The organism is Bradyrhizobium sp. T-12, from assembly GCF_058314695.1.
The window spans coordinates 1469747-1524338 of record NZ_CM177756.1; the positions used below are offsets into that span (position 1 = coordinate 1469747).

Here is a 54592-nt window from a genome sequence, read left to right on the forward strand (position 1 = left end):
GACGGTGGGAAGATCGGCCGGCAACGCGCTCACGCACATCATCGCGCAGCAGGGCCCGACGGCTCCTTTGCCGCCGTGATGATGCGAGGCGGGTGCATCCTGCGCGGCGGTCTGCTGCTGGGCGTGTGCATGGTCGTGTATCGCGCCGCCATGCGTGTGAGCCGCCGCCATCTGGTGATGCACCGGCATGGCATCCGCCAGCAAGGATTCATCAAGACACGGCGCCGGGCCGCTGCCCCAGGCAAGGCTTGCCGCCGGCGCGAGCACGCAGAACAGATAGGCGAGGGCGATGATCCGCCCCACCCTGATCCGCATCGATCGTGTCAATCGCAGCAACATTCGGCCGACAAGTGTTCCGCGCGGCAATTGCACACGCTGATTGCAAACTAATGGCAAAAGACGCATTCGCCAAGAGCTTATTACCGCAGTGCACCGCGCATGCCCAATATCGCGCCACGATGCTTGACCATGCGACATTCTGAGGGTCATGGTCCGCCCCGTGCACGCACCAAATCATTCAGGACAAACACCTGCGTCCTTCACCCCTGACTCGCGTCAGGCCTGGGTGCGTCTCGTCCTTGCGCTTGTGATCGGCTCGATCGGTGCCGTCGGCATGTGGGCGGTCGTGGTCGTGATTCCCGTGGTGCAGGCCGAATTCGGTGCCACGCGCGGCGCGGTGTCGCTGGCCTTCACCCTGATGATGTTCGGCTTCGGGCTCGGCGGCGTGATCGCCGGCAAGATCACCGATAGGTTCGGCATCGTGCTCGCGATGGCGATCAGCATCGCCTTTCTCGGCATCGCCAATGTGCTCGCAGGCTTGTCGACCCAGCTTTGGCAGTTCGTCGCCGCCTATTTCCTGATCGGCCTCGGCACCTCCGCGACCTTCGCGCCGCTGATGGCGGAAGCTTCGCACTGGTTCGAGCGCTATCGCGGCCTTGCCGTGACCATCGTCGCCAGCGGCAATTATGTCGCCGGGACGATGTGGCCGCCGATCGTGAGCTGGGGGACGGAAACGATCGGCTGGCGTTACACCCATATCGGCATCGGCATCGTCTGCGCCAGCACGATGGCGCTCCTGGTCCTCGTGCTGCGCGCGCAGATGGGCGACGACCATGTCCGCGATCACGCCAATGCGCCGCCGCCCCGCGTCGATCTCAAGCTTTCGACCAACACGCTGACGGTGCTGCTCTCGATCGCCAGCATCTCCTGCTGCGTCGCCATGGCGATGCCACAGGTGCATATCGTCGCCTATTGCGGCGATCTCGGCTACGGCGTGGCGCGCGGCGCCGAGATGCTGTCCTTGATGATGGCTTGCGGCATCATCAGCCGGATCGGCTCCGGCTATCTCGCCGACAAGATCGGCGGCATCCGCACGCTGCTGGTCGGATCGCTGGCGCAGGGCTTCGCGCTGGTGTTCTATCTGTTCTTCGACAGTCTCACCTCGCTCTATCTCATCTCCGCGATGTTCGGCCTGTTCCAGGGCGGCATCGTGCCGAGCTATGCCATCATCGTGCGCGAGGCGATGCCGGCGAGCGAGGCGGCGACGCGCGTCGGCATCGTGATCTTCGCCTCCGTGTTCGGCATGTCCTTCGGCGGCTGGGTGTCGGGCGTGATCTTCGATGCCACCGGCTCGTATGCCGCGGCGTTCACCAACGGCGTGGCCTGGAACGCGCTGAACATCGCCATCGTCGTGCTGCTCTTGATCCGCTCACGGATGGGCTCGGTCAGAACCGGCCCGGGTTTCGCGACCTAGACCGCCTGTCCCGCCTTCAGCAGCGAACAGCCGGTGATCTTGTAGCTGCCGTCCGGCTGTTGCTCGAGCGTGTACAGCGCGATCCCTGCTTCGCCATTGGCGTCGATGATATGAACGCGCTGCGCGATCCAGCCGCCTTCGATCTTGCTCTCGCCGAACTCGAAGCTCTTGTGCCGGTAGATCGGCGCGTAGCCGCTTCGCACCATCGACATGAAGACGTCGGGCGCGGAGAAAATCTCCTTGATCGCCGGTGCGGCATGGGAATAGGCCGCGGCCGCATCGTCACGCGCAAGAGCCTGCTCCTGGGCACGGATGACGCCCTGTGCAGCGGCGACATCGTCGGCGAGGGTTGCGGTAGAGCCGAAGACAAGGCTGATGGCGACGAGCAAGGCGGCAATGCGCATGACAGGCTCCGCGTTGAAATCCCGGCGATGCTGATCCTAGCATGACCTCAGGGAAATACGGCGGCGCTATCGCTTGGGTTTCACCGCGGGTTTGGCGGGCCTGGCGGTGCGCGCCTTGCTGAGCCCTGTCCTGGCCTTGCCCGCCGGCTGCACCCGCAGGCCGTCGACGAACACGTCGAGGAGCCGCAGTGCGGTTGACTGCCAGCCCGGCTGGTCGTGGATGTAGCACATGCCGAAGAACGCGCGCAGCAGGTCCTCCGGACCGATGTCGGCGCGCAACTCGCCGGCCGAAACTGCGCGGTCGAGCAGCGAGCCGGTCGCCTTGGTCAGGCGATCGAACGAGAAGGCGTGCAGCTCGGACCCGCTTTGCACCGCAAGCGCCAGGGCTGCCACCATCCCCTTTTTGGTGGCGACGAATTCGACACCTGAGCGCAGCCAGCGGCGAAGCGCGTCGACCGGGTCCTTAGCGGTTCGTAAATGTTCGGCGAGCTCGCTGAGCTGCTCGACCTCGCGCCGATACACCGCCTCGAACAGATCCTCGCGCGTCGGAAAATGCCGATAGAGCGTGCCGATGCCGACGCCGGCGCGTTTGGCCACGGCTTCCAGGCTGGCCTCCGGGCCGCCGGCATTGAACACCAGCTTGGCCGCCTCTAACACGCGCTCGCGATTGCGCACGGCGTCGGCACGGGGCTTTCGAATGGGGTCGGTGTGGTCGTCCATGCGGCCAATGTAGATCACGAATTGGTTAGATTGAACCCTTGTCGGACCCCCGCAGGGCTGCATCGCGTTGTCGGCGCACGGGCTTTTGACGAATTCCAAATATTTTTCGGCGGCCCTTGTTAAGCGGAGGGTGCCTCCGTATCTTCGTCCTGATGTTGGCCGGCTTCCGCCTGGCTGGCGCATATTGACAGCGGCCACGGCGGTGGCGCGCTGCGCGATGACTCATGTCCAAATCTGATCGGAGCCTTGTATGAACCACTCCATCAGCCTCACCGTGAACGGTGCGCGGCGCGATTTCGTCCTCGACGATCCGCGCGTCACGCTGCTCGATCTCCTGCGTGAGCGCCTCCATCTCACCGGAACCAAGAAGGGATGCGACCGCGGCCAGTGCGGCGCCTGCACCATTCTGGTCGACGGCAAGCGCATCAACTCCTGCCTCGCGCTCGCCATCAGCCATGACGGCGCCGACATCCTCACCATCGAAGGCCTCGCACGGGGCGACCAGCTGCACCCGGTGCAGGCCGCCTTCATTGCCCATGACGGCTTTCAATGCGGCTTCTGCACGCCCGGCCAGATCATGAGCGCGATCGGCATGATGCAGGAAGCGCAGGCCGGCAACGACCCCGAGCGCATCCGCGAATGCATGAGCGGCAACCTTTGCCGCTGCGGCGCCTATGCGGGCATCGTCGATGCCGTGCTCGACGCGCAAGGACGTATGGACGAAACCAACCAGAGGCGTTCGGCATGAAACCGTTCGATTATGTCAGGCCCGCCACGGTTGCTGAGGCCGTCGCCGCCGCGTCCCAGCCGGGCGCGGTCTATCTCGCCGCCGGCACCAATCTGCTCGATCTGATGAAGGGCAATATCAGCCGGCCGGATCGCCTCGTCGACGTCACCCATCTCGACGGGCTCGATGCCATCGAGACTCTCGCCGACGGTAGCTTGCGCATCGGCGCGCTGGTGAGCAATGCCGATCTCGCGCATGACCCGGCCTTTGCAAAGACTTATCCCGCCGTCGCCGAGGCGCTGCTCTCCGGTGCGTCCGCGCAATTGCGCAATGCCGCGACGGTCGGCGGCAATCTGCTGCAGCGGACGCGCTGTGCATATTTCTACGACACCGCCAGCCGCTGCAACAAGCGCGAGGCCGGCAGCGGTTGCGACGCCCGCGAGGGCGAGAACCGCGGCCACGCCGTGCTCGGCTGGAGCGAGAGCTGCATCGCCACGCACCCCTCGGATTTCTGCGTGCCGCTCGTCGCGCTCGAGGCCGTCGTCGAGATCGAGGGCAAAGGCGGCCGGCGTGAGATCGCCCTCGAGGAGCTGCATCGTTTGCCCGGCGACGCGCCCGCGCGCGAATCCGTGCTCGAGCCCGGCGACCTCATCGTCGCGGTGCGTCTGCCGCCGGCAGCGCGCGGCTTTGCGACGCATGCGCGCTACCTCAAGGTCCGCGAACGCACCTCCTACGCTTTCGCCGTGGTGTCCGCCGCCGCTGCATTGCGGATCGAGAACGGCAAGATCGCGGAGACGCGGCTTGCGCTCGGCGGCGTTGCCGCAAAGCCCTGGCGCGCCCGCGCGGCGGAAGATGTACTCAAGGGCGTCGCGCCGACGGCGGATGCCTTTCAGGAAGCTGCCTGGCGCGCGCTCACCGATGCAAAACCGTCCGGCGACAACGCCTTCAAGATCGAGCTCGCGCGCCGCATCGTCGTGCGCGCGCTGCGACTTGCCGCCGCGGGCACGCCCGCGCGCCTGCCGGCGCTGCCGGCCTCTCCCTTTGCCTCGACCTCCGGAGCCATCCATGCCTGAGCTCAATCTCACCAGCACCCCCGCGCATCTGCGGCACGGCTCGAACGTCGGCCAGCCGCTGACCCGCCGTGACGGCGTCCTCAAGGTCACGGGACAGGCGACCTATGCCGCCGACAATCACCCGCCCGGCATGCTGTACGCGGTGATCGCCGTCTCCAGCATCGCGCGCGGCCGCGTGACCTTCCTCGATGTCGCCGCCGCCAAGCGGCATCCCTGCGTCGTCGACGTCATGACGCCGGACCACAAGCCACAGCTCGCGATCGATCCGGAGATCAAGACCAACCCGTTCGTGTTCCGGATGGAAGCGTTGCAGAGCAACGAAGTCCGCTACGCCAACCAGCCCATCGCGGTCGTCATCGCGGAAACGCTGGAAGCGGCGACGGAAGGCGCGGTGCTGCTGGCGCCGCGCTACGAGACGTTGCCGCCGCTGGTCGGGCTCGACGCCGGCAAGAGTTTCGTGCCGCCCGTCGTCGGCGTCGGCAACCCCACCGAGAACCACCGCGGCGATGTCGAGGCGGGCCTTGCCTCGGCGGAGAAACAGATCGATGCGACTTACGAGACGCCGCCGCAATATCATAACGCGATGGAGCCGCATGGGATCGTGGTTCAATGGGACGGCGACAGGCTCTCCGTGGACATGCCGACCCAGGGCCTGATGCTGTCGCTCGCGCGTATTGCCGAACTGTTCGGCATCGCGCACGACAAGATCCACATTCGCAGTCCTTTCCTCGGCGGCGGCTTCGGCTCGAAGGGGTTGATGGGCGGTCCGCCGGTGCTCGGCATCATGGCGGCCAAGCTGGTCGGCAGGCCCATCAAGCTGGTGCTGCGCCGCGAGCAGATGTACGGCCCGGTCGGCCATCGCGCGCCGACGCGCCAACGCCTGCGCCTCGGCGCCGACGGCGAGGGGCGCCTGACCGCGCTCGATCACCATGCGCGGACGGTGTCGAGCACGTTCGACGATTTCTACGAGCCCGCGGCCGATGCCTCGCACACGCTCTATGCGGCGCCGGCCATCCGCACCTCGCATGACGCCGTGCGCGTCAACACGGGAACGCCGCTGTTCATGCGCGCGCCCGGCGAGGCGACAGGCTCGATCGCGCTGGAGAGTGCGATCGACGAAATGGCCTGGGCCTGCGGCATGGATCCGCTCGCCTTCCGCCTGAAGAACTACGCCGAGGTCGAGCCGATCAGCGGCAAGCCGTTCTCGTCGAAGGCGTTGCTTGCATGCTACGAGCAGGGCGCGGCGCGCTTCGGCTGGGCCAAGCGGTCGCTGCAGCCGCGGCAGATGCGCGACGATGCCGGGCTTCTGGTCGGTTGGGGCATGGGCACCGCGACCTTCCCGGCGCTGATGTTTCAGGCGGAAGCCCGCGCGGCGATCCGGCGCGACGGCTCAGGCGTGATGGAGATCGGCGCGCACGACATGGGGCAGGGCGCCTGGACCGCGCTGGCGCAGATCGCAGCCGACGAACTCGGGCTCGATATCGATCGCGTCGAGTTCAAGGCGGGGACGTCCGATCTGCCCGATGCCGGCATCGCCGGCGGCTCGGCGCACACGGCAACGGCGGGCGCGGCAATCCACAGTGCGGGCGCGGCCGTGATCGCCAAGCTCGCCGATCTCGCCACCGGCGATGAGCGCTCGCCGCTGTTCGGGGCCGGCAATGCCGGCGTGATCGCGCGCGACGGCCGGTTGATCCGGCGTGATGACGAGCGTCGCGGCGAGAGCTACGCCGAGATCCTCGCGCGTGCCGGCGTCACCGAGGTCGAGGCGCGGGGCACCGGCGCACCGAACCCGGCGGCGATGGAGGAGTACGCGATGCATGCCCACGGCGCGGTATTCGCGGAGGTGAAGGTCGATCCCGAGCTCGGTCAGGTCCGCGTCAGCCGCATGGTCGGCGCCTTCGCTGCCGGGCGGATCGTCAATCCGAGGATGGTGCAGAGCCAGCTGTTCGGCGGCATGATCTGGGGCCTGTCCTTCGCGCTGCACGAAGAGGCAATTACTGATCGCCGGACCGGCCGCATCATGAACGCCAATCTCGGCGAGTACCACGTCCCCGTGAATGCCGACGTTCCGCCGCTCGACGTCATCACGGTCGAGGAGCACGATCCGCATGTGAATGCGCTCGGCATCAAGGGCGTCGGCGAGATCGGCATCACCGGCAGCGCCGGCGCCGTCGCCAATGCCGTCTGGCATGCGACCGGCGTACGGGTTCGCAAATTCCCGATCCGGATCGAGGAATTGCTGACGTCGTCTTGAAGGGTTGAAGTTTGATCGTCGCGACGACGGAGGTGCGCTCCCGCCTGCGGGAGAGGGTTGGGGAGAGGGTGTATCCGCATTGGGGTCCCCTAGAGGAGAAAGCCCTCACCCGCGCCTTTGGCGCGACCTCTCCCGTAAGCGGGAGAGGTCGACGACCCGCGGCACCGATTCGGCCAAAAGCCATTCGGTTCAGCGGATCGAGCCGGAGAAGTTGTCGATGTCGGCTGAGGGCCGCGCCGGAAACAGCCGTGCAGTCGAGGAGTTGTCGAGCCGTCGCTTGCACTTCGCCTCGTCGTCCTCATCCTTGCCGCTGCGCTTCTTCGCAAAAGCATCGTCGAGGCGGTTGACGATCAGCATGGCGTGGTCGCGCTCCAGCGTGTCAGGATTCTTGCGCTGTTCGTCGGCGCGGAACGTGGCGCCGGCCATCTTGCCGGTCATGTCGTAGTCGCAGCCGGCCTTCCAGTCGCCCTGCTCCCATTTCCAGCCATGCGCGGTCAGCCGGCCGTCCTTGTCGACGGTGATCTCGAGTATCGCGTTGTAGGCAAGCCAGATGCCGGCGAGGCCTGCGCGCTTGTCGTCAAAACCTTCCAGCAGCGCGATTCGCTCACGCTGAAGGGCTCCGACATGATCACGCGCGCTGGCCGTAAAGTGCATCTCCGAGGTCCGCTTCTCCCAGGCCGGATGGAGAAATTCGGCGAATTCCTCGGTCTGCGTGCGGACCCAGTTGCGCTGGTCCTCCATCAAGGCGCGCCGTGTCGGATCGTCGAGCCGCGGCAGCAGCGCCTTCCAGGCGCGGTTCAAGCGTTGATCGTTCTCGGCGAGATCGGGGTCGGCGCAGATTTCCTCGTCCGTCGCCGTCTCCGGACGCGTACAGTCGAAGGTCGGCGCGACGAAGGAGGTCTCGACCTTGTCGGCCATATCGCCGCTGCCGCTCGCGAAATAAGTGCCGGTGATCTGCGAGGGATCATCGCATTCGTCACGATCCCCGATCGTATCGTCGCCATCGGTCATGACGACACGCAGGGTTTCGCCCTGGCGACGGAGCTTGATCGTCGGGAGTTTTGCCGGTTTGGCATGCTCCTGGCTTGCTGGTGATGCGGTCTTCGCTGGGCCGGCATCCGGCGGTGGGATCGTCCCGCTCAGCCAGCTGCCGGCCTTGGTCACCGTCGCTCTCAGCTTGCATTGGCGATGCTTGTCACTGCCGTAATAGGCGCTCATGTCGACCGCAATGCGCCGCGCGCCGTTCGCATCCGGTGAGATGGTGAGGTTTCCGAATGCATTGCCCCATTTGCCGGAGAGCCCGTAGTGGCCGAAGCCGCCGGCGATCTCGTCGAGCGCTTCCTTGCGCCGGCGCAGCGTCGCGACGAAGTTGTCGCTGAGCTCGGCCTCATCGACCTCCTGCACGGTCTCGCCGGCCTGCGCGATCATCTCTTTGAACCAGGCCTCGTCGCGCTTGAGGAGCGGCCGGATGCTTGCGGGCGCTTTAGCGAGCGCCGTGTCGAACGATTTGTCGATCGCGGCGACGAGCTTGTCGTAGCCCTTTTCCCTGCAAATGGCTGGCTTGATCCCGGTACCGTTGCCGTTGGTCTCGCCGCATAGCGTGATCGCGGTCGGCGCGCTGCTGGCGGCGCGGAGGTAATCGTCCATGGCGTGGCAGGTGAGGGGAGCGAGCAGGACCGTCGCAGTGACGAGCGCGAGGCGAAAGGGGGCGAACATTGACGGCCCTTGGCTGGAGCGGAATCGTGCCTGCCCGTTGGTCGTCCGCGGCGTTACTGAGGTTCAGAAAAGGCCGTCGTGCCGGGGGGGTAGTTCAGCTTCCTGCGAAGCGCCTTCACCGCTTCTTTCTGCAGCTCGATGTACTCGGCGATCGCCTTGCGCAGCTCGCGCGAGTGGAGCTTGTCGGCATCACGCAGAGGTACGCTGCGCAAGGCTTCAGCTTGGGCATTGGCTGGGGTGGTCTTCATGCGCGAGCTCCGTCTACGAAGCGGCCCCGGAGAGCCTAGGAGTCCGAGGCCATAACCTCAGCACCTCTAAGCCAGGCTGCCGGCTACGTTTCGTAATATATCGCGCCTGGGCGTTGCGGAAATTGAGATGGCTCAAGCTCCGTAAATATCGGTGTCTGCGCAGGACATGCGATGGGCGGCCGATCTTGCATCAGAACGTCGGTGGCGTGCAGGCCGAGATCACCTCGCAGGGCTTGCCGCCGACGCAGCGGAAGCGGTGCGGGCGGCGGCTCTCGAAATAATAGGCATCGCCGGGGTTGAGGATGCGGCGCTCGTCCTCGACGGTGACTTCGAGCTTGCCCGAGATCACGATACCGCCTTCCTCACCGTCATGGACGAGGTGGACGCGACCGGTGTCGCTGCCGGGCTCATAGCGCTCCTTCAGGATCTGCAGGCTGCGGCCGAACAGATTGTCGCCGACCTGTCGATAGGAGATCGGCTTCTTGCCGACCTCGGTCAGTTCCTCGGCGCGATAGAAGATCTTGCGTCGTGACTCCGGTTCAAGCGCGAAGAATTCGGCGAGTCCCATCGGGATGCCGTCGAGGATGCGCTTGAGGGCGCCCACCGACGGGTTCATCTGGTTGGACTCGATCAGCGAGATCGTCGAATTGGTGACCCCGGCGCGCTTGGCCAGCTCGCGCTGCGACAGCTTGTGGCGCGCCCGGATGAATCGCAGCCGTCCACCGATGTCGACGCTCATGCCCAAGTCTCGTGTTGCAGGTGTTGCGGATCGGGCAAATATGGACCGGCGGCCCCAGTTAAATCAATGGGTTGCGGCAGGGTAGAAAAGGACTTGTTGCGCATTCCAAGCCGTGCCTCTGCTATGGGGTCAGCAAAGGAGCGCGGCCGTGACCCTTCATCAGATTCCGAACACTATCAAGACCGACTCGTTCTGGATGCCGTTCACGGCCAACCGGCAGTTCAAGAAGGCGCCCCGCCTGTTCTCCTCGGCCGAGGGCATGCACTACACCACCGTCGACGGCCGCCAGGTGATCGACGGCTCGGCCGGCCTCTGGTGCGTCAATGCCGGCCACGGCCGCAAGCAGATCGCCGCCGCCGTCGAGCGCCAGCTGATGACGCTGGATTTCGCGCCCTCGTTCCAGATGGGCCACCCGCTGGCGTTCGACTTCGCCGAGCGGCTCGCCGAGATCGCGCCGAAGGGCCTCGATCGCATCTTCTTCACCAATTCCGGCTCCGAGTCGGTCGACACCGCGCTGAAGATCGCGCTGGCCTATCACCGTGCCAACGGCCAGGCGAGCCGCACCCGCCTGATCGGCCGCGAGCGCGGCTATCACGGCGTCGGCTTCGGCGGCACCTCGGTCGGCGGCATGGTCGCCAACCGCCGCGCCTTCACCACCCTGCTGCCGGGCGTCGACCACATCCGCCATACCCATGATCTCAGCCGCAACGCCTTCGCCAAGGATCAGCCGGAATATGGCGCCGAGCTCGCCGACGATCTCGAGCGTCTGGTCGGCCTGCACGGCGCCGAGACGATCGCCGCCGTCATCGTCGAGCCGGTGCCCGGCTCGACCGCGGTGCTGCCGCCGCCGAAGGGCTATCTGCAGCGCCTGCGCGAGATCTGCGACAAGCACGGCATCCTCCTGATCTTCGACGAGGTCATCACCGGCTTTGGCCGTCTCGGCACGCCGTTCGCCGCCCAGTTCTTCGGCGTCACGCCTGACCTGATGACGACGGCCAAGGGCATCACCAACGGCACCATTCCCTGCGGCGCGGTGTTTGCGAGCCGCAAGGTGCATGACGGCATGATGGTCGGCCCCGAGAACCAGATGGAGCTGTTCCACGGCTACACCTATTCGGCGCATCCGACCGCCTGCGCCGCGGGCATCGCGACGCTCGACATCTACAAGGACGAAGGCCTGCTGACGCGCGGTGCCTCGATCGCCGAATATTGGCGCGATGCGCTGCATTCGCTGAAAGGTCTGCCGAACGTCGTCGACATCCGCAATTGCGGCCTGATGGGCGCGGTCGAGCTGGCGCCGCGCGAGGGCGTTGTCGGCGCGCGCGGCTATGACGTGATGGTCGACTGCTTCAACACCGGCCTTTACCTGCGCATGAGCGGCGACTCCTTCGCGATGTCGCCTCCGCTCATCGTCGAGAAGAGCCACATCGACCAGATGGTCTCGATCCTCGGCGACGCCATCAAGAAGGTGGCCTGATAATTGCTCTCGCCGTTGCGAGTTCGTGTCCTTGCAGCGGCGAGCGCGATGCCGCGGGAGTTTGACGAAGCGTGAAAGTCCTGATCCTCGGCAGCGGTGTCATCGGTGTCACCTCTGCCTACTACCTCGCCCGTGCCGGCCACGAGGTGACGGTCGTCGACCGTCAGCCCGAGCCGGCGCTGGAAACCTCCTTTGCCAATGCCGGCGAAGTCTCGCCCGGCTATTCTTCGCCCTGGGCCGGCCCCGGCGTGCCGGTGAAGGCCGTCAAGTGGCTCCTGATGAAGCACGGCCCGCTGGTGGTCCGGCCGAAGCTCGATCCCGTCATGTGGGTCTGGCTGCTCAAGATGCTGCGCAACTGCACCAGCGCGCGCTACGCGGTCAACAAGAGCCGGATGATTCCGATCGCGGAATACAGCCGCGATTCCTTGCGCGATCTGCGCCGCGACATCGGCATCCAGTATGACGAGCGCTCGCAGGGCACGCTGCAGCTGTTCCGCTACCAGGCGCAGCTCGACGGCACGGCCGAGGACATCGCCGTGCTCAAGCAATATGGCGTGCCCTTCGAAGTGCTGAGCCGCGAGGGCTGCATCGCGGTCGAGCCGGCGCTATCAGGCGTGAAGGAGAAGTTCGTCGGCGGGCTTCGCTTGCCGCAGGACGAGACCGGCGATTGCCACATGTTCACGCAGGCGCTGGCCAAGCATGCCCAGGCGCTCGGCGTGCGCTTCATGTTCAACACCTCGATCGACCGCATCGTCACCGACGGCGCGCGCGTCAGTGGTGTCGTGACCAGCGCCGGCACGTTGCAGGCGGATTCTTACGTGCTCGCGCTCGGCAGCTGGTCGTCGCGGCTCGCAGCGCCGCTCGGCATTTCGCTGCCGGTCTATCCGGTGAAGGGCTATTCGATCACGGTGCCGATCAAGGACGCCTCCGGCGCGCCGGAATCGACCGTGATGGACGAGAGCTACAAGGTCGCGATCACGCGATTGGGCGATCGCATCCGCGTGGGCGGCACCGCGGAAATCTCCGGCTATTCGGACAAGCTCTACGATGCGCGCCGCGCCACGCTGGATCACTCGCTGACCGATCTGTTCCCGCGCGGCGGCGATCTCGCCAAGGCGACGTTCTGGAGCGGCTTGCGTCCGATGACCCCGGACGGGCCGCCCGTGATCGGCCCGACGCAATATGCCAACCTGCACCTCAACACCGGCCACGGCACGCTCGGCTGGACCATGTCCTGCGGCTCGGGCCGCGTGCTCGCGGATTTGCTGTCGGGCAGGAACCCGGACATCGATGTCAGTGCGTTGACGGTGGACCGGTATAATCACCGGTTTGGATGATTGACGCTGTCATTCCGGGTTCGATGCTGCGCATCGCCCCGGAATGACGATCAGCTCCCGCCCGTCACGCAATTCACCCAGAGCACCACGGCCTTCGCATCCTGCGCCGGATTGGAAAACCGGTGCGGCCGGCGGCTGGCGAAGCGAAAGCTGTCGCCTGTCTTCAGCGACCAGGTCTCGCTGTCCACCGTCAGCATCATCTCGCCTTCGAGCACGAGGCCGGCCTCTTCGCCGTCATGGGTGTAGAGCTCGTCGCCGGTGGAGCCGCCGGGCTCCAGATGGACCAGGAACAGGTTGAGCTTGTTGTCGGCGCTCGCCGGGCTCAGCAACTGCTTCGACACCCCGGTGCGCCACAGCTTCAACTCCGGCCGCTGCAACCCACGCGTCACCACCTGGTCGGACGTGTCGTCCGCGCTAGGGCTGGCGCCGAACAAGGCGGCGATGCCAACGCCGAGCACGTCGGCGAGTGTGGCCAGCACACGCAGCGAGGGTGACGACAGCCCGCGCTCGATCTGGCTGAGAAAGCCGATCGACAGTGAGGTGCGCGCCGCGACCGTCTCCAGCGAGAATTGCCTGATGCGCCGGAGATCCCGGATGCGGCGGCCGACCGCGACGTCCATCGCAGGCTCCGCCGGTTTGGTCACGGCCTTGGTCCTCGCCCGCTTCGCCGGCTTTGCGGCGGCCGGTTTGCGCATTCTTTTGCCACCGCTCACGTCAAACCGCTTCCTTCATGTGCATGAAAACCGCTTGCATCGGCCGCGAAAGTGTGACCAAATTTTCATATTGGTGAAAATAGGCTGAAACGGCGCGGCCCGCAACGTCTGATCACGACTTGCCCGGAGCGCCGTCATCGGCCGAGCCCAACAGGGGGATGCGATGAAGCGTTTTGGTCTGGCCGCGGTCGCGGCACTCGCAATTGCAGCCGCAGCGCCCGCGTCGGCGCAGCAGGTGCTGAAAGTCGGCTCGACCCCGACAGGCATTCCCTTCACCTTCCTCGACACCAAGACCAACACCATCCAGGGCATCATGGTCGATCTCATCACCGAGGTCGGCAAGGATGCCGGCTTCAACGTGCAGATCGAGCCGATGCAGTTCTCGGCCCTGATCCCCTCGCTGACCTCGAGCAAGATCGACATCATCGCCGCCGCGATGTTCATCACGCCGCCGCGCAAGGAGGTCGTCGACTTCTCCGACCCGATCTACACCTATGGCGAGGGCCTGGTGGTGCCGAAGGGCGATACCAAGGCCTATGCCACGCAGGACGATCTGAAGGGCGAGACGGTCGGTGCACAGGTCGGCACCGCCTTCGTCGACGCGCTGAAGAAGACCGGCCTGTTCGCCGACGTGAAGGCCTACGACACCATTCCGGACATCCTGCGCGACGTGAACACCGGCCGCCTCAAGGCCGGCTACGCCGATTATCCGATCCTCGCCTACAATCTGAAGCAGGGCGGCTTCCCCGAGGTGCGCCTCGTCGAGGGCTACAAGCCAGTTACCGTCGGCTCGGTCGGCATCGGCGTGCGCAAGGGCGAGACCGCGCTGCTCGGCAAGATCAACGCCTCGCTCACGAAGCTGAAGGCCAACGGCACCATCGCCAAGATCCTGGATAAATGGGGCCTGAAGGCACAGGGCTAGTTGGATCGATGAAGGCTGTTCGATGAAGGGTTTCTGGCACGACGCCGCCGAGTTCTTCCCGATCCTGATGAACGGCGTCGCGCTGACGATCATCGTGACGATCGGCTCGCTGCTGCTCTCGACGGTGCTCGGCCTGATCTGGGCGATGATGCGGGTCTCCGGCATCAAGGCGCTGTCGATGCTCAGCGCCAGCCTGATCAATGTGATCCGCGGCATCCCGATCATCGTGCTGCTGTTCTATCTCTACTTCGTGATGCCCGATCTCGGCGTCACGCTCAGTGCTTTGCAGGCCGCGATCCTCGGGCTCGGCATCGCCTATTCGGCCTACCAGGCTGAAAACTTCCGCGCCGGCATCGAGGCGATCGACAAGGGGCAGATCGAGGCGGCGCAGTCGATCGGTATGGGTTGGTGGCTGACCATGCGCCGCGTGGTGCTGCCGCAGGCCGTGCGCATCGTGCTGCCGCCCTACGGCAACGTCATGATCATGATGCTGAAGGATTCCTCGCAAGCCTCGACCATCACGGTCGCCGAGCTCGCCCTGCAGGGCAAGCTGATCGCGTCCTCGACCTTCAAGAACACCAATGTGTTCACGCTGGTGGCGCTGATGTATCTCACCATGAGCATTCCGCTGATCCTGCTGGTCCGTCACTTCGAGAAGCGGGCCGGCAAGCGATGATCGAGCTGAACGACATCCACAAGAGCTTTGGCAAGGTCGAGGTGCTCAAGGGCATCACGGCCTCGGTCGAGAAGGGCGAGGTGGTCTGCATCGTCGGTCCCTCGGGCTCCGGCAAATCCACCATTCTGCGCTGCATCAACGGGCTGGAAAGCTACGACCGCGGCGAGATCAGCGTCGAGGGCCTCAAGGTCGATCGTGACGCGCCGTCGATCGTGAACATCCGCACCCAGGTCTCGATGGTGTTCCAGCGCTTCAACCTGTTCCCGCATCGCACCGCGCTGGAGAACGTGATCGAAGGGCCGCTCTATGTGAAGAAGGAGCCGCGTGCGCAGGCGCTGGAGCGCGGCCGCGCGCTGCTCGCCCAGGTCGGGCTCGCCGAGAAGGCTGACGCACACCCGCCGCAACTGTCCGGCGGCCAGCAGCAACGCGTTGCGATCGCGCGGGCGCTGGCGATGCAGCCCAAGGCGATCCTGTTCGACGAGCCGACCTCGGCGCTCGATCCCGAGCTCGTCGGCGATGTGCTCGGCGTGATGCGCAAGCTCGCCGACGACGGCATGACGATGGTCGTCGTCACCCACGAGATGGGCTTTGCCCGCGACGTGGCCGATCGCGTGCTGTTCATCGACGGCGGCGTCATCGTCGAGCAAGGGGCAGCCAAGACCGTCCTCAATCAACCCCAGCACCCCCGGACGCAGGACTTCCTGCGCCGCGTGCTGCATCCGCTCTGACCGGTCTTCGCCATGACGCGTCTGCCGCTGCCGCCCTCGCTCTACGCCGACACCGCCGTCGCGCCGGTTGCCACGCCGCCGCTCGATACGGACAAGACCGTCCCGGTCGCGATCGTCGGTGGCGGCTATACCGGCCTTTCCACCGCGCTGCACCTGGCGGAGCAGGGCGTCGATGCCCTGGTGCTGGAGGCGCAGGAGCCCGGCTGGGGCGCATCCGGCAACAATGGCGGCCACACCAACCCCGGCTTGAAGCACGACCCCGACCAGATCGAGGCGGACTTCGGTGCCGAACTCGGCCGCCGCATGATCGCGTTCGCCTACGGCACCACGAACTTCACCCACGACCTGATCCGCCGCTACCAGATCCCGTGCGAGGCGCGGCAGAACGGCACGCTGCGTGCGGCCTATAACGAGGCCAGCGCCGCCGCGATCGAGAAGACCGCGCAGCAATGCATCCGCCGCGGCATGCCGGTGTCGTATCTGAACCGCGAGCAGCTCCGCGAGATGACCGGCACCGACCGCTACATCGGGGCCATGCTGGATACCCGCGGCGGCGATCTGCATCCGCTCAGCTATGCCCGCGGCCTCGCGCGCGCCGCGGTCTCGGCCGGCGCGAAGGTGCATGGCGAGACGCCGGCATTGTCGCTCCGGCGCGACGGCTCGCGCTGGCGCATCGAAACGCCGCGGGCGGTCGTTCATGCCGACAAGGTCCTGCTCGCCACCAACGGTTTCACCGACAATCTCTGGCCGGCGCTCCGCCGCACCATCGTGCCGGTGTTCTCCTCGATCGCCGCCACTGCGCCGCTCTCGGACCACGTTGCGCGCGCGATCATGCCGACGCGGCCCGTGCTGTACGAGAGCGGTCACATCACGGTCTATTACCGCATCGATCAGCACAATCGCCTCTTGATGGGCGGCCGCGGGCCGATGCGCTGGATCAAGTCGCCGAACGACGTCGCCTATCTCATGCGCTATGCCGAGCGGCTATGGCCGCAGCTCAAAGGCGTGTCCTGGACACACGGCTGGAACAGCCGGCTCGCCATCACGAGCGACCACTACCCGCATGTGCATGAGCCCGCCGAGGGCGTCCTGATCTCGCTCGGCTGCAACGGCCGCGGCGTTGCGCTCGCGACCGCGATGGGGGCTCAGCTCGCGCGGCGGCTGATCGGCGGCCCGAAGGCCGAGATCGACATGCCCATCACGGGCATCAAGCCGATCCCGATGCACGCGTTCTGGCCGGTGGGCGTGACGACCGCCGTGATCGCGGGGCGCGTGCGGGACCGGCTCGGCATATGAGAAGGCGCCGCCCGGCGAGGAGCGGCGCCTTGCATCATCGGTCGATATTGGGCGTCAGCAGCGGCCCTGCTTCCACAGGCCGGGCGGGCAGCCGTGACCGCGCCAGCCGACCTTGCGCCCGCGCGACCATCCAGGCGGCGTGCCATGGTGATGATGGCCCATCGAATGCCCATGACCATGACCATGACCGTGTCCATGACCGCCGCCATGGCCGCCCTTGGCCAGTGCAGGGCCGGTCAATGTAAAGCCGGCCGCAATGACCAGCGACGCAGCGAGCGCAAGTTTCTTCATCATGTCCTCCACCGGAATAAGCGCATTTGTCCGTTCAACGAACGAACGGTGCGCAGCTAAGTTCCCTGCAAATGTGGAGGGGGCGTGATGCTCGCCTCGACGCGTAATCGCGCGAGCGCTCAACGCGCGCTGGCAGAATCGAAGCAGCGATGCTCGCGCTCAACCCTCCGCCACCGCGTCGGCCCAGGGCTGGAAGATCTCGACCGCGCCGGAATTGACGTCGCCCTCACGCATCACCACGCTCGGACAGGCGAATTTTTGCGGCAAGGCCTGCACGCGGGTCTCTTCATAGTCGAAGCGCGCGGCCAGCGCCTTGCGCACGTCCTCCGGCAAGCGGGCGTCGCCAATCACCACCGCGCCTTCACTGGCGTCGATGCGCGGCTGATGGATGGCGGCGTCGAGATCCATGCCGAAATCCATCGCGAATGACACGAGCTGCATCACCGACGGCAGGATGCGGCGGCCGCCCGAGGCGCCGACCGCGAGACGCTTGCCGTCCTTGGTCTCGGCGATCACGGGCGTGTAGTTGCAGAGGCAGCGCTTGCCGGGCGCGAGCGAATTGGTCGTGCCCGGCGTCGGGTCGAACCACATGATGCCGTTGTTCATGGCGATGCCGGTGTGCGGCGTCACATAGCGCGAGCCAAAGGACGAGAGCAGTGTCTGCGTCACCGCGGCGATGTTGCCGTGCCGGTCGACCACGGAGAAATGCGTAGTGCAGGCGGGCGCCAGATATTCGGCACCGAGCGAGCGCTTGCCGTCGGCATCGCCCATGTCCTTCAGCCGCTCGCGGAAGGCCGCCTGCAGCGCGAGTGCATATTCGGCATAGGCGGCCGCGTCCGGCGCGCGTCCGGGCTTGAAGCTTTGCTGCAACAGCCGCAGCGCGTGGGCCATGGTGGGGCCGGCCGTGAGTTCGGGCGTCGCATACACCTTGCCGCCGCGATACGGGATCGCCAAGGGCTCGCGCAGATGCGCGCGGAAGGCGGCGAGGTCCTCGACCGACAGCGATCCGCCATCGGCCTTGACGTCGGAAGCGATGCTTTTGGCGAGGTCGCCCTGGTAGAAGTCGCGCGGCCCGGCCTCGGCGAGATGCGACAGCGTCGCTTTCAGCGTGTCCTGCGGCAGCCGGGTCTCGGCCTTGATGCCCCACGGCGCGCTCGGTGGCAGGCCGTCCTTCAGGAACGCCGCAGCGCTCGCGGGATAGCGCCTGAGATCGGCTGCCGAGCCCGAGATCGTCACCGTGGTCCACCAATCGACCAGCAGGCCTTCGCCGGCGAGCCTGGCTGCCGGCGCGACCAGATCCTTCCACGGCATCCTGGCGTAGCGGCGATGCGCCTCTTCCATTCCCGCGACGACGCCGGGCACGGCGATCGAACCGGGGCCGTGGATGTTGCGATCGTCCTTCACCCGCGGCCAGGGAAAGAGATCGGACGCGGCGCCTTCGCCGCTGAGCGGATAATCGGCGACGCGCAGGCTTTGCGGCGCGCACATGCCGTAATCGATCACCTCGGTACGATTTTCCTTGGCGCGGTAGAGCACCATCGCGCCGCCGCCGCCGACGCCGCTGTTCCAGGGCTCCAGCACGTTCAGCGCCATGGTCGTCGCCACGATCGCGTCCACGCAGTCGCCGCCCGCCGCCAGCACCTCTGCCCCGACCTCGGCCGCCCGCCGCGATTGCGAGGCGACGATGCCGCCCTTGGACGTGACGGCGGGCTTGCGGACGGTTTGGTTGAGGCTGAACTGATGAGGCATGATGTCGTCTTGTGTGCTGCGTTGACGTCGAGGCCCCGCATTTGGCGGAGCGCGCGGACAATGGCACATTGCAGCCAACGAGAACATCCAAAGGGAGGCGCAACATGGCTGGTGTGAAACAGGCGCGGGATGGCGCGGTCGGAATCCTGACACTCGACGAGCCCGCGAGCCTGAATGCCATGACGCCGGACCTGCTCGGCGCGCTGGCCACCTCCGTCGCTGAGATGGCGGGTGACGAAGGTATCCGCGCGCTGATCCTCACCGGCGCCGGGCGCGGATTTTGCTCAGGACAGAATTTGAAGGCCTCGGAGGCGCTCGGCGAAGACATCGCGGCCGGCGTCATGCGGTTCTACTGGCCGGCCTTCAAGGCCCTGCGCGAATGCTGCGTGCCCGTCGTCGTCGCCGTCAACGGGGTGGCCGCCGGCGGCGGCTTCAGCCTCGCCATGGCCGGCGACATCATCGTCGCGGCGCGATCGGCGAGCTTCATCCAGGTGTTCAGCCGCATCGCGCTGGTGCCCGATCTCGGCTCGACCTGGCTGCTGCCGCGACTGATCGGCAGGCAGCGTGCGCTCGAGCTGATGCTGCTGACCGAGCCGCTGACGGCCGAGCGCGCCCAGGAGATCGGCCTGGTGCGGCAGGTCGTCGATGATTCGAAGCTGATGGACGAGGCGCTGACGCTGGCGCGCCGTCTCGCCGAGGGCCCGACGCGCGCTTTGGTGGCAACACGGCTGCTGGTCGAGGAGAGCGAGCACGCCACCTACGAGGCGCAGTTCCGCCGCGAGATCGAGCTCCAGGCGGTGATCCGCAAGAGCGCCGACGCCGTCGAAGGCCGCAACGCCTTTGTCGAGAAGCGCAAGGCAAGGTTTACGGGGAGGTGAGAAGGGGCTCGCTACCTCGCCGTCATGGCCGGGCATAGCCGTCCGAAGGACGGCGTCGCTTGCGCTCGCCTATGTCCCGGCCATCCACGTTCTGCAGACAGATCCAAATACGTCGATGCCCGGGACGAGCCCGGGCATGACGAGTGGAGAGACTGCTGGTTGGAAAACAGAGCCGCTCAGAGCGAGCGGTTCAGCCGGCTGGCCTGATACTTGGCGCGCCATTTGGGGCCGGGCCCGCGCATATAGTGAAGCTCGGGACGGTAGGGGTCACCCGCGACCCGGATCAGCGTCTGCCATTTGGTGGCGACGAAGCTCAGGGGCTGGCGGAGGAGGCTCAGGGAAGCGATCAACATGGCATCACCTCAATGCGGCTTGCCGAGCATGGCGGTGAAGGGGAGATCGAAAATCTCCTCGCCGTCGTCGTCGCTGACGTGGATCACCCAGTCGCGCCAGTCTTCGTTGCTGGGCGTCAGGATCATCGAGCGCATGATCTGGGAGGCCCGGTCGCGCGCCTCGGTGAGATTGGACACGGCGGCGCCGTAGCGGTCGATCAGGGTGCCCTCGGTATTCGAGCAGTGAAAATAGACCTGGACCATATGCGCCTCCTGATGGAGCAACTGGGATGGCAAATCGATACCACCCGGAGCCTTCGCGAAACATTCGGGTCGAACCCGGTAAGGGAATGTACGGATATTGGTCGGCACGAAGATCGTTACAGGTTTAATCACAGGCGAGTGATGTTCGACTGGACTGCGTTCGGACGGCATGGAAGACGTTTTCGCTGGAAGTCCGGGGGGCCGCCGTGAGCTACTTCACATCCGGGCGCGAGGGCGGAAGGCTGCGCGCATATGCGGGCGGCCTGGCGGGCGTTTTGGCGGCCCTGCTTGGGTTTGTCTCGGTGGCGTCATCGCAGCCGCTTCGCCGCAGCGGCTATGCCATCGGCGCGGACACCTGCGGCCACGGCGATCTCGCTTTTCCCAGGATCCAGATCGACATGAAGGCCGGATTTTGCGCCGGGCTCGTCGCCAGCGAGGAGGATCGCCTCAAATTCCCGCGGTCGATCGCCCAGTTGCCGGGCCAGGGCCTGTTCGTGGTGGCCGATATGGGCGGCTGGGGCCACGCGGACGGCCGGCTGTTGCTGCTCGATCCGCGCGCGCCGCAAGGGCAGCGGCTCAAGGAGCTGCTTGCGGGGCTCGAATATCCCTTTGGCCTCGCGATCGGCCCGGACAGGAAGCTCTACGCCTCGACCGCCGAGACGATCTTCCGGTTCGATCCGCTCGCCGACAATCCGCGCAGTACGGTCGAAACCATCATCCGTCACATGCCCGGCCGCCGGGCCAATTTGCCCGACGGCACAAGGGTCGAGGAGAGCGCGCACCCGCTCAAGCAGTTCGTGTTCGACAGGAACGGGCGGCTGTTCGTCAATGTCGGCTCGCACAGCGACGACTGCATCACGCCGGCTCCGATCACGAAGCCTTGCGCGGCGGCCGAGGGCGCTTCCGCCATGGCCTCGATCTGGCTGTTCACCCCGCCTGCGGGCGGCGTCTTCCCGGTGCTGAAGCCCGGCGATCCCGATCCGCCGCACACCGTCTATGCGCGCGGCCTGCGCAACTCGATGGCGCTGGCGCTGCATCCGAATTTCCCCGAGGCCGGCTACGCCTTCCTGCAGGCCGAGAACGCCCGCGACTTGCCCGACATCTTCAAGCCGAACGAGGAGATCAACGCGATCGAGCAGGGCAGGCATTACGGCTGGCCCTATTGCTACGATCTGTCGACGCCGAGTCCCGAATTCAGGGGCGTGCTGCAATCCGGTGCCTACAAATCGTTCTGCACGGCAGGCGCGCTCTACAAGCCGCCGCTCTCGCTGTTGCCTCCGCACGGGGCGCCGCTTGGGATGCTCTATTATCACGGCGGCAAATTCCCGGAGTTGGAGGGCAAGCTGCTGGTCGGCCTGCACGGCTATCGCCCGACCGGCAGCCGGCTGCTGGTCTACGACGTCAATGACCACGGCTTCCCCAAGCCGAGCCCGGCGCCGGTGCGCTATCACGTCAGCTGCGCGGCCGACCCGACCCGCAGCTTTCACACCGACGCCGGCGAAGTCGCCGCCGCGCCGTTCGAGGAATTGATCGCAGGCTGGCACCGCGTCAACGGCGCGCGGCCGCAAGGCGCGCCCGTCGGCATGACGGTCGCGGAGGACGGCGCGATCTGGCTGGTCGAGGACAAGAACCAGAGCGTGATCCGCATCGATCGGGCCGCAGGCGAAGCCCCGCCGCCGCTGCCCTGCGACACGCGCAGCCAGGCGATGATCGACCAGCTCGCGGCCTTCGTCGCCCGGGACGCGCCGAACAGCGCCCGGCTGACCAATCTGCGCAAGGGCCTCGTCGAGCGGCACTGTGTCGGCTGTCATTCGGATTTCGGTTTGAAGAGCGGTCAATCGGAGGCCGAGAAGGACAGGGCGGTGCTCGGCTTCATGCTGGCGCAGGACGGCTGGATCTATCCGGGCGATCCCGCGTCCGGCAAGCTGCGTACGCGCCTGCGCGGTATCGGCGCGGAGAAGCTGATGCCGCCGGGCGGCGAGAGCCTGCCGAAGACCGAGCCCGGTTATGCGCGCCTGCTCGACACAATGGAACTGCTCGTTGCCAAAATGGTTCCGGGCACGCGGATGCGCATCAAGCCCGGTCCGCCGCAGCGCAAGTTCTTTGGCAAGACCAACAAGGAATGCGGCGAAATACCGGCTGGGAAGGTCGTCGTCGTGACACAAAGCAGCGCTGTAGACAAACCCGGGTTCAGCCGATTCTTCCGGCCGGCCGATCCCTATTTGAATGGCGAGTGCAGCGACGGCGATGGCTATTACATCCGGCAGGAATTTCTGGTGCCTGTGCAGTAGCGTCCTGTTCGTCGTTGCGACGACGTCCGCGCAAGCGGAGACGAAGCTGTTCGAAAGCGCGCAGGTGACGCCCGCCGGCGAGTACACCTTCGGCATCGAGGGCCCGGCAGCCGACCTCGACGGCAATCTGTTCGTGGTCAATCTCGGCAAGCCCGGCACTATCGGCCGGCTGCCTGCGGGCGGTGCGGCGTCGGAGCCGTTCACGGCACTGCCCGAGGGCAGCGTCGGCAACGCCATCCGCTTCGACCGCAGCGGCACCATGTTCGTCGCCGACTACAAGAAGCACAACATCTTCGCGATCCCGAAGGGGACGACGGAGCCGGGCATCTGGTTTCACTCCGACGAGATGAACCAGCCCAACGACATCACGGTCGCGCACGACGGCACGATCTATGCGAGCGATCCGAACTGGAAGGGCAGGGAAGGCTATATCTGGCGGATTGCGAAAGCCGCCGACGGCACGGTGCAGGGACAAGTGATGGCGTCACCGCGCGCGATGGGCACCACCAACGGCATCGATCTCAGCCCAGACGGCAAGACGCTCTATGTCGGGGAATCCAGCAGCGGCCAGATCTGGTCCTATGCGATCAATGGCAATGAGCTGACGGCGGCTAAGCTCGTCAAGACATTCCAGCCCGACACCGTCGATGGCTTGCGCACCGACGTTGCCGGTCGCCTCTATGTCGCGCGCATTCTCAAGGGCACGGTTGCGCTGATGAGGCCCAATGGCGCGGTCGAGCGCGAGATCGCGCTCAAGGCCAAGGAGCCGACCAACCTCGCCTTCGGCGGCAGCGACGGCAAGACCGTCTTCGTCACCCAGCGCCAGGGCGGCTTCATCGAGTCCTTCCGCACCGATCAGCAGGGCCGCGAGCACTGTCTGCAGCGCGGGCGCTGCTGAGCCCTGCGGCGCCCTGCTTCCGGCGCAGGGCGGTCGAGACGGCATTGTTCTTGCTTGCATCTGGCCGCCACGGGGATCAAGACATCTGCTGCCCCTGAAGCGCATGCGAGCACGGAGTGTTTGAGTGAAAGCCGTCCATACCGAACTGCACCGCAGCCATGATCCGCAATTCTTCCTGGTCCGCGGTGTCGTCAAGCGCACCACCGAGCAGCCGGAGCGCGCCGACCGCCTGCTCAAGGGATTGAAGGACGGCAAGCACCAGCTGGTCGAGCCGACCGCATTCGGGCAGGGACCTCGCGCACGCATCCACAGCCCGGAATATCTGTCGTTCCTGAGCGAGGCTTGGGACGCATGGACCGCGCTCGGCGATTCCGGCCCGGAGATGATCGGCAACATCCACCCGGTGCGGCATCCCGCGACCTACCCGACCCACATCGTCGGCAAGCTCGGCTGGCACACCGCCGACACCGCCGCGCCGATCGGTCCGGGCACCTGGGCTGCGGCCTGTGCCGCGACCGACGTCGCCGTTACCGCCGCGCAGATGGTGATGGACGGCGAGGGCGCGGTTTACGCGCTCTGCCGTCCGCCCGGGCATCACGCCTATCGCGACATGGCCGGCGGCTTCTGCTTCCTCAACAACAGCGCGATCGCGGCGGCGCATCTGCGGCAGAAGCACGAGCGCGTCGTGATCCTCGACGTCGACGTCCATCATGGCAATGGCACGCAAGGCATCTTCTACGCCCGGCCCGACGTCTACACGATCTCCATCCATGCCGATCCCGTTGCGTACTATCCCTATGTGTGGGGCTATGGCCATGAGCGCGGCGAAGGGCCGGGCCTCGGCACCAATCTCAACATTCCGCTTCCGATCGGCACCGGCGATGACGGCTACATGCAGTCGCTGGACGCCGCGCGCAAGGCGATCGAATCCTTTGCCCCCGGCGCGCTCGTCGTCGCGCTCGGCCTCGATGCCTCCGAACACGATCCGCTCAAGGGCCTCGCCGTCACCACGCCCGGCTTCCGCCGGATCGGCCAGGCCATCGCCAGGATGGGCCTGCCGACCGTGCTCGTGCAGGAGGGCGGCTATCTCTCGGATATTCTGGGTGCGAACCTGACCTCGGTGCTGGCGGGATTCGAAGAGGCGAGGTGAGACCCGCCTCCGCGCGCGTCATTCGGCCGCTTGCTGCAGCGGCCAGGCATTGCGGCTGATGGGAAGGCCGCCGTTCGCGCGGGAGCCGTCGGCGATCGCAAGGCGATGCGAGGGCGATGGCGAGCACAGCGAGAAGCGCCAGCCGTCGGGATCGTCGGCGATATCGGGCTTGAAGCTGATCTCGATGGCCTCGCGCGACACCTGCATCGCGAAGGCGTCGAGCGGCAGATTGAGGCCAAAGCCCCTGGCCTTCAGATAGGCTTCCTTGAGCGTCCAGTAATCGAAGAAGCGCTCGATCGCGGCGGGCTCCGGCAGTCCGCGCAGCGTCTCAACTTCCTCCGGCGCAAAGAAGCGATGCGCGGTGGACAGCGGCGCCACCCGCCGCGAGACGGTCTCGACGTCGATGCCGACGGTCTCATGCCGCGACACGACACAGGCGACGCAGCCGTCGGCATGAGACAGGCTGAAATGCAGCGCGGTCGAGGTTGCAGGCGCTGCGACAAACGGCCGCCCGTAGCGGCCGGCCCCGAAGGACCAGTCGGACGGCGCGACGTTGGTGGCGACCTGCGACAGTGCCAGGCGCAGCATGGCATGCGCGAAAATATACTGCCGCCGATGCCGCTCGAACATGAAGCGATCGGCCCGGATCCGTTCGTCGACCGAGAGCAGCCGCCGGCACGTCTCGACCGCGCCCGGCGCGTCAATGGACTCGATCAGTCCGACGAAGAGTTCAATTCTGTCGTTCGCCATCAATTGGGCCTTTTGCGTCAGGCAGGGCAAATCCCTCGTCCCGACGGAAGAAACAACTGAGCAAGAATCAACCAAGCAGCCGCTTCTAGCGGCCCACCCGGGCGAATTCTTGTCGATTTGCAGGCCGGCTTACAGGCGCAAGCTTGTGCGAGACCCCAACTCGACACGCAAGCGACCGATCTTCCGAAAAGTGAAGCCTGAGGATTCGTACGGCGTCCCGGCCGGTGAATTCTACTTCTTCCTGGTCCCCAGCGGCTTCTGGAGAGCCTCGCGGTCCCTGTCGCCCGACGAGGTACCCTTGGTAAATTTGCTCAAACCCATAACACTCCCCCCTTGAAAAAAATCGTCCAAATCAAAACGTGCGAATATCTTGCGCGGTGACGTCGAATAATCAAGCCGCAACTTGATCATTCATAGTTTTGGCGGGTGAACCCGTAGTCATCCGTGATCTGACCGCAGTCCGTCCTCGACGACTGCGTCGCCGTTTGGTGGCAACCCACCGCCGACCTCGCCGCTGCGCTTTCGCGGGACCGGGCGGGACCTGCCGCCGGATCGCTAACACTTCGTTTCATTTTACCTTGATTCCGTTTGTGAGTTTCCCCCGTCTTCCGGTGGGGCTATGAGTGCGGCCTGATTGCCATCCGAGCGCGCGCCATGCATTCCGTTGCCCTGCTGACTGCCAGCTATGCCAAGGATATCGAGCGCTTTTCGCTGCTCAGCGAGAGCATCGACACCTGGCTGACGGGATACACCAAGCATTATGTTCTCGTTAACGATGAGGACGTGCCGCTGTTCGAGCGCTTCGCCTCCGACAAGCGCGTGATCATTCCGGCCTCGCGCTACCTGCCGAAATGGCTGTTCGCCCTGCCGCCGGCACTTCAGTTCATCAGCAAGCGGCGTGTCTGGCTGTCGCTGCTGTCCTCGCCGGTGCACGGCTGGCACATCCAGCAGATCCTGAAGATCGCCGGCGTCCTCAACGCGCCCGAGCAGCGCGTCTGCATCCTGGATTCGGACAATCTGTTCTTCCGCGAATTCGACGTCGGCCAATATGCCGGCGCCGAGAAGACGCCGCTGTTCGTCACGCCGGCCGACATCGGCGCTGATCACCCGCTGCATGGGTTGTGGCTGCGCACCGTCGATCAGCTGCTCGGCATCAAGGATCGCTCCTTCCCCGCCGACGATTACGTCGGCAACGCGCTGGTCTGGGACAAGGACACCGCGCGCGCCATGACCGACGCCATCAAATCGGCGACGGGATTGAACTGGGTCCTGGCGCTGTGCCGGAAGAAGAAGTTCTCGGAATATCTGATGTACGGCCATTTCGTCGCGAACTCGCCCGCGCACCTGGCCACCCACCGGGTCACGGAAGACAGCATCGCGGTCTCGCATTGGGACGACACCCCGCTCGACCGACCGGCCATCGAAGCGATGATGCGCGCCGCGTCGCCCGGGCAGGTCGCGCTCTGCATCCAGTCCTATTCCTCGACCTCGGTCGACGACATCCGCGACGTGTTCCGCCTCTCTTCGCGCGATCGCCGGGCTCCGAGCCTCGCACCCGACCACATGGACGATGCGGTCGAATTCGTGGTTCCGAAGGCGCGCTGAGATCCGGCGCCGTCAGGCATCCTTCGTGAACTTGCTGATCACGTCCATGAACGGCTTCGGCTTGAATTCGCCGTCGAGCGGCAGCGGGCGGTTCGGCTGCTTGTCGGCGCGCGCAAAGACGCCGTTGATCCAGCTATAGCGATCCGAGAGTCCCCAGGTCAGGATCGAACGCACCGGTCCGCTGGTCGAGATCGCGGTGAGGAGATCGTCGACGCGCTTGGCGACGATGGCGTCTCGCTGTGCCGGATTTCCCGTCAGCTTCTGATCGTCGACGTCGAGCTCGGTGACCAGCACCTCGAGCCCCCAGGAGCGCAGCTCGGTGACGAATTCGGCGAGGCCATGGGTGTCGATCTCGAGTTCGGCATGCAGATGCGATTGCAGTCCGACGGCGTGCAGCGGGACGCCCTGGTCGAGCAGGTCCATGATCAGGTTGCGATACGCCGCGCGCTTGGCAATGAACGAGTCCTTGGCCGACTCGATGTCATATTCGTTGATCGCGAACTTGACGAAGGGATCGGCCGCGGCCGCCGTGCGGAACGCCAGCGGGATCCAGCCCTGGCCCAGATGCTGGGTCCAGAACGTGTCGCGCCGGTCCTTGGGGCTGCGCGGATTGTCCGGGATCGGCTCGTTGACGACGTCCCACGAGGTCAGCTTGTCCTTGTAGTAGGAGACGACGGTGCCGATGTGGTCGACATAGGCGCGCTCGACGCCGCGCGTGTTCTTGATCTCTTTGGTCCAGTCCGGAATGTCGTGATACCAGGCGAGCGCGTGGCCGCGCATCGTCAAATCATTGTCCCGCGCGAAATCCAGGATCGCGTCGGCGCGCTCGAAATTGAACGTGTGCGCGTTCGGTCGCAGCATCGGCCATTTCAGCTCGAGCACCGGCACGACCTGCGTGCAATAGGTGCTGATGGCTTCGCCGAGCCTGGGGTCGGCTTGCAGGTCCCAGAGCGTGGCGGCCGCGCCAAAGCCGGGGCGGCGCTGCGAAAGCTTTGATGCCGGTGCCGCCGACGCAGAAGCGCCCGCCGCGAGGGCTGCGGCGCCGCCGAGAAGAAATTCGCGTCTATCGAGCCTGGTCACGGCAGTCCTTTTCGAACCAACGCAGCATCGTACCAAGCGATGCCCTGCAACGCCCGGGTTTCACCTCGTTGGGTTAACCTCTGCCGTCCGCTCGTCATGGTTTCCTTCCATGATCGCGCCTCGTCATTCCCGGAAGGGCAAATTTAACGCTAACGCGTGAAAGCGGCTGCAAAGCCTCATTTGCCGCCCGATCTGCAGACTTATGTGACACTCTTGCGCGATGCTGCGGCGCAGTTCGTTCGCCCCGCCAAGGTCCCATTGATTAACAGCCGTCATTTTCGCAAGACCGCTGCCGGTCCCGTGCTCGCATGCTGAACCGCCATTTCTCGATTTATCTGGTCGCCTACATCCTGCCCGCGGCGGTGGGCTTCTTCGCCGTCACGGCCTATACGCGGCTGCTGACGCCGGCGGAGTACGGCGTCTATGTCGTCGGCCTCAGCCTCGCCGGCATTCTGGGCGCGATCTTCTTCGCCTGGATCAAGCTGTCGGTGTCGCGCTATCAGGCGATGTCGGCGGAGGTGGATTTCCGCGGCACGGCGATGGTCGCCTTCGGACTCACGGTCGCGGTGCTCTGCGCCACGACGCCTTTGGTCTTCCTGTTCCGCAGCGACGTCAGCGTCGAGCTGTTGCTTGCCAGCATGTTCGTCGCGATCATGGCCAATGCCGTCGATGTCGGTCAGGAGTTCGAGCGCGCGAAATTGCGTCCCTACCGGTTCGCCGCGATCTCGATCGTGCGCAGCGTGTCGAGCGTCGGATTCGGCCTCGTCGCTATCTGGTTCGGCTGGGGCGGACTGGGGCTGCTCGCGGCGTTCGGCCTGGGCTCGCTCACCGGCATCATTCTCAATCTCGTCGGCGACCGCAGCAAAATCGCGCGCTTCCAGCGCAGCCAGTTCATGCAGCTGGCGCGCTATGGCCTGCCGCTGACGCTGGCCGGACTCTCCGTTGCGGTCTATTCGGCCTGCGACCGGCTCATCGTCGCCTATCTGCTCGGCAAGGACGCTGCCGGCATCTTCGGCGTCGCCGCCGATTTGCCGCGCCAGTTCATGGTGATGATCGCCTCCAGCGTCGCCGCGGCGACCGTGCCCTTGGTCTTCCGTTCCTCGTCCGAGAACAACAGGGAGACGACGCGGGAGCGGCTGACCGAAAGCCTCGAGCTCCTGCTCGTCGTGGTCGCGCCCGTCGCCGTCTGGCTCGCGCTCGCGGCGGATCAGGTTGCCGGCACGCTCGTCGGCGTCGACTTCCGCGCCGGCGTGTCGGCATTGTTGCCGATCCTGGTGCTTGCCCGCTTCTTCGGGATCGCCAATCAGTTCTACGTTCAGATCAGCTTCCAGCTCGCCGAGCGCCCCTTCATGCTGGCGGCGCAATCCTTTCTCACGCTGGCGGTCAGCGTGGTGCTGATGGTCGCGCTGGTCGCCGGTTACGGCATCTACGGCGCGGCGTGGGCAACGCTCGCCACCGAGGCGATCGGTTTCCTCGTTGCCGTCGTCCTGATGCATCGCGCCCACCCGGTCCCGTTCGATCTCAACCGGCTCGCCGGGGTCGCGGTTTCGGCCGCGGCGATGGCCGCCGCCATCCTCATTGCGCGTTCGCAGGCCGGCGGCACCGGCCTCGTGGCGCTCATCATCGTCAGCCTGGCCGGCGGCCTGGCCTATGCCGCGGCGGCCTGGCTCCTCAACGTCGCCAATGTCCGGACCCTCTCGCTGCGTTTCCTGCGGACCTTCAACCGCAAGGCCCTGGGCGTCTGACGGGCGCGTCTTCGCCGGCACCAGGCGGACATTCTGCCGCAGCGGCCGCCACCGGCTTCGGAGCGGCCCGGGGGTAACCGACCTTCCGCCGGCTCCGGCCGTCGTATAAGAGGGATTTGTCGCCCGGACGTGCCGAATATCGCCACAGACGGAACGTAAGGCGGCTGCGGTTTCTTAATTCAATGATCGCAATCTGATGCATGATCGGCATGAGCGGGCCGGCATTTCGACCGAGGATGGCATGAAACACCTGATGACGATGGCGCAACCCACCAAGGCGATGCGGCGTCGGGGGCCTCCCGGAATTGTGACATTGGCGGCAATGGCCGTCCTTGCGGCGGTCGCGCCGGCGAGCGCGGCCAAGCAGGCGCGCCAGCCGGCCGAGGCGGTGGCGCAGCGGCAGGCCGGCGAGCCGATCATGGCGATCGTGTCGATCAAGAGCCAGCAGGTCACGTTCTACGATGCCGACGGCTGGATCCTGCGCGCGCCGGTCTCGACGGGCACCACGGGACGCGAGACCCCGGCGGGCGTCTTCGCCATCGTCGAGAAGGACAAGGACCATCGCTCGACCATGTACGACGATGCCTGGATGCCGAACATGCAGCGCATCACCTGGAACGGCATCGCGCTGCATGGCGGACCGCTGCCCGGCTATGCCGCATCGCACGGCTGCGTGCGCATGCCGTTCGGCTTCGCCGAGAACCTGTTCGACAAGACCTATATCGGGATGCGTGTGATCATCTCGCCCCACGATTCGGTCCCGACCGAGATCTCTCATCCTTCGCTGTTCGTGCCGAAGCCGGAAGCGATCGCGGCCGTGCCGCGGCAGGCCGACAAGCTCTCCCTCGAGGCCGAGGAGGCGACGAGGGCCGCCGACGAGGCCAAGAAGGCTGCGTCCATCGCTGCAAAGGAAGCTGCCTCGCTTCCTGCAGCCCTGCGCAAGCTGGAGCAGCAGAAGTCCCGCGCCGATGCCGAGCTCGCTTTTGCCGACAAGATGCTCGCGAACGCCAAGACCGATCAGGCCCGCGCCAAGGCCGAGGAGTTGAAGCAGAAGGCCGCGACCAAGGCTGCCGACGCGACAACGCTGCTCGACACCGCCAAGGCCGCCGCGCAGCCGAAGCGCGATGCCGTGGCCGCGACCAAGGACGCCGCGAAGGCCGCGGCGGCAAGAAAGACGGAGGCGGTGAAGGCCGCGACCGACGCCAAGCTCGCGGGCGAGCCTGTCTCGGTCTACATCAGCCGCTCGACGCAGAAGCTCTATGTGCGGCGAAACACCCACAAGCCGGCGCCCGACGGCGGCGGCGAGGTGTTCGACACCAGCATCGAGATTCCCGTCACGATCCGCAATCCCGAGCAGCCGCTTGGCACCCACATCTTCACGGCGATGGCGAAGACAGATACGGGCCTGCGCTGGAGCGTGGTCACGATCGAAAACGGCGACGAGGCCCGCAATGCACTCGACCGCATCACCATCCCGCAGGACGTGTGGGATCGCATCGGGCCGACCGCCTTGCCGCGCTCCTCGATCATCATCTCGGACGAGCCGCTGAGCGCCGAGACCAATTACCGAACCGAGTTCGTCGCGGTGCTGAGCGACCAGCCGCAAGGCGGCTTCATCACGCGCAAGCCGACCGCGCCGGCCATGATCGCCAGCGACGACGGCTGGGACAACGGCGGCAACGGTTTTGGTTTCTTCTACCAGCGCGATCCCTACGTGCAGCCGGCCAATCCGCGCCGGCAGCGCGGCCAGTACCAGTACTATCAATCGACGCAGCCGATGCAGCGAAACTGGTGGTAGCGCGCGGGGCGCGACCTCTCCCGCGAGCGGGAGAGGTGAACGAGCCGCGGCGCTTCCGCTCCAGCCCCTACAGTCGCGCTTCGATCACGATAGCCTGAATCTTGCCTTCCACCGCTCCGGAGCCGTGACGCGTGCGGATCGTCTCGGCGACGATGTCGGTTGCGGCCTGCAGCTTGCCGGCGTCCCTTGCCTCGATCTCGCTGCGCAGCGGCGTGCCCTGGCAGAGCGCGAGCGCGACGTATTCGGGCGATGGTGCCCGGCTGATTTCAGATCGCGTCTCGATCGCGATGTCGCGGAAGCCGGCACGTTCGAGGTCGGTTCTGATGACGGCCTTGTCGTAATAGCCGTGCGGCGTGCGGACCATGAAGCGCGGCGGGTCGTCGGGAAACAGTTTTGCGAGCGCGATCGTCGCCTCGTGCGTCAGCACATTGTCCTCGATGCGATCCCAGACGTTGAACACGAACGTGCCATCGCCTTTCAGGACTCGTTTCACCTCGCCGTAAGCCTTGACCCGGTCCGGAAAGAACATCGCGCCGAACTGGCAGCAGACGACGTCGAACCCGGCATCGCCAAAGGGCAGGGCCATTGCGTCCGCCTGCCGCCAGCTGATGCGATCGTCGTCCGCCTGCCGCTGCGCGGCGACGCCAAGCATCGGTTCGTTGAGATCGGTCGCAACGTAACGGATGCCAGAGGGCAGCGCAGCCGCCACGGCGCGCGTCACGGCGCCGGTGCCCGCGGCGATCTCGAGCAGCACGGACGGCGAGCGCGCGGCGACGCGTCTTGCGATGTCCTCCGCGTAGACGGAGAAGATCATCGGGACGAGATACTCGTCGTAGATTTTCGGAATCGAGCCGGCGAAAACCTTGTCAGTGTCGGACATGTCTGCCTCGCTGCAGGTTCGGATGCGGGGTGCATGTTACACGGATTGCCGGCAATCGCGCCAGCGGCGAGGGCTCCTACGGCTTCGTGACGACCTCACGGATCGGCCGCGTGCCGTCCCAGGTCAGAGCCGCCTGCCGGACCTTCTCGAAGAACGGACCCTTGGTGCCGCTGATGTCCGAAATCTCGATCACCGTGCCCGGATGGGCCTGCGTGTCGAAATAGGCAAAGCGTCCCTTCTCGCCGCCGATCTGACCCTCATGGCCGATCCGGTAACCGAGCCCGATCGCCTTATCGTAGAGCGCCTGGTAGTCGTGGCTCCAGTAGGACATGTGCTGCAGGCCTTCGTGGCCGGCGTTCAAAAACTCCCTGTACAGCGAAGGCGCGTCGTTGCGCTGCTGGATCAGCTCGATCTGGAGGTCGCCGGAATTGGCGAGCGCAATGCTCATCTCGACGGCAGAGTCCTGGCCGCGATGGCGAAACCAGTCGGTCTTGACGCGGTCCATGTAGTACCAGGGACCGACGCCCATCACCTCGATCCAGTGCTTCATCGCGGCGTGGATGTCCCGCACCACATATCCGTTCTGGCGCACCGCGCCGAAGATGCGGCTCATGCCCGCGCTCCCGTTCTCTGCCGATTCACAACGGACCTCATCCTGAGGGCCCGCCGCAGGCGGGCGTCTCGAAGGATGGACGCACGCGAGCTGCCCGCCACTTCCTCACTTCACCTCGATGCCGGCGTCCTTGGCAACCTGCTTCCAGGCAGCGATGTCGTGGGCGTTGATGTCGCGCTGCTCCTCGCCGGGCACGAATTGCGGCGTGATGCCGAGTGCGAGCAGCTTTCCCTTCACCAGATCATCGCCGAGCGCCTCCTTCAGCGCCGCCGACAGCCTCTGCGCGATCGGCGCAGCCAGGCCCGCGGGCGCATACATCGCCCAGGACAGGCTGCGGTCGAACGGCACGCCCTGCTCCTTGTAGCTGGCGACATCAGGCATGCTCGGCGAGCGCTCGCCGCAGGCGGCCAGCGCCTTGATCGAGCCGTCCTTGACGAGCGGCGTCGCGGTCGCGACATCGAGCGTCGCGAGCGAGATGTGGCCGCCGAGCAAATCGCCGGCCAGCTTCGCGATGCCGTTGAACGGCACGTGGTCCATCTTGATGCCGGTCTGCTGCATCAGGATCTCGGCACAGAATTGCCCGGTCGAGCCGACGCCCCAGCTGCCGTGCTGGATCGGCTCGCCCTTCTTGGCCAGCGCGACCAACTCCTTGATGTCGTTGGCGGCAAAGTTCCTGGTCGCGACCAGCATGATCGACGAGGTGCCGACGCGGCCGATGGTGGTGAAATCCTTGATCGGATCGTAAGGCAGCTTTGGATAGATCGCGGGGGCCAGCACATGCGTGGTCATGCCGCCGACGGTGATGGTGTAGCCGTCATTTGGCGATGTCGCGACCATCTGCGTGCCGAGCGTGCCGGCCGCACCGGTGTGGTTCTCGATATAGATGCTCTGTCCGAGCGTCTTGCCCATCCTGTCCGCGAGCAGCCGGCCGACCACGTCGCCGCCGCCACCGGCCGCATAGGGTAGCAGCATCCGGATCTTGTGCGTGGGATAGGCGGCGGGATCCTCGGCGTATGCAGGCATTCCCGCAGACGCGATCAGCAGTGAGGATGCGACGAAGCGAAGCGTCATGGTGATTTGCCACGCGGGCAAAAAGCGGGCGAGGCGTGCCATGGCGTTGTCTCCCAATTGCTCTCCGTTTATCGAGCGGAGTTGAATGCTATCCGCTCATGTAGCGCTGTCGCTGCATCGCGGCCGAGGATCGTCGCATACGACATTAAAGACGAACGATCGTTCGTACGGTTGACTAGCGAACGATCGTTCGTTAGTCAAGCCATCATGGCTGTCCACACTTCCAGCGCGGCGGAAGCGGCCCCGCCCACGACGCGGGAGCGCATCCTCACCGAGGCGCTCAATCTGTTCGCGCAGAGCGGCTATGGCGGCGCCTCGATGCGCGAGCTGGCGCGTCGCGTCGGCATCCGCGAGAGCAGCCTCTACAACCACTTTCCCGGCAAGGCCGCGATCCTGGAAGCGATCGTCAGCGAGCATGGCCCGGCGAGTTCGGCGAGTCGGCTGGAGGAGCCGCGCTACAGGCAGCTCGCGCGCCAGCCCGCCGCGTTCTGCCGTCAGTTCGCACTCGACCTCGTCGCGCAATGGTCCGATCCGCGCGAGCACCAGTTCCAGAAAGTCATCACCGCCGAGCGCAACCGCGTCCCCGGCATCCGCGCCAAATTCGCCGATCATTTCTATGCGCGCGAGCAGAGCCTGATGACCGACTATTTCCGCGGCTTCGCGCTCGCCGGCCTCGTATCGACGCCGGATCCGCGCGAGACCGCGCGGCTGTTCGCGGCAGGGCTGATCTATATCCGTCTCGAGCATTACGTGATGGGCGCGGCGCCTTCGCCGCGGGCCAAGGTGATCGAGGCGATCGACCGCTATCTGTCCTTCTTCCTGTCGCTGATCGCGGCAGGCAATGACACCGACAACAAGAAGCGAAAGCCAAAGGGAGAGACGCGTGGCAAGGCTGCCTCTGATTGATCCGGAGACGACGAGCGGCGACATCCGCGCCTCGTTCGACCGCATGCCGGTCAAGCTCAATATCTTCCGCATGATGGCCCATGCCGAGGCCAACATGATCCCGGCGATGCGGCTCGGCAATTCGATCCTGCACAAGCAGAAGCTCTCTGCCGTCAACCGCGAGCTGCTGATCCTGCAAGCCGCCCAGCTGGAGGGCGGCGCCTATGAGTGGCGCCAGCACGTGCCGATCGCGCTCGGCGTCGGCTGCACGCAGGCGCAGGTCGATGCGGTGGAGCGCGGCGACTACAATGCTGCCGCGCTGAATGAGGCGGAGCGCGCGCTGCTGACATTCGGCCGCGAGGTCGTCGAGAACGTCCGCGTCCCCGAGGCCATCTTTGCTGCCGCCCGAAAACACTTCAGCGACCAGGAGATCGTGGAGTCCATCGTCGCGCTCGGCTTCTACATGATGATGGCGCGCGTCACCGAGGCAACCGAAACCGATCTCGATCCGGCAGCCGGCATGAAGGTCTATGACGGCGGCAAGAAATCAGGCGGTTGAGATGGCTGACACCGAGAGCAAGCCGGAGCGCTATGTTCGCCCTCCGAGCGCCGAGTCATCAGGCGACGCGCCGGGCAGGGGGCGACTGAAGGGGCGCCGTATCCTCGTCGTCGGCGGCGGCCAGCGCGTGTTCGATGCCGCCACCGATCCGATCGGCAATGGCCGCGCCATGAGCATTCTGTGTGCACGCGAGGGTGCGAAGGTCGCGGTCGCCGACCTCAATCGCACTTCGGCGGAAGAGACGGTGAAGCGCATCACCGACGAAGGCGGCGAGGCCTTTGCCATTGCCGCCGATGTCACGTCGGAAGCGGATGTCGTCCGCATGATCGAAGAAGCTCACCGCGCCATGGGCGGCCTCGACGGTATGGTGCTGAACATCGGCACCTTCGGCAAGACCGGCCTCGATGCCGTCAGCCCCGAGGAGTGGAACAGGATCTACGACGTCAATGTCCGCGGCCCCATGCTGTGCTGCCGCGCAGGCTTGCCGAAATTCGATGATGGCGGCGCCATCGTCTTCATCTCCTCGATCGCCGCGCTGAAGGCGGGATCGCAGATGGCGGTGTATGATTCGTCGAAAGCCGCGCTCGGCGGCCTGATGCGCAACATCGCCCATCTCGGCGCGCGCCGGGGCATCCGGGCCAACCTCGTCTATCCAGGTCTCGTCGACACCCCCAACGGCCGCGAAGCCGGCGCCGGACGGCCGAATCGCGGCAAGGGCCACGTTCCGTTCGGCCGGCAAGCGACGGCGTGGGAGATCGCCTATGCCGTGCTGTTCTTCCTGTCCGACGAAAGCGTCTACGTCACCGCGCAAACGCTCGCGGTGGATAGCGGATTGAGCGGGATGTGAGGCCTGTAGCCCGGATGGAGCGCAAGCGTAATCCGGGACCGCAGCATCATCCCACGAGCTGCCCCGGATTGCGCTGCGCTCCATCCGGGCTACGAATTCGGCAGAGCAAATGATCGAGCGAGACGTTGCCGGGTCCGTACGCCATGAGGGCGAGTGCCATCGCGGCCCAGGTGAGGTGGATCGGCCAGCCGTCGGGCACCGTGAGCTCGACGATGACGGTCATGAACAGAAGTCCAAGCCCCGCGAATCGTGTGCCGAGCCCGAGCACGAGCAGGATCGGAAACATGATCTCGCCGCAGCCTGACAGGAACGCCATCAGCGTCGGCGCGGGAAAGTGATAAGGCCCGCCCGGCAGATGCAGCATGAACTCCTCGCTGAACAGCGTTACGGCGGTGTCGTTGAGCCTGAGGAATCCGCCCCATTTGAGCATGCCGGAACGCCAGAACGGCACCGCGAGCGCGAGGCGCAGCACGAGCAGGACGAGCGAGGGGGTGGCAAGCGTCTGGATCAGGTGATTGGCCCGGTCGATGAGCAGCCAGGGCGACGGCAGGCCGCCGCTCGCCATGCGTTGGTCCGTGATCATCATGCGTCTCCAGCAGCAGAGGTGAATGCACCGGCTTCGATCAGGCCGGTGATGTTCGAGGCGATGTCGAAGTCGGGCGATGCATCCAGTGCCGTCGCGGCAGCTTCGCCGAGCGGTTGGCCGGATGCGAGGCAAACGGCAAAGACGGCGCTGGCGGGCGAAAGGTGCCGCACCACGACGTCGAATTCGGGCCGCGTGATCAATGCGTCCTCCGGCCTCGACGCATCGATGCGCGCGGTAGGAGTGCTGCCGCGATTGGCGGCGAAAATCGTCACCGCGGAGAATTGCGAACGAACGATCCGCATCGCCGGGTGCGGGATGAAGACGGTATCCGCCAGACGCTCCGGGGCAATCGCCGACAGCCGGGCCGGGGACAGCGGCGCGGCGTCGCGCGCATGATAGGCGTCGAGCCAGGCCCGCTCGATGCGGGCGACGTCGGCGAGCCAGGGCATATCTTGAGCATGCTCATAGGCGTCGATGAAATCCGGAAAGTCGCGGCCATACTGGAACAGCAGCGGCGAGCTCGGCGGATGGCTGCGCACATGAAAGCGCGCCATGGCCCGGAAGAAGTCGGTGCCGGTGATGCGCTGCACCGCCGGATAGATCGCGGCCAGCGCCTCGATCAGGCTGACGGTGACGTTGTTGCGATAGACGTCGTAGCGCCGGGCGGCGGCCTTGCCGTTTGGTCCGGTCACGATCCCCGGCGTCTTGCGCGCTGGGTCCAGCAGCGCCGGCGCGAACGCAGCGGCGAACGACAAGCCGGTCTCAGGCTGCATGACGCTCTCCTGCCATTGCTGTGGTCTGATGACGATCGAGGATCGCCTGTGCGGCAAGGGCTTCCGCCTGCAGCACCGGCCAGTCCGGAATCTTGCTGTCCCATTCGATCAGCGTCGGCACCGCGCCGCAGCGTCCGATCACCAGCTCGTAAAGCCTCCAGACGGCGTCCGCGACCGGGCCGTCATGGCTGTCGATCAACAGCAGACCGCCTTCGTCGTCAGCCTGCTCGGCATGGCCGGCAAGGTGAATTTCCTCGACGCGCGACAGCGGGAAATCCGCGAGATAGTCGAGCGCGGAAGTGCCGTGATTGGTGGCGGAGACGAATACGTTGTTGACGTCGAGCAGCAGCCCGCAGCCGGTGCGCTCGGCGATGGCGCGAATGAACTCGGTCTCGCGCATCGAGGATTCGCGGAAGGCGACGTAGGTCGACGGGTTTTCCAGCAGCAGCGGACGACGGATCGCCTCCTGCACCTGGTCGATGTGGTCGCAGACGCAAGCGAGCGTCGCCTCGGTATAGGGCAGCGGCAACAGATCGTTGAAGAAGCTGGCCTCATGTGTCGACCAGGCCAGATGCTCGGACACCAGCGCCGGCTGATAACGCGCGACGAGGCCGCGGAAGCGCGCCAGATGCGCCTTGTCGAGTGGCCGCGGCCCGCCGATCGACATGCAGACGCCATGCAGCGACAGCGGATGGTCGCGGCGGATCGCTTCCAGCGCGCGATGCGGCGGGCCGCCATCGCCCATGTAGTTCTCGGCGTGGACTTCGAAGAAGCCACGCCGAGGTCCGGCCTCGAGGATATTGGAGAGATGCTCGGGCTTGAAGCTCGTCCCGGCAACGCCGCCGATGGGCGTTGGATAGCGGAGCGGCATGGCTGCTCGTCGGGCGGGGTTGATCACCGTGCTCATCGTGCTGCTCCGTTCATCCTTGCCGGCGAGGTCGCGCCGGCCGTTAGACCGGCTTGAGCGAGCCCTTCTTGCCGCCCGGCAGGTCGATGCTGGTGCAGGTGCCGCCCTGCACGAATTTCCAGGCGTTGCCCTGGAAGTCGACCGTCGAAGTGCCCTGGCAGGTCGTGCCCGGTCCCGCCGCGCAATCGTTCTGGCCCTTCAGCGCGACGCCGAAGCACTTCTCCTTCTTGGCGGCGACGGCGGCCTCGGCCTCGGCCTTGGTCAGCGGGCCGGCGGCAGCGAGGGTCGCGAGCGCGGTCGAGACGGCGCCGGCGAGGACGAGCGAGGTGACGACGTGTTTGGCAGACATCGGGATTCTCCTGTTCGAGATGGCATCGCCTGGCAGGCGATGCGCGCATGGTCTCCTTCGCTGCGCGCGCAGCCGGCGTTACCGCGGGCCGCTCACGAACCCGTGAGACCGATTGGATCGGGCGCACCGCCGGTGCGCTTGGGCTGGCATTAGCGGGCAATCGTCCGCCCAAAGCCAATGCCTGGGGTCTATCGACACGGTAGCCACCGGGCATTGGCGGCGCCGCCCCGTTTTCTGCCAGATGTAACGGGCGAGCGCCGGCGGCGTAGAGCAATGTCAGTGGCTCGCGTGGACCGGCAGGCGAAGAGGGCGATGAAGCTTGATCCCGAACGACGGCTTCGTGCGATCGCAAGGTTGACGGTCAGCATCCGCCTCGCGGTGTCCGCGCTGGTCCTGGCTGCGATCCTGCTGACGGCCGCGCTCTCCAGCCTGCTCTGGTGGCGCACGGCGGAGGCGACCAGCCGGCAGCTCGCCTCGACCATCAACGAGCAGATCGTGGCGGCGGTGCGCAAGGAGGTCTCGGCCATCGTCGACGAGGCGCGCGCCGCGCACACCGCGATCCGCACGCTGTTCCTGCAGAATGTGCTCGACACCCGCGAGGCCGACAAGCGCGAGTTCGTGTTTCTCTCGCAATTGCAGTCGCAGGCGACGATCTCTTGGGTCGCCTTCGGCTGGCCCGACGGCTCCTTCTTCGCCGCGCACAAGCTTGGCGATCGCCGCCTGGAGATGATGGAGATCTCGCTGACCGATCATCCCGGCCAGCGCCGCGTCGATGAATACGACGTGGTGCCCGGCGACATCGAGTTCGCCAATCGCCGCTTCGAGCCGACCGCATTCCATGTCGCCGATCAGGCCTGGTTCAAGGCCGGACTCGACGCGAACGATCCGCAATGGTTCAGGGTGATGGACCATGCCACCGGCGAGCGGCCCTCGATCGCCTTCGCGGGGCCGATCGACGTCTATCAGGAGCGGCAAGGCGTTCTGGCCGTCATCATCGAATACACCAGGCTTGCGCGTTTTCTCTCGCAGCTCGAGGTCGGGCGCACGGGGACCGCCTTCATCGTCGATGACAGCGGCGAATTGATCGCGGCGCCGGACAAGGAGGCCGACGAGCTCCATCCGGCGCGTGGCGACACGACGCTGCTGCCGCTGGCGCGGCTGGCGCTCGACAAGGCGGGGGAGGCCGGCCGCAAGGAGGCCTGGCGAAACCGGCTGACGTCCGGCGGCGCAGCCTATGAGATTGCACTGACACCGCTGCCGTTTGCCGGCTGGTCGCTCGCGACCGTGATCCCGGAGGCCGAATTTCTCGGGCCGGTCGAGACGACGCTGCGGCGACTGATCCTCGGCCTCGCCGTCGGCGCCGTGCTCGCGGCGCTGGCCTCGGCGATGCTGGCGCGGTCCGTCATTGCTGCGCCGCTGTCGCGCGTCGTCGGCGAGCTCCGCCATGTCGAAGCCTTCGCGCTGGAGCAGGTCCGCCGCCACCCCTCGCGGCTCAAGGAGATCGCGAGCCTGTCCGGCGCGATCGCCGAGATGGCGTCCGGCTTGTCCGCATTCCGCAAGTTTATTCCGGCCGATCTGGTGCGCGATCTGCTGCGCCAGGGCGTCGAGGCGAGGCCCGGCGGCAGCGTCCAGGAGCTCAGCGTGATGTTCATCGACATTGCCGGCTTCACCGGGCTGTCCGAGCGGTTGGGCGACCGCGTGGTGCCGCTGCTGTCGCGCTATCTCGACGTCACCTCGGAGATCATCGTTGCCAATGGCGGCACCATCGACAAGTTCATCGGCGACGCCGTGATGGCGTTCTGGGGCGCGCCGCAGCCGCAGGACGATCACGCCGCGCGCTGCTGCCGCGCGGCGCTCGCCTGCCGCAGGGCGATGGAGGAGTCCGGCCTCGCCGACGATCTCGGCCAGCCGCTCCAGATCCGCATCGGCATCAATTCGGGCCGCATGCTGGTCGGCAATATCGGCTCGGAGCTGCGGCTGAACTACACCGTGATCGGCGATGCCGTGAACGTCGCAAGCCGGCTCGAAGGCGCCAACAAATCCTACGGCACGCAGATCCTGATCGGCGAGACGACCGAACGTCTGGCGCGCGGCGCCGTCATCACGCGCGAGGTCGACAGCATCGCGGTCTACGGACGGGAGGAGGGACTCTCCGTCCACGAACTGATCGGGATCGCGAACGAGGGCACCATCGACGGCGAGACAATCGGCTGGATCGCGGATTACGAGCGTGGCCTTGAAGCCTATCGCACGCGGCACTTTGCCGAGGCGCTCGCAGATTTCGAGGCCGTGTTGAAGCGGCGCGGCCACGATCGCCCCGCCGAGCTGATGCGCGAGCGCTGCCGGCAGCTCATGTCGGCTGCGCCGGACGCCGCCTGGCGGGCGGTGGCGACACTGACGTCGAAATAGCAGCGTCAGTATCGGCCGGCATCCCATGGCGCCTGCGAAGCAGTTGGCAAAGTCGCTTGATCGCGCGCATGATGGGCTGGATAACACGGCCCACCTGAGATTCCCGAACAGACATGAAGATCACGTTGCTGAGACCGAAAGACTACACCCGCTCGCCCTGGAAGAACGGCGGCGGCATCTTCACCGACATTGCGGGCGCCTGGCGCGCTGACGCGGTGGCGAAGGATTGGAGCAGCCTGCTCTGGCGCCTTGCCTCCACGCCGATCGTGGCGCCCGGCCCGTTCTCCCATATGCCCGGCATCGACCGGCTCCAGATGGTCGTCAACGGGCGTGGGCTGGTGCTGAAGTCACCCACGCAGGAGTTCGACGAGCGTGAACCTTTTACGACGGTGCGCTTCACCGGAGAGATGGAGATTGTGACCGCGCTCGAAGAGGGACCGGTCGAGGTCGTGAACCTGATGGCCCGGCGCGGCGCGGCGGAGATCGAGCTCGTGGCGCTTCGCGAGCCGGGCACGCGGCAGCTTGTCGCCGGCACACATTTGGTTTACGCAGCGCGCGGCGATTGCCGCGTCCGCATCGATGACGAGGAATTCTCGCTTTCGCACGAGGACACGCTGAAAGTGGAGCTCACTGCGGCGTCGAAGCTCGCGCTTGTGTCAGGGCTGGCGGTGCTGGGATCGATTCGGCTCATCGGCTAGCCGGCGATGGCCCCGGCCATCCGATGCGCATAATCCATGCAACTGGCTAGGTTGACGGGGCGAGGCCGGAGCACGATATCTGTCCTGATGCAGACCGCCGCGCAAGATACGATATGAACGGGCAGGATATGACCGCGCCAGACCACAATCTCCCCGCCACATTGTCCGACGGCGTCGTTGATTGGCTGACCAATGGCACGCGCGACGAGCGCTTCATCGACAACATTTTTGCCGAGATGTGCATCCGTCTCCAGCAGGCCGGCATTCCGCTCGCGCGGTCGACGCTCCATGTCCGCATCCAGCACCCGCAATGGCTGGGGGCCCGCATCATGTGGTCCGACGGCAAGCGCGAGGCCGAGATTTCGCGGGTCGACTTCGATGTGCAGCAGCGCTCCGAATATATCGGCAGCGCCGCCCACGAGATATTCGAGGGGGCGGCCGAAGTGCGCGAGAATCTCGAACGTGACCCGTCGCTCGGCCGCAAGCATGCGCTCTATGACGAGATGCGCGCGAAAGGCCTGACCGACTATGTGGCCTGGCCGCTGCATCACACGCTCGGCAAGCGGCATCTCGTCACCTTCGCGACCGACCGGCCCGGCGGTTTCGACGATGCGCATGTCGCCGCCCTCAAGAACGTGTTGCCGGTGCTGGCGCTGGTCAGCGAGATCCGCGTCAAGAATCGCCTGGCGCGGACGCTGCTCGAGACCTATGTCGGCTCCCATGCCGGCGAGCTCATCCTGGCCGGGGCGACCCGGCGCGGCACGGGCACGACGGTGCGCGCCGCGATCATGATCTGCGACCTCAGGGATTTCACCAAGATTTCCGACAACTGGCCGCGCGACGACGTCATCGATCTGCTCAACGACTATTTCGACGCGATGTCGGAGCCGATCGCACGGCACGGCGGCGAGATCCTGAAATTCATCGGCGACGGCCTGCTCGCCATCTTCCCGCTGAGCCAGCCCAATGCCTGCGCCAACCTGCTGCATGCCGTGACCGAGGCCCGGCAGGCCATGGCCGCCCTGAACGAGCGAAACAAGATGACCAGCCGCGCGCCGCTGAACTACGGCATCGGCGTCCATGTCGGCGACGTCATGTACGGCAATATCGGATCGAGCAGCCGGCTCGACTTCACCGTGATCGGCCCGGCCGTCAACATGGCCTCCCGGCTCGAAGCCCTCACCAAGAAGTTGGGACGAACGGTGCTGCTGTCACGCGACTTTGCGGAGCTGGTGCAGCCGAAGTTCGAGCTGGAGCACGTCGGTCAGCATGAGGTGCGCGGCTTCAGCGATCCAATCGAGCTGTTTGCCTATCACGGCTGAGGCAGGCTGCGCCGGACGCGCCGGTGAAGCTAGAGCCCAAGTCGGGCCGCGACGTGATCGATCGCCATGTCCAGCGCCAGCTCCAGCGGTCGTGTCGAACGCAAGGTTTGCGCCAGCAACAGGCCTCCTTGCAGGCTGGCGAGCATTGCCTCCGAAAGCTCCCTCAAATCGCCGGCAGGGGCTCTCCCCGCCCGTGACTGCATTCTGGCGAATGCCGCTTCGAAATAGCCTGCCCAGCGTGCAAAGCTCTCCGCCAACGCCGCGCGCGTGCGCGGCGTCTCCGAGAGTTCGGCAGCCAGTGAGCCGAGAGGGCAGCCGCCAGCGCAATTGGTCTGGTCCGTCAGCTCGACCACCGCGTCGCGCCATCGGCGAAGTCCGGCGATGGAATTGAGCTTTCGCAGCAGACCCTCGTGCGTTCCGAGCACGCACTCGGCCTGTCGCTGGATCACCGCCAGCACGAGCTCATCCTTGTCGGCGAAGTAGTGATACACCTGCGACTTGCTGGCCTTGCTGGCCTCGATCACCGCATCGATCGTCGTGTTCGCGGCGCCTCGCTCGCGCACGAGCTCGGTTGCCGCATCGACGATGCGCGCGCGTGTTGCCGCGCCCCGTGCCGTCTTTGGCACTGAGGTGTTGGGCGCTGAGGTCTTTGGCACCGGAGTCCTGGACAATGCAGTCACGTTTTTGTTCATCGCCGTCACCGTACTTGACAGGGATGATGCTGGCAAGTAATTGGACTAAATAGTCCAGTTTTTGGAGAAGACAAGAATGCCTCGTCTCGACAATGGTGATGCCTTTCCGGCCCTGACTCTCGACACGGTCGCCGACGGTACGGTTTCCGTCTCCCACCACCTGGCCGGTCACTACGGCGTGGTCCTGATGTATCGCGGGTCGTGGTGCCCGTATTGCAATGCGCAGCTCGCGGCCTTTGCACGGGCAAAGGAGAAGCTTGATGAGCTCGGGATCAGGGTCGTCGCCATGTCCGTCGACGACAAGATCGACGCAAGCACGCTGGTGGAAAAGCATCGGCTGAATTTTCCGGTCGGCTATCGCGTCGATGCAGAGGCGATCGCCGCGACGACCGGCGCTTACATCAACGAGGGCCCGCGCTATCTGCAATCCACCGGCTTCGTTCTCGACCCAGGCGGAAGGGTGATCACGGCGGTCTATTCCAGCGGCGCGATCGGCCGGCTGGTCGTTGAGGACGTGATCGGCTTCGTCCGTTACGTGAAATCCAGGTGAGGCCAGCTGAACCCCCGGAGGTACGGACGTGAACTCACATGAGGTTGCCGTCGTCGTTGGCGCGGGTCCCGGATTGGGCAACGCGCTCGTTGCGCGCTTTGCGGATGAAGGCATGCATGTTGCTGCGATCTCGCGCAGCGGCGGCGCAGGTGAGCCCCACCGCGATCTGGTTCGTCGTTACTCCTGCGATGCGACGATCGCGGAGCAGGTCGAGGACGTGTTCGCCCGCGTCGAAACGGAAATCGGGGCGCCATCCCTCGTGGTGTTCAATGTCGGCATCTGGGACCGGGGAGGAATCCTCGACATCTCCGCGGCACTGTTCGAGCAGGCCTGGCGCACCGGTTGCCTTGCGGGGTTTCTGGTCGGCCGGGCCGCTGCAGCTTCCATGCTGGAAAGCGGAGGCGGGACGATCATCTTCTCCGGTGCAACCGGATCAATCCGGGGCGGCGGCGGGTTTGCCGCCTTTGCCTCTCCGAAATTCGCCCTGCGGGCGCTGGCACAATCGATGGCTCGCGAGCTGGGGCCGAAGAACATTCACGTGGCGCATGTCATACTCGACGGCATGATCGCGCGGGACGACGATCCCTCGGAGACGCTGCTTCAGCCGGCGGCGATCGCGGAGAGCTATTATCATTTGTACCGGCAGGCCAGCAGCGCCTGGACCCATGAGCTCGACCTGCGGCCGTCAAGTGAAAGATTCTAGCTTGCCGGCCGCCGCCTCGGTCCGAGCCGCCCACCCCAGGCCGCGCGACTGGCTGCTGCTGGCGTCACTGGTGTTGATCTGGGCCGTGAGCTGGCCGGTCATCAAGATCGGTGTCGGCCAGATATCGCCGATCTGGTATGGCTGCCTTCGCTATGCGATCGCGGCGCTCATCCTGTTCGCAGTTCTTGTTGCGCGCGGTGAGCTTGCCCTGCCGCCGCTTGCTGATGTCACGGTCGTCGTCATATCGGGTACGCTTCAGATGGCGGCGTATTCGGCGCTCACGGGTCTTGCCCTGACGATCTTGCCGCCGGGGCGTGCGTCCGTGCTGGCCTTTTCGACGCCCATCGTGGTCGCGCCGCTCGCGGCCTAGCGGCTGGGCGAAGATCTTGGACCGAAGATGCTGGCGGGCGTGTTGATCGGATGTGCAGGAACCGCCGTGATCGCCTCGCCCTCCTTTGCCGTCGTCGGCAGGCAGACGCTGGCCTATGCCATGCTGATGGGCGCCGCCACGGCCTGGGCCGTCACCATCGTGACCGTGCGGGCGCATCGCTTCACCTCTTGGGCGTTGAGCCTCGCGCCCTGGCAGATGCTGATCGCCGCCATCCTGCTGCTGCCGATCGCGATCTTCGCCGAAGGAGCGACCCCGGCGATATCGCCGCTTGGTGCGGCCACGCTCGTCTACGTGGCGCCGGTCGCAACCGCATTCGCCTACTGGGCCGTGGTCGAGGCCGGGCGTCGCTTCGCCGCGAGCACCATGTCGATGGCGCTGCTGGCGACACCCAGCGTCGGGCTCGTGATTTCCGCTTGGGTGCTGAACGAGCCGATCAATGCGTCTCTCGTCGCAGGGGTGGCTCTGACCGCGACCGGAATCCGCCTGACGATTGCGACGACGCGAAGTCGATGATCGAAGAGCCCCTCGTCAGGCTGCGAGCCGCTGCCCCGGCGAGGGCACACGGCGGCTCGTCTGTTGCCAACGCGGACATGTGCAACTACGCTTTGGCCCAGCTAGTGCCCATGGTCCTTCGATTGTCCGCACCGACATGCCCAAATTCCTACGCATCGGAGTCCTTCAGTCGAACGTGTCGGGATACACGTCGAAGGCGTGGTGCGTCCGGCGCGCTGGCTCGGTGGTCTTCCTGAAGTGGGGAGCCGTCGAGGTCCATGGCGCCGGCGACGGGCGAAGGGTCTATTGGACGCGCCTGCCGCAGGAGAAGACGGTTCGCTGCGGCACGGTGCAGCGCGCCCAGGACTATGCCAAGGCCGCGATCGCCCGGCGCCGCAGTCATCGCTACGAACCGCTGGCCGGACCGATCGCGCCTCGGCGCCGATCAGCCGAGCGCAGCGCCGAGCTCAAGCAGGCGCTCGCCACCATCCTGATCGTCGATATCGTCCGCTCCACCGAAAAGGCCGCAAAGCTCGGCGATGCGCGCTGGACGAAAATCATGGGCCACTATTACGCGGCGGTCCGCAAGGAGTTGAAGAGCACGCGCGGCAAGGAAGTGGTGACGACCGGTGACGGCGTGCTGGCGACATTCAAGGCGCCGGCATCCGGCATCCGTTGCGCGACCGCGATCCAGAAGGCCGTGCGCACGCTGGGGCTCGACATCAGGGTCGGGCTGCATGCGGGCGAGTATAGCATGAGCGGGGGCGAGATGGTCGGTCTCGCGTTTCACATCGGCACGCGCGTCGCCGCCAAGGCGCGCGCCGGCGAGGTCCTGGTCTCGAGCGCGGTCAAGGACCTGATGGCGCGATCCGAGATCCGCTTCAGGGACCACGGCGTGCACCAGCTCAAGGGCGTTCCGGCGCGGTGGCGGCTGTACCGGGTCGAGGATTGAGTGGAACCGACGAAGCCCTCGCGCCGCGCGCGGAACTCGTTGACGCGACTGGCTTCTTCGGATTCGCGATCGCCGCGTTAAGGTCGGAGACACCAAGCGCCTTTACGGGTCCTTCGCCTCTCTGTTCTAGCCTTTGATGTGGCTGGGACAATCTCGATGGGTTTCTTCGCGCGGCTTGGTGACGCTTTCGCGATCGGTGATACGACCGATCCGCTCGGCCGTTCGCTGCTCGTCGAGCAGTTCCGCGTGCTCCGCGAGCAGGTGCCGGTGCTTTATGCCGCGCTTCTGGTCAACAGCATCAGCGTAGGGCTGCTGCTTCCGGACACGGTCTCGGCGTGGCTGCGATTTGCCTTGCCAGCCGCTCTGCTGGCGGCCTGTCTGTTTCGGCTGGCCCAGTGGCTCCGGCTGAAGAAGGCCGATTTCACCGCCGAGGAAGCGTACCGGGAGCTCGCAAAGGTTCGTCTCGCCACGGTGGTGCTCAGCTCCAGCTTCGTGATCTGGATCCTGGCGCTGTTCATGGTGGTCGATCCCGGCCTGCGCGTGTCGGTCTCCCTGCTTCTCTTCATGGGCTGCGTCGGAACGGCTTACTGCCTCGGCAGCTTCCCGCCATCGTCCCGGCTGACGATGCTGATCGCGGGTGCACCGATCGCGACGCTGCTGCTGCTCTCCGGCGACGGGATGCTGGTCTCGGTCGGAATCAATCTGCTGGCGCTGCTCGTCCTGCTCGCCCGGATGATCAACACCAATTTCCGCTCCTTCGTGAATCTGGTCGAGACGCACGGACGGCTGTCCGAAGAGGGTGACCGCGCCCGGGCCGCAGAGCAGATTGCGACCGCGTTCGCGGAGCGCTTCGACAGGGCGCTCAACAACATGTCCCAGGGCCTCTGCTTCTTCGACGACGACCAGCGCCTGATCGTCTGCAACCGGCAATATCTCGAGGTCTACGATCTCGACCCGAAACGGGTCCGGCCGGGCATGAAGCTGAACGACATCGTCGATCTCCGCTATTCGGCCGGCAGCGCACCGAAGATGTCGAAGCAGGACTATCTGGCCTGGCGCAACAGCGATCCGGTGATCGCTGCGAATTCGGACACGACCGTGGAATTGACCAACGGACGGATCGTGCGGATCCGGCATCGCCCGATGGAGGGGAAGGGCTGGGTCGCGACCCACGAGGACATCACGGAGCGCCATCGCACCGAGAGAGCACTCGCTGAGGCGGAAGCCTCTTTCCGCCTGCTCTTCGAAGAGAACCCGCTTCCGATGTGGGTGGTCGATGCGAAGACGCGCCGGCTCATTGCCGTGAATGGTGCGATGTGCCGGCATTACGGCTATTCCCGCCAGGATCTCCTCGCGCTGTCCGAGCATCAGCTCGCCTATGGCGAGCAGCAAGCCGGAGCCGAGCGCGACTGCGAATTGCACAGGACCGCCGGCGGCGAGGCGATCGAGGTCGTGATCGAATCCCGGCCGCTCGCCTATGAGGGACAGTCCGCCCATGTCTGCGTCGCCTTCGACGTGACGGAGCGCAATCGGGCGCAGCAGAGGGTGAGTTATCTCGCGTGTCACGATGCGCTGACGGAACTGCCCAACAGGGCCGCTCTGGACCAGCATCTCGGCGCGGCGATCGAACGCGCGGAGATCACCGACAGCCCCTTCGCCGTGCTCTGCATCGATCTCGATCACTTCAAGGCGATCAACGACCGTTTCGGCCATGCCGTCGGCGACGCCGTGCTCTGCGAGGCCTCGCGGCGCCTGCAGGACGCCGCGCAAGGCTCCTACGTCGCGCGCGTCGGCGGCGACGAGTTCATCGGCATCATCGACCGGTCGCCGCTGCCGGCAACGGCAGAGCTGCTTGCCACCAGGATGCGCGCTCAGTTCGAGCATCCGATCGAGGTCGACGGCCATGCGCTGAAGATCGATCTCTGCGTCGGCATCGCGCTGTATCCGAGAGACGCCGACAATTCCGCTTCCCTGCTTGCGAACGCGGATGCCGCGCTGTATCGCGCCAAGCACGACGGCCGGGGAGCCATCCGCCTGTTCACCAGCGCGATGGACCAGCAGCTGCGGGATCGCCGCGCGCTGGAGCACGATTTGCGCAATGCCGTCGAGCGCGGCGAGCTCTATCTGGAGTATCAGCCGCAGCAGCATCGGGACGGCACGCTCATGGCCTATGAGGCGCTGGTGCGCTGGCGGCATCCGGTGCGCGGGAGCATTCCTCCCGGCGCGTTCATTCCGATCGCGGAGCAGAGCGGCTCCATCGCGCAGATCGACGACTGGGTCCTGATGGAAGCGTGCCGGGAGGCGGCGTCATGGGATCAGCCGCTCCGGGTGGCCGTCAACGTCTCCGCGGCGCAGTTTCGTCGGGAAAACCTCGACGGCCAGGTCCGCAGGGCGCTGCGGGACAGCGGGCTTCCGGCCGCGCGTCTCGAGCTCGAAATCACCGAAGGCGTCCTGATCGAGGACATGCCGCGGGCCAAGAGGACGATGCAATCGCTCAAGGCGCTGGGCATCCTGATCGCGCTCGACGATTTCGGAACCGGATATTCGTCGCTGTCGTACCTCGAAGCGTTCCCGCTGGATCGCATCAAGATCGATCGATCCTTCGTCGCCTCGCTCGGCCAGGGCGAGCGATCGCTGGCCATCGTACGGGCCGTGATCGGCCTCGCCCACGGGCTCGGCGTGCCGGTCCTGGCGGAAGGTATCGAGACCGACACGCAGATGTCGCTCCTGATCCAGGAAGGCTGCGACGAGATGCAGGGATATCTGATCGGGCGGCCCGGCAGCCTCGTGCCGTCCAGGCCCGGCAAGAACGCGCGAAGGCGAGCGGCATCCTGAACGGCGAACGCGGCGCAGAGCGCTCTAGCCGGCCGGACCGGTCCGGTCGCATTTCGGGCATCGGCCGTCCGCGGCGCTCGCGAGCTGGTGGCCGATTTCTTCCCTGAGGGCGTCGGCCTCGAACGGCGTCCCGTCGCTCTTCAGGATTCGCTTGGCGCGTTCGTAGGCATGGCTCTCGGCGGCGTCGTCGCCGACGCGGATGACCACCTCATCATGAAAAGGGCAGGCTGTGGTCGCACGCGTCGTCTCGAGCGCGTAGCGCACGGCCGCTGAGAGATCGTCGAGATTGGCGGACATCATGGCTGCTCTCCTGGTCGAGGCGGTCCCGATGGTGGCCTGTTGCTTGCGGGCGTGCCTGCTCTGTCCAGCGGCTGGGCCATTCAACCCGCGGTCCCAGCTCTCGTTCCATCGCACCCGCCGGCAAAGCCGCTCCTTTCGGAGCCGGATTCCTGATCGCGATTGCCCGCACCCCTTCTTCCGAAGCGGCGCCCGGAGTGCCTAGGAGTCCGGGCCCCGCTTCGTGCGGCACCGGGCGACAGCGCGCCCGAAACCACCTTGATCATAGGCGCGGCCGGATGGCTCGCATTGACCCATCGCAAACCTGGGAAAGCTCCGTAGGGAATCGTCCGGAATTTCGCCGACGGCGGTTCCGGAGGATAAGAGGAGCATGCACCGCCAGATCCTCTTCAGGTGCCCGCGCACCGGCATAAACGTCCAGCATCGGATCGATGACGAGCGATCCGAGAGTTCGGCGTCGGCCGACAGTTATGTGCCCGTGCGATGCCCGGCCTGCATGTCGCTGCACTTCGTCAACAGCGCAACCGGCAGGCTGCTGAACGAGCGACATGCGCAGCCCGCCGCGAGGCCGCGTTCCGCCTGATCCGGTCGCGTCGCGACGCCCGCGCGGGAAACCGTCAATGGATCGCCGCGTACATGATGGCTTCCTCCGTCGCCTCCAGCGCGGAGAACTCCTCGACGACCTTGCCTTGCCGGCACACCAGGATGCGGTCCGACAGCGCCATGATCTCCGGCAGGTAGGACGAAATCACGACCACCGCCTTGCCCTTGTCGGCCAGTGAGTTGATCAGCTCGTGAATCTCGACGATGGCCCCGACATCGACGCCCCGCGTCGGCTCGTCGAATATGATCAGCTCCGGATCCTGGATCAGCGATTTGGCGATCACGACCTTCTGCTGGTTGCCGCCGGACAACTCGACGACCTTGGCCTCGTCGCCGATGGCGCGCACCTTGAGGCGCTCGATCCACGATTTTCCGGTCGCCGTGCTCTCGCGTCGCGACAGCCAGGCGCGTCCCCTGGGAAACTTGGCAAGCAGGCCGAGATAGATGTTGCGCGCAATCGATGCGGTCTCGAAGAACCCTTCGACCTTGCGGTCCTCGGTCACGTAGGCAATGCCCGCCTGCACCGCCGGGGCGGGAACGCGGTAGCGCACCGGCTTGTCTCCGAGGATCACCTCGCCGCCATGGAAGAAGTCTCGCTTCATGACGCCTGCGACGATCTTGAAGGTCTCGGTGCGCCCGGCGCCGACGAGGCCGAACACGCCGGTGATCTGGCCCGCGAACACCGACAGCGAATTGTTCTTCACCATCGGCGCCATCTTCAGGTTCTGCACCGTCAGCACCCGCTTGCCCGAAGGGCGGATTTGCGTCTTGCGCGCGCCGTAGAGCGTGTTGGAGAGATTCCGCCCCACCATCGCCTGGACGATGCGCGCCCGGTCGAAGCGGGAGGCATCGTCGGTCACCACATGCTTGCCGTCGCGCAGCACCGTGATGCGGTCGGCAAGCAACAGCGCCTCTTCGAGCGCATGCGAGATGAAGATGATGGAGACCCCGCGCCGCTTCAGGTCCTTGACCAGGTCGAAGAAGTATTTCTTCTCCTCCGGCGTCAGCGTCGCCGTCGGCTCGTCGAAGATGATCACCTTGGCCTTGTGCAGGACGGCGCGCGCGATCTCGACCATCTGCTTCTTGGCCGCCCCCAGGCCGCCGACCGTCGCCGTCGGCGTCACGTCGAAATTGAGCGATTGCAGGAATTGCTGGGCCGCGATGTAGATGCCGCGCAGGCGGTTGTAGAACTTCTCCTGGCCGAGGAACAGGTTCTGCGCCACCGTCATCGTCGGCACCAGGCTGTTCTCCTGGAACACCATGGCGATGCCGAGATTGCGCGCCTCCAACGGAGTCCTCGGGGTGACCTCGACGCCGTCGACGCTCATGCCGCCAGATGTCAGCGTCACGACGCCGGCCATGACTTTCGTCAGCGTCGACTTGCCCGCACCGTTCTCGCCGACCAGCGCATGGATCTCGCCGCGCCGCAGGTCGAAATCGACGCCGTCGATGGCGGGCACGCCGGCGTAAAGCTTGGTCGCCTTCGACAGCGACAGGACCAGGTCGTTCATGAGCGGGCCTCCTCGCCGAGCGAGGCCAGCGGCAGCCTGATGACGCGCCCGGGTCCCTTTGCGATCATCACGAGATCGCTGCCGCATTCGACGGCGGCGACGATGCCGTGGTTGACGCCGTCGGCGCGGCTATGCAGCGAGGTGCGCGGCGAGCCGTCGGCTGCGAGGCGGATGACGAGGCCGTATGACCGCGGCGGCGCCCATGGCTTCATCACGCCCATGGTCTTGATGTGTGCGCCCTGCAGCGGCTCTTTGAAGGAATGGCCGGAGCGCAGGCGCGGCGCCACCCAGAACTCCGGGTCGATCTCCGCGATCATGCGGCGGCGATAGGCGGGCTCGCGCAGCACGAACTCGACCAGCTGGGTGCGTGCGGTGAAGGCGGTGAGCCAGAAACCGCCGCCGGGCGCCGGCGAAAGCCGGGACGGATAGACGGGCAGGTGCCGCAGCAGATCTTCGCGGGTTCCGTCCGGCGCGATCGAGACCAGGCGATGCCGCCAGCTTTCACTGACGAGGATGTTGCCGTCGCTCGCCACCGCGCCGAAAGCGTAGCCCAATCCGCCGGCAAGCTGCGTGATCGCGCCCGACTTCGAATCGAGCCGCAGCACGCGGCCCGTCTTGCCGAGCTCCATCAGGTCGCGCGCCCAGTCGCCGACACCGCGCAACGACGATCCGTCCGTTGCGATCAACGTCCCGTCGGCCGCGGGCGCGAGCGCGTTGACGGCGTGCAGCCCTTGCGAGAATGTGGCCGTGGGCGTCTCCGCCGCGACATTGTCGTAGAGCCGGACTTCCGTGCCGCCGAGCGCGACGGCGAGGCGTCCCCCGGGCAAGGATACCAGCGCAGAGATTGGCCGCTCAAAGGTCCGAACCGTCGTTGCCGCGTTGCCGGAAAGGCGTGTCAGCCGCACGCCATCGGCAAGCAGCACCGAGGTGCCGTCGGTGGCGAGATCCTCCGGCGCTTCGCATTCGAGCAGGGTCTCCGCATGCTCGAGCGCTTGGTTGGGTTTCAACGCCCCGTCGAACGACGGGACGGTGATGGCCGCCTCGCCGCGGCCGAGGAATCGGTTGGCGAATTCGCTGAGTGCGGCGATCACGATGACGTCCCCCAGCGCTTGTCATATTGCACGAAGTTCGGATCGGCGTTGTCGAGCTTGAAGCGGCCGATCCGGTTGTTGGCGATGCCGCCGAGATAGAGATAGCCGCGATGCTCGCGCATCGAGGTGATCATGGGATGGTTGAGACCCCTAAGGTCCCAGAACGATTCCAGGATCTTGCCCTGCTCGTTGAACTTGACGACGCAGCCGGTGTTGATGTTCGGGAATAGCCATTCGTCGACCGGCACCCGCTTGGCCATGCGCCGGCGGAAGCCCGGCATCTTCCAGGCAAGGTCGAGCGACGGGCTGCGCATGCCGACCAGCGCCAGCCAATAATTGCCGTCCGAGGCAAGGTTGATGTTGTCGGGATAGCCGGGCAGGTTGTCCATGACGATTTCGACGTCGCCCTTCTTCGGGCCTGCGAACCAGTAGCGCTTGATCGAGCAGCCGAACGTCTCCGCGAACAGGATGGATTGCCCGTCGCTCGCGACCGCGACGCCGTTCGGGAATTTGAGGCCGCGCAGCGCGGTATGGGTCGCACCGGTCTTGGTGTCGTAGCAGATGATGCGGCCGTTGCCGCGCGCTTCCAGCCCGTCGACCGGCCACTCGTCCATCTCGTAGCGAACGGTGGCCTCTGAGAAGAAGATCAGCCCGTCGTCGGTGATGTCCAGATCGTCGGCGAGCCGCAGCCGGCTGTCGTCGTTCACGGAATAGAGGCTGCGGTTGGTCTCGTCGGTGGCCTTCTCCACGGTACCGTCGGGCTTGATGCGGTAGAGGCCCATGCCGCCGATGCAGACATAGAGATTGTCGTGCTTGTCGAAGGCCATGCCGAGCGGCTGGCCGCCGATATGCGCGAACACCTCCATCCGCTCGTAGTCCGGCGGAAAGAAACGGATGATGTCGCCGTGCCGCGATCCGGCGTAGAGCACGTCGTTGCGATCGAGGATGACGTCCTCGGGCGC

General features: G+C 65.9%; 56 protein-coding genes (2 of these 56 cut by a window edge). 31 read left to right on the forward strand and 25 right to left on the reverse strand.

The genetic code is table 11. The features are described from left to right. Positions 1-315, reverse strand: the 5' portion of a protein-coding gene (locus AC0WRY_RS07100) for a hypothetical protein (RefSeq protein ID WP_491122847.1). Its footprint begins 99 nt before the window's first position; only the first 315 of its 414 coding nucleotides appear in the window; it begins with the start codon at positions 313-315; its stop codon lies beyond the left edge, outside the window. 172 nt (positions 316-487) lie between these two features. Here AC0WRY_RS07100 and AC0WRY_RS07105 point away from each other — a divergent pair, with 172 nt between their 5' ends. Next, positions 488-1753 carry an MFS transporter gene (locus AC0WRY_RS07105; protein WP_194406305.1) on the forward strand — a complete coding sequence of 422 codons (1266 nt, stop codon included), beginning with the start codon at positions 488-490 and terminating at the stop codon, positions 1751-1753. Here AC0WRY_RS07105 and AC0WRY_RS07110 read toward each other — a convergent pair. Both AC0WRY_RS07110 and AC0WRY_RS07115 read right to left on the reverse strand, forming a co-directional pair. Next, positions 1750-2157, reverse strand: coding sequence for a DUF4864 domain-containing protein (locus tag AC0WRY_RS07110; RefSeq protein WP_491122848.1), 408 nt, complete (start codon positions 2155-2157; stop codon positions 1750-1752). The genes AC0WRY_RS07105 and AC0WRY_RS07110 overlap by 4 nt on opposite strands. Before the next feature lie 66 nt (positions 2158-2223). Then, the gene (locus AC0WRY_RS07115; RefSeq protein ID WP_491122849.1) at positions 2224-2877 is read right to left on the reverse strand and encodes a TetR/AcrR family transcriptional regulator; all 654 of its coding nucleotides are present in this window, start codon (positions 2875-2877) and stop codon (positions 2224-2226) included. Between the two features lie 250 nt (positions 2878-3127). Between AC0WRY_RS07115 and AC0WRY_RS07120 the strand changes: the two genes are divergently transcribed. The 3 genes from AC0WRY_RS07120 to AC0WRY_RS07130 are packed head-to-tail and all read left to right on the forward strand — an operon-like array spanning position 3128 to position 6931. Then, complete coding sequence (locus AC0WRY_RS07120) at positions 3128-3625, forward strand: (2Fe-2S)-binding protein (RefSeq protein WP_194406308.1); 498 nt, start codon at positions 3128-3130, stop codon at positions 3623-3625. Then, positions 3622-4677: an FAD binding domain-containing protein gene (locus AC0WRY_RS07125; protein ID WP_194406309.1), complete on the forward strand. Its 1056-nt coding sequence runs from the start codon at positions 3622-3624 to the stop codon at positions 4675-4677. The genes AC0WRY_RS07120 and AC0WRY_RS07125 overlap by 4 nt, the downstream gene beginning before the upstream one ends. Next, complete coding sequence (locus AC0WRY_RS07130; protein ID WP_194406310.1) at positions 4670-6931, forward strand: xanthine dehydrogenase family protein molybdopterin-binding subunit; 2262 nt, start codon at positions 4670-4672, stop codon at positions 6929-6931. Before AC0WRY_RS07125 ends, AC0WRY_RS07130 begins: the two co-directional genes overlap by 8 nt. 189 nt (positions 6932-7120) lie before the next feature. On the opposite strand, the gene AC0WRY_RS07135 is transcribed toward AC0WRY_RS07130, so the two are convergent. The 3 genes from AC0WRY_RS07135 to AC0WRY_RS07145 form a co-directional block, all read right to left on the reverse strand. Beyond that, positions 7121-8647 carry a lysozyme inhibitor LprI family protein gene (locus AC0WRY_RS07135; protein ID WP_194406311.1) on the reverse strand — a complete coding sequence of 509 codons (1527 nt, stop codon included), beginning with the start codon at positions 8645-8647 and terminating at the stop codon, positions 7121-7123. A 53-nt stretch (positions 8648-8700) separates the two neighbouring features. Beyond that, positions 8701-8895, reverse strand: coding sequence for a hypothetical protein (locus AC0WRY_RS07140; RefSeq protein WP_491122850.1), 195 nt, complete (start codon positions 8893-8895; stop codon positions 8701-8703). A gap of 190 nt (positions 8896-9085) precedes the next feature. Continuing rightward, positions 9086-9634: a cupin domain-containing protein gene (locus tag AC0WRY_RS07145; RefSeq protein WP_018646206.1), complete on the reverse strand. Its 549-nt coding sequence runs from the start codon at positions 9632-9634 to the stop codon at positions 9086-9088. Between the two features lie 148 nt (positions 9635-9782). Between AC0WRY_RS07145 and aptA the strand changes: the two genes are divergently transcribed. Both aptA and AC0WRY_RS07155 read left to right on the forward strand, forming a co-directional pair. After that, a complete protein-coding gene (aptA, locus tag AC0WRY_RS07150) occupies positions 9783-11111 on the forward strand; it encodes an omega-aminotransferase AptA (RefSeq protein ID WP_194406313.1) in 1329 nt (442 codons plus the stop codon). Positions 11112-11182: 71 nt separating this feature from the next. Next, positions 11183-12448, forward strand: coding sequence for a D-amino acid dehydrogenase (locus AC0WRY_RS07155; RefSeq protein ID WP_194406314.1), 1266 nt, complete (start codon positions 11183-11185; stop codon positions 12446-12448). Positions 12449-12498: 50 nt separating this feature from the next. Here the strand turns inward: AC0WRY_RS07155 and AC0WRY_RS07160 are convergent, their stop codons facing one another. Then, complete coding sequence (locus tag AC0WRY_RS07160; RefSeq protein WP_194406315.1) at positions 12499-13143, reverse strand: helix-turn-helix domain-containing protein; 645 nt, start codon at positions 13141-13143, stop codon at positions 12499-12501. Positions 13144-13324: 181 nt separating this feature from the next. On the opposite strand from AC0WRY_RS07160, the gene AC0WRY_RS07165 reads away from it, so the two are divergent. From AC0WRY_RS07165 to AC0WRY_RS07180, 4 genes are read left to right on the forward strand one after another with little or no spacing between them, the layout of a single operon-like run. Next, the gene (locus AC0WRY_RS07165; RefSeq protein WP_194406316.1) at positions 13325-14083 is read left to right on the forward strand and encodes an ABC transporter substrate-binding protein; all 759 of its coding nucleotides are present in this window, start codon (positions 13325-13327) and stop codon (positions 14081-14083) included. Positions 14084-14105: 22 nt separating this feature from the next. Continuing rightward, on the forward strand, positions 14106-14759 hold the full coding sequence (locus tag AC0WRY_RS07170; RefSeq protein WP_194406317.1) for an amino acid ABC transporter permease: 654 nt from the start codon (positions 14106-14108) through the stop codon (positions 14757-14759). Then, positions 14756-15487, forward strand: coding sequence for an amino acid ABC transporter ATP-binding protein (locus AC0WRY_RS07175; protein WP_194406318.1), 732 nt, complete (start codon positions 14756-14758; stop codon positions 15485-15487). Before AC0WRY_RS07170 ends, AC0WRY_RS07175 begins: the two co-directional genes overlap by 4 nt. Positions 15488-15499: 12 nt before the next feature. Beyond that, positions 15500-16783 carry an NAD(P)/FAD-dependent oxidoreductase gene (locus AC0WRY_RS07180; RefSeq protein WP_194406319.1) on the forward strand — a complete coding sequence of 428 codons (1284 nt, stop codon included), beginning with the start codon at positions 15500-15502 and terminating at the stop codon, positions 16781-16783. Between the two features lie 54 nt (positions 16784-16837). On the opposite strand, the gene AC0WRY_RS07185 is transcribed toward AC0WRY_RS07180, so the two are convergent. After that, the gene (locus AC0WRY_RS07185) at positions 16838-17077 is read right to left on the reverse strand and encodes a hypothetical protein (protein ID WP_194406320.1); all 240 of its coding nucleotides are present in this window, start codon (positions 17075-17077) and stop codon (positions 16838-16840) included. A 156-nt stretch (positions 17078-17233) separates the two neighbouring features. Next, a complete protein-coding gene (locus tag AC0WRY_RS07190) occupies positions 17234-18823 on the reverse strand; it encodes a gamma-glutamyltransferase family protein (RefSeq protein WP_194406321.1) in 1590 nt (529 codons plus the stop codon). 104 nt (positions 18824-18927) lie between these two features. On the opposite strand from AC0WRY_RS07190, the gene AC0WRY_RS07195 reads away from it, so the two are divergent. Next, positions 18928-19701 carry an enoyl-CoA hydratase-related protein gene (locus AC0WRY_RS07195; RefSeq protein WP_194406322.1) on the forward strand — a complete coding sequence of 258 codons (774 nt, stop codon included), beginning with the start codon at positions 18928-18930 and terminating at the stop codon, positions 19699-19701. Positions 19702-19877: 176 nt separating this feature from the next. Here AC0WRY_RS07195 and AC0WRY_RS07200 read toward each other — a convergent pair whose 3' ends face one another. After that, positions 19878-20054 (reverse strand): hypothetical protein, encoded by a 177-nt coding sequence (locus AC0WRY_RS07200; RefSeq protein ID WP_194406323.1) that lies wholly within the window; start codon positions 20052-20054, stop codon positions 19878-19880. A gap of 9 nt (positions 20055-20063) precedes the next feature. Beyond that, positions 20064-20297, reverse strand: a complete 234-nt coding sequence (locus AC0WRY_RS07205) for a DUF6894 family protein (protein ID WP_094973683.1) — start codon at positions 20295-20297, stop codon at positions 20064-20066. Between the two features lie 206 nt (positions 20298-20503). Here AC0WRY_RS07205 and AC0WRY_RS07210 point away from each other — a divergent pair, with 206 nt between their 5' ends. The 3 genes from AC0WRY_RS07210 to AC0WRY_RS07220 all read left to right on the forward strand — a co-directional run bounded on the left by AC0WRY_RS07210 (position 20504) and on the right by AC0WRY_RS07220 (position 24636). Beyond that, positions 20504-22588 carry a PQQ-dependent sugar dehydrogenase gene (locus AC0WRY_RS07210; RefSeq protein WP_194406324.1) on the forward strand — a complete coding sequence of 695 codons (2085 nt, stop codon included), beginning with the start codon at positions 20504-20506 and terminating at the stop codon, positions 22586-22588. After that, positions 22545-23486, forward strand: coding sequence for an SMP-30/gluconolactonase/LRE family protein (locus AC0WRY_RS07215; protein ID WP_194406325.1), 942 nt, complete (start codon positions 22545-22547; stop codon positions 23484-23486). Before AC0WRY_RS07210 ends, AC0WRY_RS07215 begins: the two co-directional genes overlap by 44 nt. 124 nt (positions 23487-23610) lie before the next feature. Then, complete coding sequence (locus tag AC0WRY_RS07220) at positions 23611-24636, forward strand: histone deacetylase family protein (protein WP_194406326.1); 1026 nt, start codon at positions 23611-23613, stop codon at positions 24634-24636. Positions 24637-24654: 18 nt separating this feature from the next. Here the strand turns inward: AC0WRY_RS07220 and AC0WRY_RS07225 are convergent, their stop codons facing one another. After that, complete coding sequence (locus tag AC0WRY_RS07225) at positions 24655-25386, reverse strand: 4'-phosphopantetheinyl transferase family protein (protein ID WP_194406327.1); 732 nt, start codon at positions 25384-25386, stop codon at positions 24655-24657. 654 nt (positions 25387-26040) lie between these two features. On the opposite strand from AC0WRY_RS07225, the gene AC0WRY_RS07230 reads away from it, so the two are divergent. After that, complete coding sequence (locus AC0WRY_RS07230; RefSeq protein WP_194406328.1) at positions 26041-26991, forward strand: DUF6492 family protein; 951 nt, start codon at positions 26041-26043, stop codon at positions 26989-26991. Between the two features lie 12 nt (positions 26992-27003). Here AC0WRY_RS07230 and AC0WRY_RS07235 read toward each other — a convergent pair whose 3' ends face one another. Next, complete coding sequence (locus AC0WRY_RS07235; protein WP_194406329.1) at positions 27004-28071, reverse strand: endo-1,4-beta-xylanase; 1068 nt, start codon at positions 28069-28071, stop codon at positions 27004-27006. 308 nt (positions 28072-28379) lie between these two features. Between AC0WRY_RS07235 and AC0WRY_RS07240 the strand changes: the two genes are divergently transcribed. Both AC0WRY_RS07240 and AC0WRY_RS07245 read left to right on the forward strand, forming a co-directional pair. After that, complete coding sequence (locus AC0WRY_RS07240) at positions 28380-29816, forward strand: oligosaccharide flippase family protein (RefSeq protein ID WP_194406330.1); 1437 nt, start codon at positions 28380-28382, stop codon at positions 29814-29816. A gap of 241 nt (positions 29817-30057) precedes the next feature. Then, positions 30058-31614 carry a L,D-transpeptidase gene (locus AC0WRY_RS07245; protein WP_491122851.1) on the forward strand — a complete coding sequence of 519 codons (1557 nt, stop codon included), beginning with the start codon at positions 30058-30060 and terminating at the stop codon, positions 31612-31614. A gap of 67 nt (positions 31615-31681) precedes the next feature. Here AC0WRY_RS07245 and AC0WRY_RS07250 read toward each other — a convergent pair whose 3' ends face one another. The 3 genes from AC0WRY_RS07250 to AC0WRY_RS07260 all read right to left on the reverse strand — a co-directional run bounded on the left by AC0WRY_RS07250 (position 31682) and on the right by AC0WRY_RS07260 (position 34220). After that, complete coding sequence (locus tag AC0WRY_RS07250; RefSeq protein ID WP_194406332.1) at positions 31682-32494, reverse strand: class I SAM-dependent methyltransferase; 813 nt, start codon at positions 32492-32494, stop codon at positions 31682-31684. Positions 32495-32570: 76 nt separating this feature from the next. Further along, positions 32571-33107 carry a VOC family protein gene (locus tag AC0WRY_RS07255; protein ID WP_194406333.1) on the reverse strand — a complete coding sequence of 179 codons (537 nt, stop codon included), beginning with the start codon at positions 33105-33107 and terminating at the stop codon, positions 32571-32573. 105 nt (positions 33108-33212) lie between these two features. Beyond that, a complete protein-coding gene (locus tag AC0WRY_RS07260; RefSeq protein WP_246776425.1) occupies positions 33213-34220 on the reverse strand; it encodes a Bug family tripartite tricarboxylate transporter substrate binding protein in 1008 nt (335 codons plus the stop codon). Between the two features lie 165 nt (positions 34221-34385). Here AC0WRY_RS07260 and AC0WRY_RS07265 point away from each other — a divergent pair, with 165 nt between their 5' ends. Genes AC0WRY_RS07265 through AC0WRY_RS07275 form a run of 3 tightly spaced genes read left to right on the forward strand, consistent with a single transcriptional unit; the run spans position 34386 to position 36469 of the window. Next, positions 34386-35084, forward strand: coding sequence for a TetR/AcrR family transcriptional regulator (locus AC0WRY_RS07265; protein ID WP_194406334.1), 699 nt, complete (start codon positions 34386-34388; stop codon positions 35082-35084). Next, entirely contained in the window at positions 35062-35622 is a 561-nt protein-coding gene (locus tag AC0WRY_RS07270; protein WP_194406335.1) for a carboxymuconolactone decarboxylase family protein, read from the forward strand. Before AC0WRY_RS07265 ends, AC0WRY_RS07270 begins: the two co-directional genes overlap by 23 nt. Position 35623: 1 nt before the next feature. Next, positions 35624-36469 (forward strand): SDR family NAD(P)-dependent oxidoreductase, encoded by an 846-nt coding sequence (locus AC0WRY_RS07275; protein ID WP_194406336.1) that lies wholly within the window; start codon positions 35624-35626, stop codon positions 36467-36469. Between the two features lie 46 nt (positions 36470-36515). Here AC0WRY_RS07275 and AC0WRY_RS07280 read toward each other — a convergent pair whose 3' ends face one another. From AC0WRY_RS07280 to AC0WRY_RS07295, 4 genes are read right to left on the reverse strand one after another with little or no spacing between them, the layout of a single operon-like run. Beyond that, positions 36516-37052: a DoxX family protein gene (locus AC0WRY_RS07280; protein ID WP_194406337.1), complete on the reverse strand. Its 537-nt coding sequence runs from the start codon at positions 37050-37052 to the stop codon at positions 36516-36518. Beyond that, positions 37052-37828, reverse strand: coding sequence for an HvfC/BufC N-terminal domain-containing protein (locus AC0WRY_RS07285; RefSeq protein WP_194406338.1), 777 nt, complete (start codon positions 37826-37828; stop codon positions 37052-37054). Before AC0WRY_RS07285 ends, AC0WRY_RS07280 begins: the two co-directional genes overlap by 1 nt. Next, positions 37818-38735: an MNIO family bufferin maturase gene (bufB, locus tag AC0WRY_RS07290; protein WP_194406339.1), complete on the reverse strand. Its 918-nt coding sequence runs from the start codon at positions 38733-38735 to the stop codon at positions 37818-37820. Before bufB ends, AC0WRY_RS07285 begins: the two co-directional genes overlap by 11 nt. Positions 38736-38778: 43 nt before the next feature. Next, entirely contained in the window at positions 38779-39084 is a 306-nt protein-coding gene (locus AC0WRY_RS07295; RefSeq protein WP_194406340.1) for a BufA1 family periplasmic bufferin-type metallophore, read from the reverse strand. 312 nt (positions 39085-39396) lie between these two features. On the opposite strand from AC0WRY_RS07295, the gene AC0WRY_RS07300 reads away from it, so the two are divergent. The 3 genes from AC0WRY_RS07300 (at position 39397) to AC0WRY_RS07310 (ending at position 43513) form a co-directional block, all read left to right on the forward strand. Further along, positions 39397-41493: an adenylate/guanylate cyclase domain-containing protein gene (locus AC0WRY_RS07300; protein WP_194406341.1), complete on the forward strand. Its 2097-nt coding sequence runs from the start codon at positions 39397-39399 to the stop codon at positions 41491-41493. A gap of 113 nt (positions 41494-41606) precedes the next feature. Further along, a complete protein-coding gene (locus AC0WRY_RS07305; protein ID WP_194406342.1) occupies positions 41607-42191 on the forward strand; it encodes a HutD/Ves family protein in 585 nt (194 codons plus the stop codon). A 128-nt stretch (positions 42192-42319) separates the two neighbouring features. Beyond that, a complete protein-coding gene (locus AC0WRY_RS07310; RefSeq protein ID WP_194408191.1) occupies positions 42320-43513 on the forward strand; it encodes an adenylate/guanylate cyclase domain-containing protein in 1194 nt (397 codons plus the stop codon). A 29-nt stretch (positions 43514-43542) separates the two neighbouring features. On the opposite strand, the gene AC0WRY_RS07315 is transcribed toward AC0WRY_RS07310, so the two are convergent. Then, positions 43543-44076, reverse strand: a complete 534-nt coding sequence (locus AC0WRY_RS07315) for a TetR/AcrR family transcriptional regulator (protein ID WP_246776487.1) — start codon at positions 44074-44076, stop codon at positions 43543-43545. Between AC0WRY_RS07315 and AC0WRY_RS07320 the strand changes: the two genes are divergently transcribed. The 7 genes from AC0WRY_RS07320 (at position 44021) to AC0WRY_RS07350 (ending at position 50128) form a co-directional block, all read left to right on the forward strand. Next, the gene (locus tag AC0WRY_RS07320; RefSeq protein WP_246776538.1) at positions 44021-44245 is read left to right on the forward strand and encodes a hypothetical protein; all 225 of its coding nucleotides are present in this window, start codon (positions 44021-44023) and stop codon (positions 44243-44245) included. The two genes, AC0WRY_RS07315 and AC0WRY_RS07320, sit on opposite strands and share 56 nt — an antisense overlap. A gap of 36 nt (positions 44246-44281) precedes the next feature. Next, positions 44282-44755 carry a peroxiredoxin family protein gene (locus AC0WRY_RS07325; protein ID WP_194406344.1) on the forward strand — a complete coding sequence of 158 codons (474 nt, stop codon included), beginning with the start codon at positions 44282-44284 and terminating at the stop codon, positions 44753-44755. 28 nt (positions 44756-44783) lie between these two features. Further along, entirely contained in the window at positions 44784-45458 is a 675-nt protein-coding gene (locus AC0WRY_RS07330) for an SDR family NAD(P)-dependent oxidoreductase (protein WP_194406345.1), read from the forward strand. A 1-nt stretch (position 45459) separates the two neighbouring features. Then, a complete protein-coding gene (locus AC0WRY_RS07335) occupies positions 45460-45828 on the forward strand; it encodes a DMT family transporter (RefSeq protein ID WP_194406346.1) in 369 nt (122 codons plus the stop codon). Positions 45829-45855: 27 nt separating this feature from the next. Continuing rightward, entirely contained in the window at positions 45856-46362 is a 507-nt protein-coding gene (locus AC0WRY_RS07340) for an EamA family transporter (RefSeq protein WP_491122852.1), read from the forward strand. A 136-nt stretch (positions 46363-46498) separates the two neighbouring features. Next, positions 46499-47293, forward strand: a complete 795-nt coding sequence (locus tag AC0WRY_RS07345; RefSeq protein ID WP_194406348.1) for an adenylate/guanylate cyclase domain-containing protein — start codon at positions 46499-46501, stop codon at positions 47291-47293. Positions 47294-47449: 156 nt separating this feature from the next. Continuing rightward, a complete protein-coding gene (locus AC0WRY_RS07350; protein ID WP_194406349.1) occupies positions 47450-50128 on the forward strand; it encodes an EAL domain-containing protein in 2679 nt (892 codons plus the stop codon). 24 nt (positions 50129-50152) lie between these two features. On the opposite strand, the gene AC0WRY_RS07355 is transcribed toward AC0WRY_RS07350, so the two are convergent. Beyond that, positions 50153-50428, reverse strand: a complete 276-nt coding sequence (locus tag AC0WRY_RS07355; protein WP_194406350.1) for a hypothetical protein — start codon at positions 50426-50428, stop codon at positions 50153-50155. 367 nt (positions 50429-50795) lie between these two features. Between AC0WRY_RS07355 and AC0WRY_RS07360 the strand changes: the two genes are divergently transcribed. Next, positions 50796-51008, forward strand: coding sequence for a hypothetical protein (locus AC0WRY_RS07360; RefSeq protein WP_194406351.1), 213 nt, complete (start codon positions 50796-50798; stop codon positions 51006-51008). A gap of 34 nt (positions 51009-51042) precedes the next feature. Here AC0WRY_RS07360 and AC0WRY_RS07365 read toward each other — a convergent pair whose 3' ends face one another. The 3 genes in view from AC0WRY_RS07365 to AC0WRY_RS07375 are tightly spaced (each overlapping or abutting the next) and all read right to left on the reverse strand, a layout consistent with a single transcriptional unit that may run on beyond the window. Further along, the gene (locus tag AC0WRY_RS07365; protein ID WP_194406352.1) at positions 51043-52539 is read right to left on the reverse strand and encodes a sugar ABC transporter ATP-binding protein; all 1497 of its coding nucleotides are present in this window, start codon (positions 52537-52539) and stop codon (positions 51043-51045) included. Continuing rightward, positions 52536-53630 carry a WD40 repeat domain-containing protein gene (locus tag AC0WRY_RS07370; protein ID WP_194406353.1) on the reverse strand — a complete coding sequence of 365 codons (1095 nt, stop codon included), beginning with the start codon at positions 53628-53630 and terminating at the stop codon, positions 52536-52538. Before AC0WRY_RS07370 ends, AC0WRY_RS07365 begins: the two co-directional genes overlap by 4 nt. Next, a protein-coding gene (locus AC0WRY_RS07375; RefSeq protein WP_194406354.1) for an ABC transporter permease crosses the window boundary here: on the reverse strand, positions 53627-54592 show its 3' end. Its footprint extends 1152 nt past the window's final position; 966 of the gene's 2118 nt are visible here — the last part of the coding sequence; its start codon lies off the right edge, out of view; it ends in the stop codon at positions 53627-53629. The genes AC0WRY_RS07370 and AC0WRY_RS07375 overlap by 4 nt, the downstream gene beginning before the upstream one ends.

What these genes read in the sequence shown, in the direction of transcription:
- AC0WRY_RS07240 (WP_194406330.1), top strand. Translation starts at nt 28,380, where the DNA reads ATGCTGAACCGCCATTTCTCGATTTATCTGGTCGCCTACATCCTGCCC.
- AC0WRY_RS07260 (WP_246776425.1), bottom strand. Translation starts at nt 34,220, where the DNA reads ATGGCACGCCTCGCCCGCTTTTTGCCCGCGTGGCAAATCACCATGACG.
- AC0WRY_RS07170 (WP_194406317.1), top strand. Translation starts at nt 14,106, where the DNA reads ATGAAGGGTTTCTGGCACGACGCCGCCGAGTTCTTCCCGATCCTGATG.
- AC0WRY_RS07130 (WP_194406310.1), top strand. Translation starts at nt 4,670, where the DNA reads ATGCCTGAGCTCAATCTCACCAGCACCCCCGCGCATCTGCGGCACGGC.
- AC0WRY_RS07185 (WP_194406320.1), bottom strand. Translation starts at nt 17,077, where the DNA reads ATGATGAAGAAACTTGCGCTCGCTGCGTCGCTGGTCATTGCGGCCGGC.
- AC0WRY_RS07105 (WP_194406305.1), top strand. Translation starts at nt 488, where the DNA reads ATGGTCCGCCCCGTGCACGCACCAAATCATTCAGGACAAACACCTGCG.
- AC0WRY_RS07255 (WP_194406333.1), bottom strand. Translation starts at nt 33,107, where the DNA reads ATGAGCCGCATCTTCGGCGCGGTGCGCCAGAACGGATATGTGGTGCGG.
- AC0WRY_RS07110 (WP_491122848.1), bottom strand. Translation starts at nt 2,157, where the DNA reads ATGCGCATTGCCGCCTTGCTCGTCGCCATCAGCCTTGTCTTCGGCTCT.
- AC0WRY_RS07365 (WP_194406352.1), bottom strand. Translation starts at nt 52,539, where the DNA reads ATGAACGACCTGGTCCTGTCGCTGTCGAAGGCGACCAAGCTTTACGCC.
- AC0WRY_RS07310 (WP_194408191.1), top strand. Translation starts at nt 42,320, where the DNA reads ATGACCGCGCCAGACCACAATCTCCCCGCCACATTGTCCGACGGCGTC.
- AC0WRY_RS07205 (WP_094973683.1), bottom strand. Translation starts at nt 20,297, where the DNA reads ATGGTCCAGGTCTATTTTCACTGCTCGAATACCGAGGGCACCCTGATC.
- AC0WRY_RS07160 (WP_194406315.1), bottom strand. Translation starts at nt 13,143, where the DNA reads ATGCGCAAACCGGCCGCCGCAAAGCCGGCGAAGCGGGCGAGGACCAAG.
- AC0WRY_RS07165 (WP_194406316.1), top strand. Translation starts at nt 13,325, where the DNA reads ATGAAGCGTTTTGGTCTGGCCGCGGTCGCGGCACTCGCAATTGCAGCC.
- AC0WRY_RS07300 (WP_194406341.1), top strand. Translation starts at nt 39,397, where the DNA reads ATGAAGCTTGATCCCGAACGACGGCTTCGTGCGATCGCAAGGTTGACG.
- AC0WRY_RS07125 (WP_194406309.1), top strand. Translation starts at nt 3,622, where the DNA reads ATGAAACCGTTCGATTATGTCAGGCCCGCCACGGTTGCTGAGGCCGTC.
- AC0WRY_RS07360 (WP_194406351.1), top strand. Translation starts at nt 50,796, where the DNA reads ATGCACCGCCAGATCCTCTTCAGGTGCCCGCGCACCGGCATAAACGTC.
- AC0WRY_RS07180 (WP_194406319.1), top strand. Translation starts at nt 15,500, where the DNA reads ATGACGCGTCTGCCGCTGCCGCCCTCGCTCTACGCCGACACCGCCGTC.
- AC0WRY_RS07295 (WP_194406340.1), bottom strand. Translation starts at nt 39,084, where the DNA reads ATGTCTGCCAAACACGTCGTCACCTCGCTCGTCCTCGCCGGCGCCGTC.
- AC0WRY_RS07305 (WP_194406342.1), top strand. Translation starts at nt 41,607, where the DNA reads ATGAAGATCACGTTGCTGAGACCGAAAGACTACACCCGCTCGCCCTGG.
- AC0WRY_RS07280 (WP_194406337.1), bottom strand. Translation starts at nt 37,052, where the DNA reads ATGATCACGGACCAACGCATGGCGAGCGGCGGCCTGCCGTCGCCCTGG.
- AC0WRY_RS07340 (WP_491122852.1), top strand. Translation starts at nt 45,856, where the DNA reads ATGCTGGCGGGCGTGTTGATCGGATGTGCAGGAACCGCCGTGATCGCC.
- AC0WRY_RS07175 (WP_194406318.1), top strand. Translation starts at nt 14,756, where the DNA reads ATGATCGAGCTGAACGACATCCACAAGAGCTTTGGCAAGGTCGAGGTG.
- AC0WRY_RS07250 (WP_194406332.1), bottom strand. Translation starts at nt 32,494, where the DNA reads ATGTCCGACACTGACAAGGTTTTCGCCGGCTCGATTCCGAAAATCTAC.
- AC0WRY_RS07225 (WP_194406327.1), bottom strand. Translation starts at nt 25,386, where the DNA reads ATGGCGAACGACAGAATTGAACTCTTCGTCGGACTGATCGAGTCCATT.
- AC0WRY_RS07200 (WP_194406323.1), bottom strand. Translation starts at nt 20,054, where the DNA reads ATGTTGATCGCTTCCCTGAGCCTCCTCCGCCAGCCCCTGAGCTTCGTC.
- AC0WRY_RS07355 (WP_194406350.1), bottom strand. Translation starts at nt 50,428, where the DNA reads ATGATGTCCGCCAATCTCGACGATCTCTCAGCGGCCGTGCGCTACGCG.
- AC0WRY_RS07230 (WP_194406328.1), top strand. Translation starts at nt 26,041, where the DNA reads ATGCATTCCGTTGCCCTGCTGACTGCCAGCTATGCCAAGGATATCGAG.
- AC0WRY_RS07190 (WP_194406321.1), bottom strand. Translation starts at nt 18,823, where the DNA reads ATGCCTCATCAGTTCAGCCTCAACCAAACCGTCCGCAAGCCCGCCGTC.
- AC0WRY_RS07120 (WP_194406308.1), top strand. Translation starts at nt 3,128, where the DNA reads ATGAACCACTCCATCAGCCTCACCGTGAACGGTGCGCGGCGCGATTTC.
- AC0WRY_RS07145 (WP_018646206.1), bottom strand. Translation starts at nt 9,634, where the DNA reads ATGAGCGTCGACATCGGTGGACGGCTGCGATTCATCCGGGCGCGCCAC.
- AC0WRY_RS07275 (WP_194406336.1), top strand. Translation starts at nt 35,624, where the DNA reads ATGGCTGACACCGAGAGCAAGCCGGAGCGCTATGTTCGCCCTCCGAGC.
- AC0WRY_RS07325 (WP_194406344.1), top strand. Translation starts at nt 44,282, where the DNA reads ATGCCTCGTCTCGACAATGGTGATGCCTTTCCGGCCCTGACTCTCGAC.
- bufB (WP_194406339.1), bottom strand. Translation starts at nt 38,735, where the DNA reads ATGAGCACGGTGATCAACCCCGCCCGACGAGCAGCCATGCCGCTCCGC.
- AC0WRY_RS07115 (WP_491122849.1), bottom strand. Translation starts at nt 2,877, where the DNA reads ATGGACGACCACACCGACCCCATTCGAAAGCCCCGTGCCGACGCCGTG.
- AC0WRY_RS07285 (WP_194406338.1), bottom strand. Translation starts at nt 37,828, where the DNA reads ATGCAGCCTGAGACCGGCTTGTCGTTCGCCGCTGCGTTCGCGCCGGCG.
- AC0WRY_RS07265 (WP_194406334.1), top strand. Translation starts at nt 34,386, where the DNA reads ATGGCTGTCCACACTTCCAGCGCGGCGGAAGCGGCCCCGCCCACGACG.
- AC0WRY_RS07135 (WP_194406311.1), bottom strand. Translation starts at nt 8,647, where the DNA reads ATGTTCGCCCCCTTTCGCCTCGCGCTCGTCACTGCGACGGTCCTGCTC.
- AC0WRY_RS07215 (WP_194406325.1), top strand. Translation starts at nt 22,545, where the DNA reads ATGGCTATTACATCCGGCAGGAATTTCTGGTGCCTGTGCAGTAGCGTC.
- AC0WRY_RS07140 (WP_491122850.1), bottom strand. Translation starts at nt 8,895, where the DNA reads ATGAAGACCACCCCAGCCAATGCCCAAGCTGAAGCCTTGCGCAGCGTA.
- AC0WRY_RS07345 (WP_194406348.1), top strand. Translation starts at nt 46,499, where the DNA reads ATGCCCAAATTCCTACGCATCGGAGTCCTTCAGTCGAACGTGTCGGGA.
- AC0WRY_RS07350 (WP_194406349.1), top strand. Translation starts at nt 47,450, where the DNA reads ATGGGTTTCTTCGCGCGGCTTGGTGACGCTTTCGCGATCGGTGATACG.
- AC0WRY_RS07195 (WP_194406322.1), top strand. Translation starts at nt 18,928, where the DNA reads ATGGCTGGTGTGAAACAGGCGCGGGATGGCGCGGTCGGAATCCTGACA.
- AC0WRY_RS07245 (WP_491122851.1), top strand. Translation starts at nt 30,058, where the DNA reads ATGAAACACCTGATGACGATGGCGCAACCCACCAAGGCGATGCGGCGT.